The organism is Empedobacter sp. UBA2044 (assembly GCF_002333005.1).
Taxonomy (GTDB): Bacteria; Bacteroidota; Bacteroidia; order Flavobacteriales; family Weeksellaceae; genus Empedobacter; species Empedobacter falsenii_B.
Map to the genome: position 1 here is coordinate 1 of NZ_DDBA01000075.1, position 41347 is coordinate 41347.

The 41347-nt window shown below is 32.1% G+C and carries 36 protein-coding genes and 1 pseudogene; 17 read left to right on the top strand and 20 right to left on the bottom strand.

The features are described 5' to 3' along the window. Positions 1-34: 34 nt before the first annotated feature. The 7 genes from B4E59_RS13515 to B4E59_RS13545 form a co-directional block, all read right to left on the bottom strand. Complete coding sequence (locus tag B4E59_RS13515; protein ID WP_219034202.1) at positions 35-1732, bottom strand: AMP-binding protein; 1698 nt, start codon at positions 1730-1732, stop codon at positions 35-37. Between the two features lie 115 nt (positions 1733-1847). Beyond that, the gene (locus B4E59_RS13520; RefSeq protein ID WP_125350223.1) at positions 1848-3725 is read right to left on the bottom strand and encodes a DEAD/DEAH box helicase; all 1878 of its coding nucleotides are present in this window, start codon (positions 3723-3725) and stop codon (positions 1848-1850) included. Between the two features lie 263 nt (positions 3726-3988). After that, positions 3989-5404, bottom strand: a complete 1416-nt coding sequence (locus B4E59_RS13525) for an L-serine ammonia-lyase (RefSeq protein ID WP_125350222.1) — start codon at positions 5402-5404, stop codon at positions 3989-3991. A 207-nt stretch (positions 5405-5611) separates the two neighbouring features. Continuing rightward, positions 5612-6094 (bottom strand): hypothetical protein, encoded by a 483-nt coding sequence (locus B4E59_RS13530; protein WP_219034200.1) that lies wholly within the window; start codon positions 6092-6094, stop codon positions 5612-5614. A gap of 9 nt (positions 6095-6103) precedes the next feature. Then, positions 6104-6805 (bottom strand): NUDIX hydrolase, encoded by a 702-nt coding sequence (locus tag B4E59_RS13535; RefSeq protein ID WP_038336322.1) that lies wholly within the window; start codon positions 6803-6805, stop codon positions 6104-6106. Between the two features lie 33 nt (positions 6806-6838). Then, positions 6839-7309, bottom strand: coding sequence for an Lrp/AsnC family transcriptional regulator (locus B4E59_RS13540; RefSeq protein WP_038336320.1), 471 nt, complete (start codon positions 7307-7309; stop codon positions 6839-6841). A 212-nt stretch (positions 7310-7521) separates the two neighbouring features. Continuing rightward, entirely contained in the window at positions 7522-12117 is a 4596-nt protein-coding gene (locus B4E59_RS13545; RefSeq protein ID WP_291053511.1) for a translocation/assembly module TamB domain-containing protein, read from the bottom strand. 63 nt (positions 12118-12180) lie between these two features. Here B4E59_RS13545 and tsaD point away from each other — a divergent pair, with 63 nt between their 5' ends. The 3 genes from tsaD (at position 12181) to B4E59_RS13560 (ending at position 14358) form a co-directional block, all read left to right on the top strand. Further along, a complete protein-coding gene (gene tsaD, locus B4E59_RS13550; protein ID WP_180906374.1) occupies positions 12181-13200 on the top strand; it encodes a tRNA (adenosine(37)-N6)-threonylcarbamoyltransferase complex transferase subunit TsaD in 1020 nt (339 codons plus the stop codon). After that, a complete protein-coding gene (locus B4E59_RS13555; protein WP_291053517.1) occupies positions 13200-13907 on the top strand; it encodes an RsmE family RNA methyltransferase in 708 nt (235 codons plus the stop codon). The genes tsaD and B4E59_RS13555 overlap by 1 nt, the downstream gene beginning before the upstream one ends. Positions 13908-14004: 97 nt before the next feature. After that, positions 14005-14358 carry a hypothetical protein gene (locus tag B4E59_RS13560; RefSeq protein WP_291053520.1) on the top strand — a complete coding sequence of 118 codons (354 nt, stop codon included), beginning with the start codon at positions 14005-14007 and terminating at the stop codon, positions 14356-14358. A 359-nt stretch (positions 14359-14717) separates the two neighbouring features. On the opposite strand, the gene B4E59_RS13565 is transcribed toward B4E59_RS13560, so the two are convergent. Further along, positions 14718-16337 carry a glycoside hydrolase family 10-like protein gene (locus tag B4E59_RS13565; RefSeq protein ID WP_291053523.1) on the bottom strand — a complete coding sequence of 540 codons (1620 nt, stop codon included), beginning with the start codon at positions 16335-16337 and terminating at the stop codon, positions 14718-14720. 185 nt (positions 16338-16522) lie between these two features. Between B4E59_RS13565 and B4E59_RS13570 the strand changes: the two genes are divergently transcribed. Next, positions 16523-16957 carry a potassium channel family protein gene (locus tag B4E59_RS13570; RefSeq protein WP_291053526.1) on the top strand — a complete coding sequence of 145 codons (435 nt, stop codon included), beginning with the start codon at positions 16523-16525 and terminating at the stop codon, positions 16955-16957. Positions 16958-16993: 36 nt separating this feature from the next. Here the strand turns inward: B4E59_RS13570 and B4E59_RS13575 are convergent, their stop codons facing one another. Both B4E59_RS13575 and B4E59_RS13580 read right to left on the bottom strand, forming a co-directional pair. Further along, positions 16994-17728, bottom strand: coding sequence for a DUF2911 domain-containing protein (locus B4E59_RS13575; RefSeq protein ID WP_291047082.1), 735 nt, complete (start codon positions 17726-17728; stop codon positions 16994-16996). Positions 17729-17732: 4 nt separating this feature from the next. Next, complete coding sequence (locus B4E59_RS13580) at positions 17733-17894, bottom strand: DUF5522 domain-containing protein (RefSeq protein WP_160279602.1); 162 nt, start codon at positions 17892-17894, stop codon at positions 17733-17735. A gap of 161 nt (positions 17895-18055) precedes the next feature. On the opposite strand from B4E59_RS13580, the gene B4E59_RS13585 reads away from it, so the two are divergent. The 3 genes from B4E59_RS13585 to B4E59_RS13595 are packed head-to-tail and all read left to right on the top strand — an operon-like array spanning position 18056 to position 20379. Then, positions 18056-18382, top strand: coding sequence for a hypothetical protein (locus B4E59_RS13585; RefSeq protein ID WP_038336313.1), 327 nt, complete (start codon positions 18056-18058; stop codon positions 18380-18382). Next, entirely contained in the window at positions 18383-19300 is a 918-nt protein-coding gene (locus tag B4E59_RS13590; RefSeq protein WP_291047083.1) for a 1-aminocyclopropane-1-carboxylate deaminase/D-cysteine desulfhydrase, read from the top strand. Then, a complete protein-coding gene (locus tag B4E59_RS13595) occupies positions 19297-20379 on the top strand; it encodes a glucosaminidase domain-containing protein (RefSeq protein WP_219034192.1) in 1083 nt (360 codons plus the stop codon). Before B4E59_RS13590 ends, B4E59_RS13595 begins: the two co-directional genes overlap by 4 nt. A 42-nt stretch (positions 20380-20421) precedes the next feature. On the opposite strand, the gene B4E59_RS13600 is transcribed toward B4E59_RS13595, so the two are convergent. Continuing rightward, positions 20422-21006: a TlpA family protein disulfide reductase gene (locus tag B4E59_RS13600; protein WP_291053529.1), complete on the bottom strand. Its 585-nt coding sequence runs from the start codon at positions 21004-21006 to the stop codon at positions 20422-20424. 158 nt (positions 21007-21164) lie between these two features. On the opposite strand from B4E59_RS13600, the gene queA reads away from it, so the two are divergent. From queA to B4E59_RS13620, 4 genes are read left to right on the top strand one after another with little or no spacing between them, the layout of a single operon-like run. Next, on the top strand, positions 21165-22214 hold the full coding sequence (queA, locus tag B4E59_RS13605) for a tRNA preQ1(34) S-adenosylmethionine ribosyltransferase-isomerase QueA (protein WP_038336356.1): 1050 nt from the start codon (positions 21165-21167) through the stop codon (positions 22212-22214). Between the two features lie 7 nt (positions 22215-22221). Further along, on the top strand, positions 22222-23271 hold the full coding sequence (rlmN, locus tag B4E59_RS13610) for a dual-specificity RNA methyltransferase RlmN (protein WP_038336309.1): 1050 nt from the start codon (positions 22222-22224) through the stop codon (positions 23269-23271). Between the two features lie 11 nt (positions 23272-23282). Further along, entirely contained in the window at positions 23283-24236 is a 954-nt protein-coding gene (locus B4E59_RS13615; RefSeq protein ID WP_291053532.1) for a hypothetical protein, read from the top strand. A 56-nt stretch (positions 24237-24292) separates the two neighbouring features. Continuing rightward, entirely contained in the window at positions 24293-25225 is a 933-nt protein-coding gene (locus B4E59_RS13620; RefSeq protein WP_180906365.1) for a polyprenyl synthetase family protein, read from the top strand. Positions 25226-25520: 295 nt separating this feature from the next. On the opposite strand, the gene B4E59_RS13625 is transcribed toward B4E59_RS13620, so the two are convergent. Next, entirely contained in the window at positions 25521-26432 is a 912-nt protein-coding gene (locus tag B4E59_RS13625) for a GNAT family N-acetyltransferase (RefSeq protein ID WP_286495590.1), read from the bottom strand. 95 nt (positions 26433-26527) lie between these two features. Between B4E59_RS13625 and kbl the strand changes: the two genes are divergently transcribed. The 4 genes from kbl (at position 26528) to B4E59_RS13645 (ending at position 32446) form a co-directional block, all read left to right on the top strand. Further along, complete coding sequence (kbl, locus tag B4E59_RS13630; RefSeq protein ID WP_114999975.1) at positions 26528-27727, top strand: glycine C-acetyltransferase; 1200 nt, start codon at positions 26528-26530, stop codon at positions 27725-27727. Between the two features lie 68 nt (positions 27728-27795). Beyond that, a complete protein-coding gene (locus B4E59_RS13635; RefSeq protein WP_221855776.1) occupies positions 27796-28284 on the top strand; it encodes a hypothetical protein in 489 nt (162 codons plus the stop codon). Positions 28285-28351: 67 nt separating this feature from the next. After that, positions 28352-31039 (top strand): PD-(D/E)XK nuclease family protein, encoded by a 2688-nt coding sequence (locus B4E59_RS13640; RefSeq protein ID WP_291053537.1) that lies wholly within the window; start codon positions 28352-28354, stop codon positions 31037-31039. Between the two features lie 138 nt (positions 31040-31177). Then, positions 31178-32446, top strand: a complete 1269-nt coding sequence (locus B4E59_RS13645; protein ID WP_280037926.1) for a dicarboxylate/amino acid:cation symporter — start codon at positions 31178-31180, stop codon at positions 32444-32446. A gap of 82 nt (positions 32447-32528) precedes the next feature. Here the strand turns inward: B4E59_RS13645 and B4E59_RS13650 are convergent. Together B4E59_RS13650 and B4E59_RS13655 are read right to left on the bottom strand one after the other, a co-directional pair. Continuing rightward, positions 32529-32845 (bottom strand): annotated as a pseudogene (locus B4E59_RS13650) (GNAT family N-acetyltransferase). Between the two features lie 102 nt (positions 32846-32947). Beyond that, on the bottom strand, positions 32948-34180 hold the full coding sequence (locus B4E59_RS13655) for a metallophosphoesterase (RefSeq protein ID WP_291047086.1): 1233 nt from the start codon (positions 34178-34180) through the stop codon (positions 32948-32950). A 155-nt stretch (positions 34181-34335) separates the two neighbouring features. On the opposite strand from B4E59_RS13655, the gene B4E59_RS13660 reads away from it, so the two are divergent. Continuing rightward, complete coding sequence (locus B4E59_RS13660) at positions 34336-35583, top strand: GTP-binding protein (RefSeq protein WP_284583857.1); 1248 nt, start codon at positions 34336-34338, stop codon at positions 35581-35583. A gap of 245 nt (positions 35584-35828) precedes the next feature. On the opposite strand, the gene B4E59_RS13665 is transcribed toward B4E59_RS13660, so the two are convergent. The 6 genes from B4E59_RS13665 to B4E59_RS13690 all read right to left on the bottom strand — a co-directional run bounded on the left by B4E59_RS13665 (position 35829) and on the right by B4E59_RS13690 (position 40870). Next, on the bottom strand, positions 35829-36836 hold the full coding sequence (locus B4E59_RS13665; protein WP_284583858.1) for a cytochrome d ubiquinol oxidase subunit II: 1008 nt from the start codon (positions 36834-36836) through the stop codon (positions 35829-35831). Positions 36837-36838: 2 nt separating this feature from the next. Beyond that, positions 36839-38176: a cytochrome ubiquinol oxidase subunit I gene (locus tag B4E59_RS13670; RefSeq protein WP_291053540.1), complete on the bottom strand. Its 1338-nt coding sequence runs from the start codon at positions 38174-38176 to the stop codon at positions 36839-36841. Positions 38177-38280: 104 nt separating this feature from the next. Next, positions 38281-38640, bottom strand: a complete 360-nt coding sequence (locus tag B4E59_RS13675; protein WP_125350396.1) for a hypothetical protein — start codon at positions 38638-38640, stop codon at positions 38281-38283. Between the two features lie 18 nt (positions 38641-38658). Further along, a complete protein-coding gene (locus tag B4E59_RS13680) occupies positions 38659-39660 on the bottom strand; it encodes an acyl-ACP desaturase (RefSeq protein WP_286495596.1) in 1002 nt (333 codons plus the stop codon). A gap of 9 nt (positions 39661-39669) precedes the next feature. Then, positions 39670-40404 carry a lysophospholipid acyltransferase family protein gene (locus B4E59_RS13685; RefSeq protein ID WP_125350403.1) on the bottom strand — a complete coding sequence of 245 codons (735 nt, stop codon included), beginning with the start codon at positions 40402-40404 and terminating at the stop codon, positions 39670-39672. Positions 40405-40468: 64 nt separating this feature from the next. Continuing rightward, positions 40469-40870, bottom strand: coding sequence for a hypothetical protein (locus tag B4E59_RS13690; protein ID WP_221855789.1), 402 nt, complete (start codon positions 40868-40870; stop codon positions 40469-40471). A gap of 101 nt (positions 40871-40971) precedes the next feature. On the opposite strand from B4E59_RS13690, the gene B4E59_RS13695 reads away from it, so the two are divergent. Beyond that, positions 40972-41223, top strand: coding sequence for a hypothetical protein (locus tag B4E59_RS13695; RefSeq protein ID WP_219034183.1), 252 nt, complete (start codon positions 40972-40974; stop codon positions 41221-41223). The last annotated feature ends 124 nt before the right edge of the window (positions 41224-41347 follow it).

Below are 41347 nucleotides of genomic sequence, written 5' to 3' on the forward strand. Positions count from 1 at the left end.
ACACTTTAAGAGACAGTCCTAATTTTAAGCTCGACTAATATTTTTCGTGAAAATATTCGTTTGGTATAATCGTTTTATTCTTTTTATCAACAGCTTCTTGATTACGCAATTCCACTCGACGTATTTTTCCTGAAATTGTTTTTGGTAAACTCTCCACAAACTGCACAATACGTGGAATTTTGTAACGTGCTAAATGCTCTTCTGTATATCTAAAAATATCTTTTGCTAATTCTTCCGAAGCTTCATTTCCAGGTGCTAAAATAACAAAAGCTTTTACAGCATTACTTCTCAAATCATGCGGACTTGCCACAACAGCAGCTTCCATAATGGCATCATGCTCTAACAAAGCACTTTCTACTTCAAATGGTCCTACACGGAAATCAGACGCTTTTATCACATCATCATCACGCCCAACAAACCAAACATAACCATCTTCGTCTTTATAAGCTTTGTCTCCTGTATAATATAATCCATGCTTGAAAACTTTCGCCATTTTATCTTTCTGAATCAAATAAGTTTTGAAAATTCCATTGATGGTTTCTTCATTATGCACAACACAAATATTTCCTTCTTCGCAATCTTGTACAATATTTCCATCATCATCAGCAATCACAATATCGTATAAAAACGCAGGTTTTCCCATCGATCCATATTTAATCTTCTCATTTGGCAAATTCGCAATCATCGCAGTTGATTCTGATTGTCCATAACCATCACGAATCGTAATTCCTGTACCTTCTTTCCAGACATCTATAATTTCTGGATTAAGCGGTTCACCAGCTGCAACACATTGACGAAGTTTGAAATCATAACTTTTCAAATCTTCTAAAATCAATACACGCAGAGCTGTTGGTGGTGCGCAAAAAGTTGTTACACCCAAATCTTGAATGGTTTGTAATTGTTCTTTCGGAACAAATTTATCTGAATGATAACCCAAAATTGTCGCACCCATATTCCATGGAGCAAAAAAACTACTCCAAAAGAATTTCGCCCAACCTGGTTGAGAAATATTATAATGTAAATCACCTTTTTTCATTCCAACCCAAGAAGAAGTCGTGAAACCTCCAAGCGGATAAGTGTAATGCGTATGCACCACAACTTTCGGCATTCCTGTCGTTCCTGAAGTAAAAAAGTAGAATAAATCATCGTCTGGTTTTGTATCTGCAGCCTCAGCTTGAATAGATTCTTTCCATAACTCATTGATATTTATCCAACCTTCTCGCTCGCCTTCTGTGATTAATTTTACCTTAATCTTTTTATCAAATTTTGCTTCTGCTTCATCTATTTTCGATGCATTTGCTTGATCTGCTAAAGCAACTTCTGGAAAAGAAGACTCGAATCTAAACGTTAAATCCCTTGCTTCTAAAGTTGTTGCGGCTGGAATAATAATTAATCCACCTTTGATAGAAGCCAAATAACCAATCCAAGTAATCGGTAATAATGGAACTTGAGAAAACATTTTGTCTCCTTGTACAATTCCTTTGTTTCTTAAATAGTTTAAAAATTGATTGTATTTATCAGCTAAATTCTGAAAAGTATAATCTTCTCGTTCTTCATTATACTTCCAAATTAAACCTTTTTGAGTTCCTAATTGAGCAACATTATAAGGCTCAAAAATATCCTTCACCCAATTGAATTTCTCTGGTTTGAAAATTTTAATCTGTTTTAATTGCGTATAATTCTCTTCTTCGATGGATAATCGAATAGAGCTAAACAATTCTTGTACTGTCATTTATTTGTGGTTTTGAATAAATATAGAAAAATTATTTATTCAAACAGAAGTTTTATGAATAAAAAAGGATGATTTTATAAAATCATCCTTTTTGTTATTTTTTATTGAGAATATATTAATCTCTACCTCTTCTTGAGTTTCCTGTTCTATTACGGTCTCCTCCACGGTAACCACCACGATCTCCACCTCTAGAATCACGGTCACGATCACCTCCACGGAATCCACCTCTGTCTCCTCCGCGATCACGATCTCCACCACGATAACCTCCACTTCTTTCACGGTCATTATCACGACGGCTATTGAAACCACGTCCGCGAGAATCTCCTCTGTCATTACGACGACGATCTCCACCACGACGCTCACCATCACCACGTCTAGGTTCTGGTTTAGAGATTTGAACATCTAAGTCTACTCCATCACGTTGTGCATCTTTGAAAGATTCTAACACTAATGATTCGAATTGTGTATCAACTTCGAAGAAAGAGAAATTACGTAAAATTTCAATTTTTCCGATTTCGATGTTACGATTACGAGTTTGCTCGTTAATTAAACCAATTAAGTTTGGAACACGTAAATTGTGTTTTTGACCAATATTAATAAAGAAACGAGAGAAATCACGTCCACCACGACGGTTAGAAGAACGATCTCCTCTATCACCACGATCTCCTTCAGAAGAAATATCTTTCGTGTTTTTGTAATATTCTAAGAAAGAATTGAACTCAACTGTCATGAAACGTTTTAATAAATCGTCACGATCTAAGTTCGCCAATTTTTCATTTACAGTTTCCATGTAAGGCTCGATTAATTCTTCATCAACTTCGATATTTTCGATTTTATCGATTAAAGAAATTAAACGTTTTTCACAGATTTCGGCTCCAGTTGGTACATTTTTAGGCTCGATTTTAGAAGCAATTAATTTTTCTAAATCTCTAATTTTACGCGCTTCACGTCCTCCTGAAATAATGATAGAAATTCCTTTGTTACCCGCACGTCCTGTACGTCCTGAACGGTGTACATAAACTTCTGGATCATCTGGTAAATTGAAGTTGATTACGTGAGTCAACTCATTTACGTCAATACCACGAGCAGCAACGTCTGTTGCAACAAGGATTTGAATATTTTGGTTACGGAATTTCTCCATCACGTGATCACGTTGTGATTGTGATAAATCTCCATGTAATGCGTCTGCATTGTAACCATCTTGCATCAATTTATCTGCTACGTCTTTCGCTTCGCGACGAGTTCTACAGAAAACGATACCATAAATATTTGGGTAATAATCGGCCAAACGTTTTAAAGCTAAGTAACGATCAGAAGAACGTACTAAGTAAACGTGATGCTCGATATTTTTTGATGCAGTATTTACTTTACTTACAGCAATCTCAACTGGATTGTGCATATATTCTGAAGCGATACGACGAACCTCTGAAGGCATTGTAGCTGAGAATAATAAAGTTTGTTTTTCTTCTGGAGTTGTTTCTAAGATAGAATCAATTTCGTCACGGAATCCCATGTTCAACATCTCATCAGCCTCATCTAAAACTGTCCAAGTGATGTCATTAATTTTTAATGCGCCACGTTTGATTAAGTCCATTGTACGACCTGGCGTTCCTACAACGATTTGCGGATTATCTTTTAATCCTCTAATTTGTTTAACGATGTCAGCACCACCGTAAACTGCCTGTACACGTACTCCACGCATATCTGCAGAAAAAGATTCTAATTCTTTTGCAATTTGTAAACATAATTCACGAGTAGGACACAAAATAATTGCTTGTACTGATTTTGAATTGCTGTCTAATTGATTTAAAACCGGAAGCCCGAATGCTGCAGTTTTTCCTGTACCTGTTTGCGCCAATGCAATAACATCTTGATCTGATGAAAGGATTTGAGGAATAGCTTTTTCTTGGATTGGAGATGGGTTAACGAAGCCCATTTTCTCAATTGCAGTTAGGATTTCTTCTTGAAGTCCTAATTCTTTGAATGTAATCATGTTAGATACGATACCGAGATAATGAAATTCATTTATATTTCATATCACGGTTTTATTTTAAATTATTTAACCAACAGATATGAAAGAATAAAATTAAATGGCTGAGCAGCCTAAAAAATCCCTAAATGAATATTCTTTAACATCCGTACCTTAACTCTAAAAGGCTGTGCAAATGTAAGGATTATTTTTGAAATACACAACACACATTCATAATCCTTACAATTAATACACATAATATTATTTTACTGATAATAAATAAGTTACTAACAATCTGCAATATTTACAGCAACTGCCAAACCTCCTTCAGAAGTTTCTTTGTATTTATTATTCATATCTTTTGCAGTTTCCCACATCGTATTCACAACTTTATCTAACGGAACTTTCGCAGTCAACGGATCTGTATCCAGTGCTAATTCTGCTGCATTTATCGCTTTAATCGCTCCCATTGTGTTACGCTCGATACAAGGAATTTGTACCAAACCACCAATCGGGTCGCATGTTAAACCTAAATGATGTTCCATTGCAATTTCGGCAGCCATTGTTACTTGCGCAGGAGTTCCTCCCATTAATTCGCATAATGCAGCTGCAGCCATAGCTGAAGATACGCCGATCTCAGCTTGACAACCTCCCATTGCCGCAGAAATAGTTGCTCCTTTCTTAAAAATAGAACCAATAACTCCTGCTGTTGTTAAGAATTGTTCAATCTCTTTTTGACCAGCTTTATGATTTTCGATCACCAAATAATACATCAAAACTGCTGGAATAACTCCTGCACTTCCATTTGTTGGCGCTGTTACAACTCTACCTAACGAAGCATTTACTTCATTAACAGCAAGAGCAAAACAACTCACCCATTTCAAGATTTGACGAAAATATACTTTGGTTTTTCGGATTGATGCAATCCATTCTTGTGAATTAGAATAAGGTGTTGCTCCAACCAAATTTTTGTGCATATCGTAAGCACGACGTTTCACGTTCAATCCGCCTGGTAAAATACCTTCTGTATGACAACCAATGTACATACACTCTAACATAGTATTCCAAACACGCATTAATTCGTGGTGAATTTCATCTTCAGTTCGAATTGTTTTTTCATTCTCGAACATAATTTCAGAAATCGATTTATTTTCTTTCGAACAAAATTCTAATAATTCTGTTGATGTATTAAATAAATATGGAAAAGCACAAGTGACATCTGTATTGGTAGCACTATCATCCTCTTTTGTAATAAATCCTCCCCCTATCGAATAAAACGTAGAAGATAATTCTTCGTTCTCATAGAAAGCTGTAAACATCATTCCATTAGCGTGAAAAGATAAAAACTCACGATTGAAAACGATATCAGTTTCGGGATTAAAATCAATTAAAAATTTATTTCCAAAATTTAATTGTTTATTTGTATTGATTGTATTAATAATATTCGAAATATCATCAACAGGAATATATTCAGGATCAGCACCGCTTAACCCTAACATTACTGCATAATCAGTTGCATGTCCTTTACCCGTAAGCGATAAAGAGCCGTACAAATCTACACGAACTTTTGTAATTTTATTAAAGATAGATGCAGCATCCAATTCTTTCAGAAAAGCTTCTGCAGCGCGCCAAGGACCTAAAGTATGCGAACTTGAAGGACCAACGCCAATTTTGAGCATATCAAATACTGAAATACAATCCATTTTGTACTTTTAATTTATATTTTTTCCACACAAGACAAATATAGCCGTTAAATTCTCATATTCACTTTATTTAAGCAGTTTTTTTATCAACTTAAACAATTAACATGCTTAAAATATTCATATTGAATGATATTAATACAAATAATTCAGCATCAAAAAAAGAGGTCACAACTAATTGTAACCTCTTTTCTAGACTTTATTAAGTTTTTATTTAAACTTGTGCCAATATGGATAGATAATCGCTAAACCATAACCTATAAACACAAATAATGTAAACATGGTAAAAAGTGTTCCATCTGCCATAAATTCGGGCTGCATTGCTGCTGACACAAATAATGATGTCACAACCATATATACACCAATTCTTTTATAAGATTTCACTAAAAAGATACCTATCAATGCAATAACTCCTAAAACAAGAGTCGAAATTGGATACCATTTTGGCATTTCTGGCGCATCTTCGTTCATCATTTGGCGGAACAAATAATCATTTGTCACCAATAATTGATAACCACGATAAAGAATACTCAAAATCAAGAAAACCATTATAAAGATCATTGACTTGAAAAGGAATGATGTTTTGTTTCCTTCGTGTTTCAAATCTTTTGTTTTGGTATTATCCGACATTAAAACTTTTGTGTCAAAAATATCGTCACGTTCTTGATTTTGTTCTACTTTTTGATCTGTCATAGCTTTATTTTAAAATAAGAAATCATATCCTTTCAAACTCAATTTTTCGTATTTTTCTTCATCAAAACGATACAATTTAGATACTTTACGATGTTGTTTAGGATCTGTTGTATTACCTGTTTCGATAATTAAATTTGAGTTAAAGATTTTCTTTCTAAAGTTACGTTTATCCAACTCACGATTCAAGGCTTTTTCATACAAACTTTGCAATTGCGCAATTGTAAACTCATCTCCAAGTAAGTTAAATCCTACTGGACGACGTTTTACACGACGTTTCACACGCTCTTTTGCATATTTTACAATCTCATTGTGATCAAAAGCCAAATCCGGAACACGGTCGTAAGCATACCATTCTCCACCTTGTGTTTTCACTTTTTCCTCTATTTGAGGTGTCAATTTAACCAAAGCGTAATAAGCAACATTTACAACACGTCCTAATGGATTACGAAAAACTTTTGTAAAAGCTTTCAATTGTTCAATATATGTTTGATGCTCATCGTAAGCAATTTTCTCAATCAACAATTCGTGAATTGCTTGATCGTTACTTACCGTTGGCGCAATATATTTTCCTGGCAAAACCAATGCTCCTTTGAAAGGATCGTTTAGTTTTTTATACACCAATATTTTGAGATCTTCTCCATCAAACCCGAAAAGTACGAGACTTGAACATAGAGCGACCTGAAAATATTTTTCTTTTTCTTCGTCTGTCATTTTGTGGGATGATTAATAAATTGAAATTTATTTTTAATGAAAAATTGAATGCATCAATCTATTTTTATCGTTAAAAGATTCTTCTAACGAAATCATAGATTCTGTTCTCAATACATCATCAATTTGATCAATTTTGTAGATAACATCTTTCGCATCAGAAGTATCTCTTGCACGAATTTTACAGAAAATATTATATTTTCCAGACACAACGTGAACCACTGTTACGTTAGGAATTTTATATAATTCATCTATCACTTTCTGAGTTTTGTTTGTTTTTGTAAGTAACAATCCTACATACGCAACAAACTGATAACCCATTTTATCATAATCTGTAATTAGTGTAGTTCCTTTGATGATTCCAGCCTCCTCTAATTTCTTGACACGTACGTGAATAGTACCAGCAGAAACATTCATTTTCTTTGCAATTTCTGTAAATGGCATTCTTGTATTGTCAATCAAATACATCAAAATTTTCTTATCAACATCATCAATTATGTAATTCATTTTCCTAATTTTTGATTATTATTATTATTTTAATAAAAAATCGAATTAATTTTTAGCAAAATTATAAATAAAACAAACAAACTTCAAAATATTTTTTAATGATTTATTTAATATTTTACTTTTGTTATAATAATAGTTCAAAAAAGAAAGAACTAATCACTTTTGTTTGTTTGCGCGAGTTTATTGTCTAACCACAATAAACTCATTTTTTTTTATTTAATTTTGACTAAACCACGACGTTTTTGTTCCACTTTAGGTTGAGTACTTTTTTGATACGTAACTTTGACCGTATCTTTTGTAGTTTGACGAGTAGAATCTATTCTTCTTTCCTCACTTTTAAACTGTTTCGGAAGTACAATCGAATCAAATCTTTCTTGCTGTTGCTCTTCTTTTTTAGCTTTTGCTTTTCGTTTATTTTCATCTAAACCTAAAAATCCTCTAAACGTATCGAAGCTTTTGTTGTACTGAATTCCTACTCCGAAACTTTGATTTAAGTTATTTTCCATTCCTGGCAATAAACCGAAAGTTGTAGGTTTTGTAAATGCTTTTAAGACCAAAGATCCATTGTTTAATTTCGAGATATCATAAGAAACATCAAAATTCCCATCGAAGTTCTCTTGTACATTTCTATTATTTGTAACCGCAATTCCATACGAACCACGTAAACTTAAACGATTATTAACCCGATAAGAAACAGAAGTTCTAATTTTATCATTTGTCTCCGATTGCGCACTACCACCGACATACTCCATTTGTATATCTACATTGTTCGCAATAGAAGACAACATACCCGCAATTGTCGATAAACCAATATCAGCAGCTGTACTTGTTACACCAGATTGAACAGCCGAAGCATCACCAAATTTACCTGTCAATAAGATATAACTAAACTGAAGCATCTGTTCTTCTGTATTTGAACGGAATTTTGATTGTAACTGCGAATTGATATCCGAACCTGCATTAGGAATTGTTAATCCAAAATCGATAATAGGTTTTTTCAACGTTTCAGAAATATTAATTGATAAGAGAGCATCATAAATTTGCGAATATCCTACACCTAAATAGTCTCCAACATTTGACACCGAACGTTGATATTCAGCTGTAATATTAAGCGTTGCATCAAGTGGATTTCCTGCAAATTGTACCGAAGATCCTTTTTTGATTTTAAAATCTTTTGGAATCAGCGGAAATTGTCTAAACTCATATGTTCCACTTTCTATATTATATACCCCTGTAATACTCAATCCTGCTTTATTCATTAAGAATCTAAGATTTTCTGCAGTTCCTCGCGCTGTTGCTTTATCATTTGTAGCTGCATCAAAAATCAAATTCACCATCGCATTTGGATACGCATTGATGTTGACATCTATCGACATTCCTTTTGGTGCGTGAGGCTCGTTATTTTTCGATTTTTCATCTAGATGTTGGTTAGGAACAAAACGTACCAAATTATTTTCTGACTCAATTGTTGTACTTCCTGTATTTATCGTTAACTCAGAATTTCCAACCACTGTCGCATCTCCAGCAATCTCCAATTCCTCTACCGCACCAAACATAGATACATTTCCTTTCGCAAATACTTTTCCATAAAACAATTCATTGTCTTTAATAGACGTGTTCATCACCAATAAATTATCGGTATCAAAATCTAAGTTGAGACCCCATTTAGATAAATTACGAAAAAGAATTAAACCATCAACTTTTCCTTTTGTATTGTACGCAGTATCTTTAAATGCAATATCATTCAATCTAATAACCCCTTGTCCTGCTCCTTCTTTAAAAACAAATAGGTCGTTTTCTCCTTCAAATAAATAATCAGTTCCTAAGAAATTAACTTTTAATCCAAGATCTTTTGCAATCATATTTCCGCTAAGATTTGGTAAATCAATTGGTCCAGTAATTTTTAAATCACCAGATAACGTTCCACGCATATTAGAGAAAACAGATTTTAAGAATCCTTCTAAGAAATCGATATGAAACTCATCAAAATTGGCATCTACATCGACTTCAGGACCTGTTGGTTTATTAATAATATTACCATAAGCAACCAACGATTGAATTTGCTCTTTCTGTAAACTTGTTTCAAAATTAAATTGTTTATCCGCTACATTATAACCTCCTTGTAAAGTCAAATTACCAAGCTCAAAATCATTTAAACCTAACTTATCAATTTTAGCTTCAAGTGTTGGTTCTAACTTTTCTTTTGTTCTAATAATATCTACTTTACCGTTCGCTATACCGACAATTTTTAGATTATTCAATAATGTTTTAGGAATGATTTTTTCTAAATGCAAATCTTTAAAATCAGCATTGAAATTGTAATCTACATTGTTATTAAATAAACCACTTACTTTTAAATATTGTTCTTCCGATTCTAATGACAAATCTTCAACTTTTAATGATTTATTGATTCGATTAAAAATTACCCGATTAGAATTTGCATCATTCAAATGATTAATTGTCCATTGTGTCGAATCTATTTGTATTGTCGAAGGTGAAAATCCAAAAATCAAATCATTATTATTCTGAACTGTGTGAAAAAGATTTAGATTAAATAAAATTGGATTCTTACGACCTATATTAAAGTCTGTTTTGACAATCATTGTATCATTCTTCGGAATCGAATTTACGTTAATTGCATTAATCGTAACTCCACTCACTTTCATACTATCAATTTTCGCATTAAGTGTTGGTAGTTCTGCAATTGTATTTAGATTAACATTCGACTGAAACAATTGAATTCCTGCATATTTTATACCTGGAGTATCCAATGTCGCTTCCAATTGATTTTTCGTACCATCAATATAACCTTTAACATGTGTATCTGGCTCAATAGAAATCGATGGATCGATATATTGTAATAAATTTTCTTGCACATAAACATCAAACGAAAAAGCCTGATTTGGCGAAACTTTTTTATGGCGGAAAGATGGCACTAGATCTACAAGCGAATTATTGATAACATTTGCAACTTCAGTAATATTAAATTTACCATCAACAGTGGCTTTCATATAATCTGGCACATCTAATGTCATGATTTTATGCGAACCATCTATTTGAGAATTCAACATGACATGTGACAATTCTAACGTATCTTTTTTAGAACGGAAATAAAGATTTTTGACATCAATATTTCCCCTAAAATCATTAATATTTGTCAGCTTAAAATTCCCTTCAACATCGCCACGTACTATTGCATTTAGATTTTTTGTAACTCCAAGAAAATCTAAATTAACTTGACGAATGTTTGATGTAAAATCAAAATCATATGGTTTTCCACTGAAGTTAATTTTTCCGTTCAATTGTGCATTCAAATTAGGATCTTTGATATCAAACAAACCATTAAACTGATAATTTTTGACCAAACCATCTACCGTAATATTTTGATATCTTTTTCCAATCAAATCGATGTAACGAAGATTTCCATCTAAATTTAAATTGATATTTTTTAGATCAGTTCCTTTTCCATCAAATCTAAATTTTCCGCTTACATAACCCAAATCTTTTGCATTTGTTAATTGACGAAGATTAAGATTTTTCGCATCTAAAGTTCCCTTATAAATTAACGATTTTACATCTTTGTAATTCCTAATTTGAGCTTTAATATCAGCATCACCAAGTCCAGAAACTGCGTAACCATTCGCATGAATTTCATTTGGATTTAATGAAATATCACCACGATAATTTAAGTTTCCAAAACGAGTCAACATATTCGGAATTTTCTTAGAAACAAAGGTTGGAAGTAACTTTACAATTTTTTGATAGGATGTATTGATTTTTACATTTCTTGTCGAAAAATTTAGCGAAGAACCATGTGTCACATCTTGCAATTGTAAACGAGAAGCACCAACATAATTATCTTCTCCTTTCAATTCGAAATCTGTAAATGTTAAATTATTCAGGGTTCCATTTACTTTTCCATATAAATCAACCGAAGAATTTTTATCAAATAAATCAGTGAAATAGCGAATTTCTTTAAAATTAATTTTAGATCCTCGATCAAAAAAAACGTCCCAACGAACTTTATTATTAAAATCAGACATATCCGAAGGTTGATTGTAACTCAATAATAAATTTCCGTTTAAAACAGACGTATCCGTTCGTAAATTTAAATTCCCAACTCGAATTTCTTTTTTCGAATAATGAACTTTTCCTGTGAAATTTTGTACGTTATACGTTTCTTTATTTTTTGTTGCAACAAAGCAGAAATTTTCTAAATCGGCCGTAATATCAGAATCAACTAATCGAAACTTTTTTACCGTCATGTTCAACTGCTTCGAATCCAACCAAACATTTCCAGAATTTTGATTAACAATTGAAACTTTTCCGTCCTGTAAAATAAAATCTCCATCTAATTTGAAAATCTTTTTCGGATCTTTTGGTTTATCAGAACTAAAACCGTTCACAAATTTGATGAAATTCGAAATCGAATCACCTTTGTAGGTAATCACACGAATTTCAGGTTCAATCAATTTCACTTCACTCAAATTGATATGATCTTTTTTGATTCCTGGAATTAACGACCAAACATTTATTGTTGTTTCTAAAGTCTTCGACTTCAAAAAATCATATTTGTGATCGTCTTTAATGTGTACACCATAGAAATAAATACGTCCAAAAAAATCAATATCAACCGCATCTACATACATTTGTGTGTTCAACGATTTATTTAATTTTTCTAAGGCAAAGTGAGCTATTTTTGTCTGTACCGCAGGGATTTGTATTGCAATTGCTACTGTTAAAACAAGGGTTAAAACGAGTATAATCAACGACAATAAAAATCTTCCTATTCGTCTGACTATTTTCAATGGTTTAAATTTACGATATTTGCAGGGTAAAAATAAGTTATAAATTTTATTCTACAAGGAATTATGAGCGATAAAAACTACATTTTAGCCATAGAATCTTCTTGTGATGATACAGGCGCAGCAATTATTGACAGAAATAAAATTATTTCTAATGTTGTAGCAAGCCAAAAAATTCACGAAATATATGGTGGCGTAGTACCAGAATTAGCTTCGAGAGCACATCAACAAAATATTGTTCCCGTCGTAGATCAAGCCCTAAAACAGGCAAATATTAATAAAGAAGAACTTAAAGCAATCGCGTATACACGTGGTCCAGGATTGATGGGTTCGCTTTTGGTTGGCGGAAGTTTTGCGAAATCTTTCAGTCAATCATTGGATATTCCGTTGATTGAGGTTAATCACATGCAAGCACATATTTTGGCAAATTTTATTGAAGATGCCAACGACGAAAAACCAACTTTTCCATTTTTATGTTTGACTGTTTCTGGTGGACATACACAAATCGTGAAAATCAACAGTTATTTTGAGATGGAAATTTTAGGTGAAACAATTGATGATGCAGCTGGTGAAGCTTTTGATAAAGCAGGTAAAATTTTAAATTTACCTTATCCTGCAGGTCCAATTATTGACAAAAAATCTAAGATTGGAGATCCTACAAAATTCAAATTTGCAAAACCAAAAATTGATGGTTTAAACTTTAGTTTTAGCGGTTTCAAAACGTCAATTTTATATTTTATTCAGAAAGAAGTCAAAACGAATCCAAATTTTATTGAAGAAAATATTGACGATTTGTGCGCTTCTATTCAACATTCTATCGTTAATATTTTGATGGAAAAAGTAAAAAAAGCATCGGACGAAACTGGAATTAAACAAATTGCGATTGCAGGTGGAGTTTCGGCTAATTCTGAAATTCGTCAACGATTAAAAGATGGAGAAACAGAATTTGGTTGGAAAACTTTTATTCCAAAATTTGCTTATACAACAGATAATGCAGCGATGATTGCAATGGTTGGAAGTTTAAAATTTGATCAAGAGTTATTTACAAAAAACACAGCGAAATCTGTGGCTAAATACCATATTTAATGAAATTATTTTTTGGAGAAATTCATCACGAAACAGCTATCCTGAACGAAGAAGAAAGTCATCATTTTGCGAAAGTTTTGCGCGGAAATGAAGGCGATTTGGTTCATGTGACGGATGGAAAAGGAAATTTGGCTCAAGTTGAAATTACGTCGATTTCTAAAAAAGCAGTTGAAGGAAAAGTAATTGATTTAAAAACAAATTTCGAGCAGAAAAATTACTATTTACATGTTGCAATTGCACCAACAAAAACAATGGAACGTTTGGAATTTTTCTTGGAAAAAGCAACCGAAATTGGTGTTGATGAAATTACATTTTTGCAAACTTTTCATTCGGAACGAAAAAATATTAAAATTGAACGAATTGAAAAAATTGTTCAGTCTGCAACAAAACAATCGTTGAAAGCGTATTTGCCAAAAGTAAATGATTTGACAAAATTCAACGAATTTATCAAACAGGATTTTGAAGGTTTCACGAAATGTATTGCGCATTGCGAAGCGGATATTGAACGAACACCTTTAAGAACAGTTTTGGAAAATAAGCCGCAGAAAATTTTAATTATGATTGGTCCTGAAGGTGATTTTTCGCGAGATGAAATTTTCGCTGCAGAAGATCACAATTTCACAGGAATTAGTCTTGGATATCAACGTTTCCGTACTGAAACTGCAGCTTTACAAGCTGTTTTTGCCGTTGATTGGGGATTGAAATAAATCGAGTAAAACTATTACTTTATACAAAAACCGATTCTGTTGGATCGGTTTTTTTCTTTTATCTGAAAATAAATATCTTTATCAAAATTAAAAACTTATGAAAAAATTAGCACTTATTTTGGGATTATTCATTGGAAGTTTTTCATTTGCACAAACTGTAAATGATGTTCCGATTAAAGATATTAATGTCGACTATGTACAGATTATTGGAACTGGACGAGGTTTGAGTACAAAAATGAATATTCGCTTGGATTTTGGACAAGAAACCAAATCAATTTCTTTTAAAACTGGTTTGAAAATAAAAGATGAACGCGGAATTGCAGTAAAATTTAATTCAATGATTGATGCGTTGAATTTTATGTCTGCGAGTGGATATGAATTTCAGTTTGCGTATACCTCAAAAGAAAATGATGACGATACGCTTTATTATATTTTAAAGAGAAAAAAATAAACAAATCCTCAACTTATGTTGAGGATTTGTGTTTTATATTAAATTCTAATTTTCAACTTTCTTTTTCTTCAACATAAAAAATATGCAGAATATAAACGTTACTGAATAAATAATACCTAATGCTGTATTTTTAAACGTAAAATCTTGAAAATTAAACTCTCTTAACAAAGCTAGTCCTATTGGAAATGCAATAAGCGCAAAAATAATATTGAAACCTATTTTATTTTTCATATAATTATGGTTATTTAAATATGTGTTAAACTATTAATGTATAATCAAATATACAAAAACAACAAAGTTGTAAAAACAAAAAAATCCCCAACTTTCGTTGAGGATTTATATTTAGAGAAATTCTATTCTTAATTAATTTTTTGAGCAACGTAATCACTTTCGTTCCCTAAACGATCAACAGCTTTTAGTGCAACTGCCGTTAAGCTTTTACCATCTTTATGTTTCAAAATTGTTTGGTTTGTTTTGGTTTTATCCATAATAGATGTTTCCCAATCGTTGTTGTAACGTGTATATAAAATCCATTTCGAAACATTCGAATTCATTTTATAATCATTCCAATTCATCACAACTTCTGATGCTTTTGCATTTACAGACAAACTTGGTTTTGCCAAACGATCTGCTTTTATCCAATTCATAGTTGGCACCAAAGCTTTAGCTTTGTATGGACCTTCTTTCAGATAACTCAACATCGAAGGATTTTTCGTTAATCCAGCAATACTCCAGTGAATAACACCCACATTGTTTTGTAAAATTTCTCCAGCCATTTTTACCTGATTTGTAATCTCAGTTGTTCTATCCGAAACTTTCACTTCTACAGTATTCAAACCTGGCCAAAGATGACGATTATGTGTGTTTTCTGATTTCCACCATTCTAATAATTTCGGAAAACTTTGTCCTGTCGAATTAATTGGCCAATACAATTGTGGCGAAAAATAATCAACCCAACCTTTGTTCAACCATAATTTTGCATCTGCATACAATTCATCATATTGCGAAGAACCTGTAATTCCAGCAGGATATCCTGGTTTCCAAATTCCAAAAGGACTAATACCAAATTTTACAAAAGGTTTTTCTGCTTTGATTTCTTTATAAATACGCTCAATAATTGTATTCACATTTTGACGACGCCAATCTGCTCTCGACAACATTCCTCCATTATTCTTGTAAACATTCCAAGTTGAATTATCTGGAAAGTCTGCACCACCATTATACGATGCATATGGATAGAAATAATCATCAAAATGAACACCATCAATATCATAACGCGAAACGATATCACGAACAACTTCCGAAACGTGATCTTGCGTTTTTTTGTCAGCAGGATCAAACCAATACATACCATTCTTCAATCTGACCACATTACTTGGCGACCTTTTCACCATCGACTCACTTGTCACCGGCCCTCCACTACTGTGATGCGCTCTGTAAGGATTTAACCAAACATGCAACTCAATTCCACGTTTGTGCGCTTCTTCCACCCAAAACTCTAACGGGTCATAATATGGAGAAGGCGCTTTTCCTTCTTCTCCAGTTAAGAAGTAAGACCAAGGTTCAAAATTACTTTTGTACAAAGCATCTGCCGCTGGACGAACCTGAAAAATAACTGCATTAAAATTGTTTGCTTCTAACATATCCAACAACTTTATCGCTTCATCTTTTTGTTGCGTTGTCGTTAAATCTTTTTTAGAAGGCCAGTTAATATTTGCAACAGAAGCTACCCAAGCCGCTCGGAACTCACGATTTACTTCTGGTAATTTCACTGTAAAAACTTCATCTTTCTTATTCGAAATTTCAGTTTTTGATGTAGTAAGAATAGTTGTTTGCGTAGATTCTACAGGTTTTATAGGCTGCTTAGATTCTACTTTTTTATAAACTATTTTTTTCGAATTTTTATTTGAAGCACACGAAGATAAGCCAATTGTAGCTATTCCGAAACACATCAAAATATATTTAAAATTAATATTCATTCGTTGAAATATGTATTTTTAACGTTACAAAATTAGTAATAAAGCTTTATTAATCCAGATTTTATCAAATATTTAGGATATCTAGATTTTACTTCTCTATTAAATTTACAAAATTTTTAGCTTCAAAAAGTATTATATAAATTTTATTCTTTACATTTTTGTACTCGCCTATAATAGATAAAAATATGTTTCTAATTATATGTTATGGCATATTGATTATTTGTGTGAATGTTATTTTACAATCAACTGTCACTGTTTATTCGCTAAAATATCTACATAAATTTAATCTCAAAAAACAACATTTAACGTTTAGTCAAGTAATTTGGCAAATGGCATTATCTGTTTCTTTGCTTACTTTGTTACATGGCGCACAATATACAATTTGGGCGGCTACTTTTTATTTCAATCCAAATATTGACAATTTGTATAGTTTTCAAGAAGCAATCTATTTTTCATTAATCACATTTACAACCGTTGGTTATGGTGTTGTTGTGATTGATAGTGAATGGAAAATCATGGCTGGATTAGAAGCTATAAACGGAATTATGATGGTTGGCTGGTCAACTGCGTTGATGTTTTCTTACTTACAAATTATCTTAAAAAAGAATATTTCTGAATAAAAAAATCCCTTCAAAAATTTTTGAAGGGATTTTTAATTAATATTTATTTTTTTCCAAATTAACTTTCAATTCTTTGTAATAATCTGGCGCATTTGCATCTTTTTCTAAAGCTGTATTGACCCATTTCAACGCTTGATTTCGATCCAATTTATTCGAATAATAGAAGTTTGCCGAATTGTAAAAATCTCTTGCAGAAGAATTTTCGTTCAATTGATCTCCAATCATTTTTAAAACTTCGTTAATTGTATTCGTTTCAATATCCAAAACAACCGTTGTGTTATCCCAAGCTAATACCAAATTCGCTGATTTTTGCGTCACATTTGTAAAACGAATCTCAAACGTTTCTGTCTTATTGTTCATCGATTTTGTTGACGGAGCTTTCACTTTCAAAGCGATATTCGACTCCTTCCACTCTTTCGGATTTCCCCAGTTTTTCGTGTCTTTGTAAAAAATTACCTCCCACTCCTCTTTATTCGGAATGCTATACAACGCATATTCGCCAGCAGCCAACTCTTGTCCATTCACTTTGATTGGTTTATCAAATTTGATGACCGTATTTTCATTCGCACCAGTTCGCCAAACTTCTCCATTCGGTACCAATTTTCCAAATACTTTTCTTCCGTTTACATTTGGTCGATTATATTCAACTTCAAATTCTGTTAAACCTACTTTTTGTTCAACTTCAGCATGAGAACTTACCGCGGGAAATTTCATTTGAGCAAAAGCACAACTTCCTATTAACAAAGCTAAAACTGTTGATGTTATTTTCATATAATTATTTCTTATTCTTTATTTTATCTGTTTTTTTATCGTATCCATACGGACAATGTTTGCATCCACTTTTACAACAATACCCTCTTTTTTTTAGATATTGTTCAGTAAATATTCTGAAACCTTCTGGAGATAAATAATAATCTCCTTCTTCAAACTTTTTCATTTCTAACGCTGTGAATTTACAACTTTTATCTATAAACTATCATTAATTTTGGTATGATAATTATTTGCGAAACTTCTTCTAAATTTACGCTTTTTAACGCTTTTTAAATCAATATCTTTTCAGATTGATTAATTTTGCAATAAAATCGAATTACCTAAATCATGTTTGTAGTTGTTTTGCGTCATTTATTCCGAAAGAATTTTATTGGAATTACCATTTTTCCTTTCATTTTTTTGAGAGATAAAAAACTGAAAAATGATGAAGTTTTAATCAATCACGAAACCATTCATATCATTCAACAACTCGAACTTTTGGTCGTTTTTTTCTATCCTTTTTATTTTATTGAATATGCCATTCGATTGATTCAATATCGCGATCAACACAAAGCATATCGCAATATTAGTTTTGAGCGTGAAGCTTATGCAAACGAACACAATTTGAATTATTTAAAAAAACGAAAATTTTATAATTTTCTAAAATATATCTAAATGATTTGGAACGATTTTAAAGCTCAAATTCAAAACATTGACATCAAACATTTAACTTCTCAAAATATTCAACTTTCTATATTAAGAGAAGATTTGATTCATCCAGAAATCTCTGGAAACAAATACCGAAAACTGAAATATAATTTTATTGAAGCTGAAAAACTTGGTTTCAAGAAATTGATAACATTTGGTGGCGCTTTTTCCAATCATATTGCAGCAACGGCGGCAGCTGGTCAACTTCATCATTTCGAAACTATCGGTATAATTCGTGGAGAAGAATTAAGTGATAAAATCGATGAAAATCCTACGTTACGTTTTGCTCAAAAATGTGGAATGCAATTGCATTTTATTTCCAGAGAAGATTATCGAAAAAAAGATGAAGTAGAATTTATTAATCATTTAAATACTAAATATCCAAACACTTACGTTATTCCAGAAGGAGGTACAAATGATTTTGCGATAAAAGGTTGCGAAGAAATTTTGTACGATGATTGTTTCGAATATGATTTTATTGCTTCGGCAATCGGAACTTGTGGAACAATTGCTGGATTGATTGAAAGCTCGAAACCTCATCAAACAGTTTTAGGTTTTCCGAGTTTAAAGGGAGATTTTATCCAAAATGAAATCGAAAAATTGACAAATAAAACGAATTTCACTATTTTTAATGATTATCATTTTGGCGGATATGGGAAAGTTTCGGATGAATTAATTACTTTTGTAAATGATTTCAAGCGAATTAACCATATTCAATTGGATCCTATTTACACTGGAAAAATGGTTTTTGGTATTTTTCAATTAATTAAAAATCATTATTTTAGTGATAATTCTAAAATTCTTTTGGTTCATACAGGCGGATTGCAAGGAATTGAAGGAATGAACAAACTTTTAAAGAAGAAGAACAAAAATATTATAGAATGAAAAAATTGTTATACATTTTTAGCTTAGTGTTGTCGATTTCGACGCAAGCACAAGAAAGTAGAGACATAACTTACATTCGAAAACATGCTATTTTAGCTGTTGAAGAAATGCAACTTTACAAAGTTCCAGCAAGTATTACGTTAGCACAAGGATTATTGGAAACTGGAGGCGGACAAAGTAAATTAGCCGATCAAGCCAATAATCATTTTGGAATAAAATGTAAAGGTCCTGAAGAATGGTCGTTGGATAAACCTCGTATTTATCACGATGATGATTCGAAAGGAGAATGTTTTAGAAAATATTCTTCAGTTGAAGAAAGTTATAGAGATCATTCTAAATTTTTGGCTTTAAGACCTTATTACAAAGCTTTATTTTTCTTAGATCCGACAGATTATAACGCTTGGGCAAATGGTCTGAAAAAATCTGGTTATGCAACTGATCCAAAATATGCTTCAAAATTAATTTCGAGAATTGAGAAATATAATTTAGATCAATTTGATAAGATTTCTCCAGAAGAAGTTTATACAAAATTGTATACATTATACAACAATCAGGATGATATGATGATGGCAAATAATTCATCGAAATCTAAAACGAAGAAAGAATCTAAAACAATCAAAGAAGAAATTGCATTAGCGTCTTATCAACCAAATAATAATAGTATAGAGAAAAATGAGCCTAGTGTAAATAACAAAACAATTGCTTACGAAACTCGTCCTCAAAATCCTACAACTCGCATTAAAAATCACAAGAATAATATTCCTTATATTGTTGCTCAAGCGGGAGAAACAATTGCGACTATTTCTAAAACATACAACAAAGTTCCTTCGGATATTGCGAATTTCAATGAAATACAAATGGGTTCTAAATTGAAAGATGGACAAATTGTATTTTTCGGAAAAAAGAAAACAAAAGGTTCTGATTATTCATACAAAGTACAAGAAGGTGATGATATGTACACGATTTCGCAACGTTTTGGTGTAAAAGTAAACAACCTATATAAACTAAATCGTATGGAACCAGGTGAACAACCTAAAATTGGTCAACGTATTAATTTGAAAACAAAAGTTAGAGCATAATGAGCTCAATAATAAAAAAAAGCTTCCAAATGGAAGCTTTTTTTATTTCATCATTTTGAGAATATCAACCAATTGTTGATTGATTCCTCCTGTTTGATAATCCATCGGTGCAGGCGCGCGATCAATCATAATATTTCCTTCTTTGTCTAAAATAATAAAAGTCGGAATGTATTCTATCTTATAATCAAAGCCAAAGTTATCTTCTCTTCCTGCAAATAACTGTACACCAGACATCTGATTTTCTCTCACCATTTTTTCCCAAATTGGCTTATCTTCTAATTTATCCAAAGAAACACTTACAAAATGAATTGGTGCATTATGAAATTGTTTTTCCAATTCTTTCATAAAAGGAATTTGAACTTTGCAAGGTCCACACCATGTTGCCCAAATATCCATGTAGACATATTTTCCTTTGAAATCTGATAAGTCAAATCGTTTTCCATTGATATCAGCCAAAGAAAAATCTGGTGCTTTTATCAATTCTTTCGGAATTTCTAATTCTGGTGATTCTTTTTTTGCAACAGAATCAATCTTTTCTATTTCAGCAGATTCTTCAATTTTTTGTTCGGATTTATTACAACTAAAAAATGTAAAAAACATTGATAGTAATAGTAGTTTCGTTTTCATTTTATTTTTCAAATAAGTATTAAAAAACTTGATAATATCTATAAGTCTTTCGTCAAAAATAAACATTTAAACGTTAGCAATTTCATAAAATACCTCAATTCACTTGACAAAGGGGTATCTGACATCGTATATTTGCAAAAAATTGTACAATTATGAAAATGAAAACCTCCGATTTCGACTTTACTTTACCTGAAGAACTTTTAGCAGATCGCCCTTCTGAAAACAGAGACGAAGCTCGCTTAATGGTTGTTCACCGTGACACCGGAGAAATTGAACATAGACAATTTAAAGATCTTATCGAGTATTTCGACGAAGGAGATGTAATGATTCGTAACAATACGAAAGTTTTCCCTGCTCGTTTGATGGGTAACAAAGAGAAAACTGGTGCTCAAATCGAAGTTTTCTTGCTAAGAGAATTAGATGCTGAGACTCGTTTATGGGATGTTTTGGTTGATCCAGCGCGTAAAATTCGTATCGGAAATAAATTATTCTTCGATAATGATGATACATTAGTTGCAGAGGTTGTTGACAATACAACTTCTCGTGGACGTACTTTACGTTTCTTATTTGATGGATCTTACGAAGAATTCCGTGCAAAATTGAAAGAATTAGGAGAAACTCCACTTCCAAAATATATTTTACGTGATGTTGAACCAGAAGATGCAGAGCGTTACCAAACAATTTATGCAAAACACGAAGGAGCTGTTGCTGCACCAACAGCTGGTTTACACTTTTCTAAACACTTATTAAAACGTTTAGAAATTAAAGGTGTTGATTTTGCTGAATTAACATTACACATTGGTTTAGGAACTTTTCAAGCTGTAGAGGTTGAAGATTTATCTAAACACAAAATGGAGTCTGAGCAAGTTATTATTCCTCAAGAATCTGCTGATCTTGTAAATCGTGCAATTGACGAGAAGAAAAAAGTTTGTGCTATTGGTACAACTTCTATGCGTTCTATCGAATCTTCTGTTTCTGCAGATGGTCATTTAAATGCATTTGATGGTTGGACGAACAAATTTATTCACCCACCATACGATTTCTCTATTGCAAATTGTATGATTACAAACTTCCACACACCAAAATCTACATTAATCATGATGATTTCTGCGTTTGCTGGACACGATTTAACAATGAAAGCATACAACGAAGCTGTAAAAGAAGGATACAAATTCTACTCTTACGGAGATGCAATGTTAATCTTATAAGACAAGTTTGAGTACAACAAAAAAAGATATACGAAAGCTTTCACAAGCTGAGATTGAAGATTATTTCAAAGAGATTGGAGAAAAATCATTCCGCGCAAAACAAGTGTACGAATGGTTATGGAAAAAGAATGCGCATCAATTTGATGACATGACGAATATCTCAAAAGCTCTACGTGAGCAATTGGGAGAATCTTTCCAAATTCAACCTGTTGAAGTTGATCTTCTACAAAAATCTAACGACGGAACCATCAAGAATGCGGTTAAACTTCATGATGGTAACGTTGTGGAATCTGTTTTAATTCCGACTGATTCTCGCACAACTGCATGCGTTTCTTCGCAAGTTGGTTGTAGCTTGGATTGTACTTTTTGTGCAACAGCGCAATTAAAACGTATGCGTAACTTAACAGCTGCCGAAATCGTCGATCAAGTTGTGATTATCGATGAAGAAAGTAAACGTTATTTCAATCGTCCTTTAAGCAATATCGTATTTATGGGAATGGGAGAACCTTTGTTAAATTATAACGAAGTAATTTCTGCCATCAAAAAAATCACATTGCCAGAAGGACTAGGAATGGCTCCAAGACGAATTACAGTTTCTACTTCGGGAATTCCTAAAATGATTGAAAAACTGGCTGACGAAGATTTACGTGTTAACCTTGCGGTATCTTTACATTCGGCTCGAGAAGAAGTTCGTAATGTGATTATGCCTTTTTCTGTTAAATTTCCGTTGACGGATTTAATGGATAGTCTTCAATATTGGTACCAACAAACAGGTTTACGAATTACGTTCGAATATATTGTTTGGGGCGGTGTTAATGATAAAAAAGAAGATATCGATGCATTGGTAAAATTCTGTCGAAAAATTCCTTCTAAAGTGAATATTATCGAATATAATTCGATTGATGACGGAATCTACAAACAAGCATCAGAAGAAGCAGTTAACAATTATATCAAAGCTTTAGAATCCAACAATATTGTGGTAAATGTACGTCGTAGTCGCGGAAAAGATATTGATGCAGCTTGCGGACAATTAGCCAATAAAACTGGAAATGATTAAAACATAATCAAATGAAATATTTAGCCATATTTTTATTTTTGATTCTGACTAAATTCTCTTTCGCGCAAATAGTAGAAAACATCGATACAATTTCTATTGATGATTATAAAATGGAAAGTATCAACTTACCGCCTACTTTGAACGAAATTTCGACTTTAGAATATGAAAAAGAAGATAAAAATGTGGCTTCTTTTTGGGGTTTAAACGATTCTGATTCCAAACCAGAATTGTATCGTTTTGATGCAAAAACAGGTAAAATTATCAATACTATTTTCATCACAAATGCTCCAAATATCGATTGGGAAGAAATGTCTTCGGATGATAATCGAATTTATTTTGCTGATTTTGGAAATAATTTGGGCAAACGAAAAGATTTAGCCATTTATTTTATCCAGAAATCAAACATCGATTATTCAAAATCTTATCAGCAATTAAAAGCTGAAAAAATAGAATTTTATTATCCAGATCAAGAAACTTTTCAGTTCAAAAATATGACGACAAATTGGGACGCAGAAGCATTTTTTGTCTACCAAAATCAATTGCATATTTTTACAAAAGAATGGTCAAATATGTCAACGTCTCATTATGTTGTTCCTATTGACTCTTCTAAAAAACACGCAGCCAAAAAGTTAGAAACTTTTCCTACAAATTACGCTGTAACTGCTGCTTATATCGATGCTGATGTAAATAGTTCTACCAAAGGAGTTTATCTGTTAGGCTACACAAAAGAAGCGTTAACGTTTATCAGTTGGTTTGATTTGCCAAAAGATAACAATCAGTTATTCTTCACTTCTCAAGTTAAAAAAATAAGTTTACCTTTGGGCTTCACGACACAGTTGGGACAATTGGAAGGTATTTCAGTTTTGCCAACCGAAAACAAAATTTGTTTTAGCGGAGAGGAATTTAATTATAAAGGATTCTATGCAAAACAGGTTGTACATTGCATCAATAATTTTATGAATTAAAAAACTAAATTTTGGGTAACACGGTAGATTTGATTAAAGCTCCGATCGCGGAGGAAATGAAATTGTTTGAACAGAAATTCTTCGAATCGATGAAGAGTAATGTTTCGCTTCTTGACCGTATTTCCAATTATATCGTGCGTAGAAAAGGAAAACAAATGCGTCCGATGTTTGTATTTTTAACTGCAAAATTAAATGGCGAAGTACAAGAACGTACCTATCGTGCAGCTTCTTTTATCGAGCTTATTCACACCGCAACTTTGGTACACGATGATGTAGTGGATGATAGTACATTGCGTCGTGGTTTCTTTTCACTTAATGCGATTTGGAAGAACAAAGTAGCTATTTTGGTGGGAGATTATTTTTTATCAAAGACCTTAATTATTTCGACTAAAAACAAAGATTTCGATTTACTTGAAGTTGTTTCGGTTGCGATACAGGAAATTTCGGAAGGTGAATTATTGCAAATCGAAAAAGCGCGAAAACTTGATATTACAGAAGATGTATACTTCGAGATTATTCGAATGAAAACGGCAACGCTTATCGCAGCTTGTTGTGAAGCTGGTGCGCGTTCTGTTGGTTGTTCGGAAGAAGTAGCGAAGAAAATGCATCGCTTTGGTGAATTGGTTGGAATTGCCTTTCAGATCAAAGATGATTTGTTTGATTATACCACTTCTAATGCAATTGGAAAGCCTGTCGGAATTGACATCAAAGAACAAAAAATGACGTTACCGTTGATTTATTCAATTAACACAGCGAATGAAAAAGACAAAAAATGGTTAATTAATTCGGTAAAACGTTACAACAATGACAAAAAACGTGTACGCGAAATTATTCAGTATGTGAAAGATCACGGCGGAATTGAGTACACGCAAAAAATGATGAAACAATATAGCCAAGAGGCTTTAGATATACTATACGAATTTCCCGAAAGTGAATTTCGAAATTCATTGGAAACAATGGTGAAATACGTAATCGAAAGAGAAAAATAACAAAAGGACTTCTTATTGAAGTCCTTTTTGTTTTATATTAAGAATTAACATTTCTAAACTCTAGATGCGATATTGAAACAAGTTCAATATAACTTCGATAAATTAAGATCTATTTTCAATAATAAATTAAGGGAGAATTTCAAGTTGAATTCAATTCAGCTTCTCATCACTTTAAAAACTAAATCAACCTCACGACATTACGAATTAAGTCAGCTTGGTTCTAGACACTTTGTTTACAACATAAAAAAGCCATTACAAACCGTAATGACTTTATATTTTGATTAAAACCTTATTTTTAAATGGATTTCTGATAAATATAATCATCCATAATATATCCATTTCCAATGTCAAATGTTTTTGATTCCATATTCTTGAAACCATTTTTCTCATAAAAACGAATTGCTTTCGCATTGTGTTTATTCACCGTTAAATGAACAGCTTTTGCTCCTTTTTCTCGCGCATAATCTACAACTCTATTCAACATCAATTGTCCAATTCCTTTGGTTTGATTAGACTCTTTCAAGTAAATTTTGGATAAGAAAACAGTATTATTTTCATCTAATTTGTAATGCAAATAACCAGACGGAACATTATCAATTTTCAGGATTTCCCAAACATCTCCATTTACAATTCCTTCGTTTACTTTATCAGTATTATACATCATATCAATCATATAATTGATTTGATCTTGTGATAACAAATCCTTGTAACATTCGTTCCAAATCTCATTTGCCAAAGGTTGAACTAAATGAATGTTTTTCTCATTAATAGTGTGAAAATGAGGATAAACGTCCAATTTTACTGGATTTATTTTTTGATTAACTTCTAAATTTTGTAGAATTTCATCTTTACGTTTATCAATTTCGACTTCTAACATTTGCAATGTCCATTTACGCTTTAATGAATTGTAATAAAACATTCCGATACCAATGTATAAAAAGACTTGTACAGCAATTGACACATAATTTTCGGCCAAAAATTTATTCATTTTAAGGCTATTTTCCATCAAATTATCCATAGATGAACTATTAAAATTAACACCGATATCAATAATTCCTGAAGCAAACAATAAAACAAATACAAAAGAAAAAGCAATCTCACCCGCTATGTATAATCCTACTGCTGATAAAACCGTTTTTAATTTATCCTTTTTGAAAAATTTTGCTAAGAAATAGAACTGAAAACTAAATATGATGATTAGAAACACTGTTTATTATTTTTTATGTCTCACAAAAATACGAAAAATATGCCCGCAAACATTTATATTTGTATGAAACATATCAAAACAAAAAGTGATTTATTATGTATAGCGATAAATTTCAAAACTACTTACAAACGCAATTGAATGATTTAGAAGAACAAGGATTATTCAAAAAAGAACGCATCATTGCTTCTCCTCAAAGTGCAGAAATTACATTAGAAAATGGTAAAACATTACTTAATTTTTGTGCGAACAACTATTTAGGATTATCTGATAATAAAGACGTTATCTCAGCTTCTCAAAAAATGTTAGATGACCGCGGATACGGAATGTCTTCGGTTCGTTTTATTTGTGGTACGCAAGATGTACACAAACAATTAGAGAAAAAAATCGCTAATTTCTTAGGAATGGAAGATACGATTTTATATGCTGCTGCTTTTGACGCAAATGGTGGTGTTTTTGAGCCTTTGTTTACAGAAGAAGATGCTATTATTTCTGATGAATTAAACCACGCTTCTATTATTGATGGTGTTCGTTTATGTAAAGCTGCTCGTTATCGTTATAAAAACAATAATATGGCTGATTTAGAGGCTCAATTAATTGTAGCTTCAGAAAAAAATCATCGTTTCAAAATTATTGTAACAGACGGAGTTTTCTCTATGGATGGTATCGTTGCAGACTTAAAAGGTGTTTGTGATTTAGCTGATAAATACGATGCTTTGGTAATGGTTGATGATTCTCACGCAACTGGTTTTATTGGAAAAACTGGACGTGGAACACATGAGCACAACGAAGTAATGGGACGTGTAGACATCATTACATCTACTTTAGGAAAAGCTTTAGGTGGTGCAATGGGTGGATTTACTTCTGGTAAAAAAGAAGTAATCGAAATGTTACGTCAAAAATCTCGTCCATATTTATTCTCTAACTCTTTAGCTCCTGGAATCGTTGGCGCTGCTTTGCAAGTGTTAGAAATGTTAGAAAATGACACAACTTTACGTGATAAAGTAATGTGGAATGCTGAATATTTCCGCAAAGAAATGGTTGCTGCTGGTTTTGATATTCCAGAAGGTGATGCTGCAATTGTACCTGTTATGTTGTATGATGCAAAATTATCTCAAGTAATGGCAGACAAATTATTAGATGAAGGTGTTTATGTAATCGGATTCTTTTTCCCTGTTGTTCCTCGCGACAAAGCACGTATTCGTGTACAATTATCAGCTGCACATACAAAAGAGCAATTAGATCATACAATTGCTGCTTTTACAAAAGTTGGTAAAGAATTAGGAGTGATTAAATAAGAATTTGTTTTTTCAATATTATATTAGCGACTAAATATTTTTAGTCGCTTTTTTTATATATTTAACTTATGCTTTTCAAAAATAAAACATATCAAATAACGACAAATCTTTCTGATCAAGAAGTTTTTAAAATACTGAATGATAATACAGAAGAAAAAAGAATTCGTTTTTCTAAAAGTAAATATGAATTTGAAGGGATAGTTTATAAAGATCATTTCAATTTGATGAAAACGATTAGCGGACGAAATAGTTTTAATCCTCAAATTATTGGTCATTTCAATACCAACGACAATAAAACCACTATTGTTTACAATTTAGAATTAAACTCTTTTGTTTCAATATTTTTCATTGTTTGGATAAGTATTGTGACTTTATTTTTTATAATCTCACTTTTTCAAATTATTACTAATGGAATTCATAATTTTTTACCTTTAATTTCTATTCCGATGTTATTTTTTGGATTCATATTATATTTTGTTGCTACAAAAATGTCTGAGGATAAAATCACTGAAACTTTTGAAAAATTATTTCAAGAAAAAGTTCAAGAAGTAAAATAATTCAACGCCACGAATTGTCTCTCAAAATCCTTACTTTTACAACAACTCAACGAAAGAAAATTTCAAAATGGCTCAATTCATAGAAAATGTTGTAAAAGATTTAGTCCAAAATCAAAAAAACTTTATCAACACCACTTTAGTTTTACCAGGAAAACGTCCCATGTTATTCTTCAAACAAGAATTTCAGCGTCAAGCGCAAAATATCATTCTTCCACAAATGAAAAGTATCGAAGAATTGATGAGCGAACTTTCTGGTTTAGAAATTATTTCTGGAATTAATCTATGGTTCAAAGCGTATCAAGCCTATAAAAAAATCGTTGACAAGCCTGATTCTTTCGAAGATTTTATCAAATGGGGACCAACTGTTTTGAAAGATTTCGATGATATCGATGCTTCTTTGCAACCTGCGCATAAAGTTTTAGACTATTTGATTTCGGTAGAACGAATTAGTCAATGGGGAGATGGAAAAATTGAGATTGGGAAAAATGAAATCATTCAAAATCACTTAACGTTTTGGGGAATTGTTTCAAAATTATATTTTCAATTACAACAAGATCTGTTGGATTCGAAAGAAGGTTATGCTGGGATGGTTTTTAGAATCGCAAGTGAAAAGGTTGAAGAGATTGTCGAAAACAGAACTTCACATTATGTTTTTGCTGGTTTTAATGCCTTGACAAAAGCAGAACAAGCACTAATTTTTCGATTAGAAAAAGAAAAATTAGCCACTTTATATTGGGATGCAGATAAATATTATTACGAAAATCCGAATCAAGAAGCTGGTTCTTTTCTAAGAAAATACATAGAAAAAATAAAACCTATCAATTGGGTGGTTGATGAATTTTCGAGACCAAAAAATTTACAGACAATTGGTGTTGCAAAACAAGTTGGACAAGCAAAATATATTGCAGATTTAATTAGAAATCTCAACGAAGATGAGATAAAAAATACCGCGTTGATTTTGGCTGATGAATCTATTTTACCAGCAATTCTCAATTCGTTGCCCGAAAATATCACACATCTCAACATTTCGATGGGAATTCCGTTACGTTCTGTTCCGTTAGCGCAATTTTTCAAATCAATTTTTGAGTTGCAAATGAATCGGGAGAAGTTAGGAAAAGGAACCATGTTTTATTTCAAAAATGTCTTACAAATTCTTGAAAATAAAACATTATCTCTTTTTAGCACAGAAGAAAGTCGAAGATTAATCGGTGATATTCGTTTACAAAATAGAATATTTAATTCTCAAAATTCGATTCAAAATGCCTTAAGAGAATCAATCTTTAAATCTATTTTTCATATTCCGAAAAGCATCACTGAATTTATTCATCATCTAAAAAATTGGACAGACGAATTACTGCATCATCCTTCGATGAACGATTTGTTGACAAAAGAATATTTGTTCTTTTTCAAAAAAGTTTTCAATCAATTGCACGAAAATTTGTTGAGTGTTGATGATATCAAAGATTACAGAACCTTGTTTTTATTGTACAATAAAATCGTTTCTTCCGAGACAATTTCCTTTATTGGAGAGCCTTTGAAAGGTTTACAATTGATGGGATTATTGGAAACTCGTTTATTGAATTTCGATAATATTATCATGACTTCTGTGAATGACGAAATTTTGCCTTTGGGACGACAAAACAATACATTTATTCCGTATGACATTCGCAAACAAATGAAATTGAATACATTTACCGAAAATGATTCGATTTATGCATATCACTTTTATCGTTTGATTCAGCGTGCGAAAAACGCTTATTTCGTGTACGATACCGAAGCTGACGGAATGGGTTCTGGAGAAAAATCTCGCTTTTTGGCTCAAATCAAATTTGAAAGTAATCACGAAGTGAAAGAAACTTTTGCTGCTCCAAGTTTTGTTACAAAACCTTTGAAAGAAATCATTGTTCCTAAAACTGACGAAACAATGGCTAAACTTCAAAATTGGGCTGAATATGGAATTTCACCTTCTTCACTTTCGACATATTTACGCAATCCGTTAGATTTTTATGAACAACGTGTTTTTAATGTAAATGAAGTCGAAGAAGCCGAAGAAATTGTAAGCGCAAGAACGTTAGGAAACATTGTACACGGAGCTTTAGAGGATTTGTACACGCCTTATATTGGACATATTTTGCATGAAAATGATTTCAAAAATATCGAAAAAATAAAAGATAAAACCTTACAAAAACATTTTAGCAAAGAATATAAAGATGGGCATTTAGATAAAGGACCAAATTATTTGATTTATAAAATTGCAGAGCGAATTGTAGATGGCGTTTTGTCTAAAGATACAACTACTGCAAAAGAAAATGAATTTGTTATTCGAGCTTTGGAGAGCAAGCTCGAAGTTGATTTTACACTTACAAATGGCAAAATTGTAAAACTGAAAGGGGTGATTGATAGAATTGATTCTGTCAATAATCAAACTCGAATTATTGATTACAAAACTGGTTATGCGAAAGATATTTCGGTTAAAACCGAAGAAATAGAAACCGTTTACAAAAAAGAAGATAAAGCCAAACAATTGCAATTAATTTTCTATGCTCATTTATTTTATGCAGACAAAAAAAATCTAAATAAAGACATTGAATTGTGTATTTATCCGATCAAATTTCCAAATAAAGATTTAATTAAACTTTCGGTTGATAAAAATACAACCATCGATTATTCGATTGTCGAGAATTCTAACGCGCCAATGTCAACATTAATTGAAGAGATTTTAAATCAAGAAATTCCGTTCAAACAGCCAGAATAGTACACAATACACTATAAAGAAAACCCTTTATAAATACTACATACAAAGGGTTTTATATTTTATTTGGTGTATAAATTGATTTATATTCTTAATAATTTGCTAAAAAATAGTAGTTTTGGAAAAGTTTAAAATCGCATAATGAAAAACAATAAACTTTTTATAGCTATTATTATTGCCCTTCTTATCGGGGTTGCGCTTGGAGGATATGTACATTATAATACCTCGCCAGAATTTATTAAAACATTTTCGACTAACATAAAACTTCTTGGTACTATTTTTATTCGTCTTATTCAGATGATTATTGCGCCTTTAGTTTTCTCAACATTAGTAGTTGGTATTGCTAAAATGGGTGATATGAAAATGGTTGGACGTGTTGGTGGACGTGCAATGGGTTGGTTTATCACAGCTTCACTTACTTCTTTGGTGATTGGTGCTATTGTTATCAATGTAATGAAACCTGGAGAAGGATTGAATATTGAAATCGATTCAAGTTCTGCTCAAGATTTATTAAAAGGTCAAGCTTCGCTTACATTAGAACATTTCATTACACATATGATTCCTAAATCTGTTTTCGAATCATTTGCAACAAATGAAATCTTACAAATCGTTGTTTTCTCTATTTTCTTTGGTGTCGCAATGGCAGCTTATGGAAAAGAAGGCGAAATGATTACGAAAGCGTTAGATAAAATTTCGCATATCGTTTTAATCATGGTTGGATATGTAATGTGGACTGCGCCATTAGGAGTTTTAGGAACTATTTCTGCTGCTATTGCAACGTACGGATTCGGTATATTCTTACTTTATGTTAAATATTTAATCGCCTTCGTAATTGGTATTTTGCTTCTTTGGGCTGTTTTAATTTTGGTTGGATATTTCATCTTAGGAAAACGAGTAATCGACTTATTAAGACACATCAAAGCGCCATTATTAATCGCTTTCTCTACAACTTCATCAGAAGCTGTATTCCCAAAATTAGTTGAAGAATTAGAAAAATTTGGGGCTCAAAAGAAAATTATTTCGTTTACTTTACCGCTCGGATATTCCTTCAATTTAGATGGATCGATGATGTACATGACGTTCGCGTCGCTATTTATCGCGCAGGTTTATGGAATTCACATGCCGATCGAGAAACAAATTTTGATGTTATTAGTCTTAATGCTTACTTCAAAAGGTGTTGCAGGTGTGCCAAGAGCTTCATTAATTGTAGTGGTTGCAACTTGTTCGATGTTTGGAATTCCACCAGAAGGAATCGCATTGATTTTACCAATCGACCATTTCTGTGATATGGCTCGTTCGATGACGAATGTTCTTGGAAATGCTTTATCGACTGTTGCAGTTGATAAATGGGAAGGACACGTCGCAATTGAGCAAACATATACACACGATGATGATCATCACAAAGCTTAAATAAATTGCTTTTCAAAAATATTACAAGAAATGCGACCTGATTAAGGTCGCATTTCTTGTAATAATCTCATTCGTTAACCGATTACAATTCGTTATAGTTAGAGAATTTAGGATGAACAATTCGTTTCCATTCCGGATGTTTCTTGATGTAGGCATATACATAAGGACAATACGGAAACAAAGGATTTTTATGTTCCTCCAAATAAACCAATGTTTTTTCAACCAAAGCAGCAGCAACGCCTTTTCCTCCTAATTCTTCAGGAACTTCGGTATGAATCAATTGATAATATCATCTTCTTCTTTATAATCTATAAAAGCGATGTATCCGTCTACATTCAGCTCAAAACGAAAAGCTGATTCATTTTTTACAACCTGTAAAGGAATTAATTCTTCATTCATATTATTTCTTTTTTTATGACAATAATCCGATAAAAATCTGTTATCAGAATTGATATACATCAAAAAAGCAATCAAAAACTTTGATTGCTTTTTCCTAATACTTTATACTGATTTCAACTCTATTAATGTTATTTCTGGCCAAACACCTACTCTTCCTGGGTAAAAATGATAACCAAATCCGCGATTTACATTGATAATCTTTCCTTCAAAATCATAAAAACCTGCCCATTGCGGATACACATATTGCGCCGGACTCCAACGCAAACCAATTTTCGGAACTTCAATTCCTAATTGCATTCCATGCGTATGTCCAGACAAAGTCAAGTCAAAATGTTTCGGATGATTTTTCAATATCTCATTCCAATGCGAAGGATCATGAGACATCACAATTTTAAAATCTTCTGTATTTACATAATTCGAAGCTGCATCAATATCACCTAATTTCTTAAATCGTGTTCCCCAATTCTGAACGCCAATCAATGCAATTTTTTCACCATTCTTTGTAATAAATCGGTTTTCATTCAATAATAATTTCATTCCAATCTTAGGGAAAATCGCTTTAATTTTCTCAAAATTATCTTGCTTTTCTTCCTCCGTTTTCCAATCCGAATATTCTCCATAATCATGATTTCCTAGCACTGCAAAATTTCCGTGCGGCGCTTGTTTTATTTTAGAAAAAACATCGTACCATTTGTCCATTTCCCAATGAAAATTATTCACAATATCACCCGTAAACAATAGTATATCAAACTCTTGTTGATTAATTAAATCCACTGCATATTCTATTTTCTCACGATTGTCCAAACTTCCCGAATGAATATCCGTTATATGTAAAATCTTGAAACCATCAAACGATTTTGGTAAACGTTGATATGCCAATTTTTTCTTGATTACCTTGAAATTATATTTTCCTAAAGTCATTCCATAAATCAAACTAAAAAAAGGTATTGAAGCTACTATTAATCCAGAAATCATTACAAATTTTCGACGAGAAGGTAAATAAGAATCTTCTTTTGTTTGATGATTTGTTGCACGATTAAATAGCCACCCAAAGCCTCTAAAAATATCTTGAACCAAGAAAAATAGAACCAAAATAATTCGAGGAAAACCAAACAACATAAACAAACCTGTTGCCCACATTGTCGTTTGCGTTTGACCAACATTACGATCAAAAAAGATTAGATTATATCCAAAATTACCCAAAACAAGTAACCACAAAAGCATATTCCCGAAAAGAATATACTTATTTTGAATGAATTTTTTAAAATTATAATACAGGTAAATTTCAAGTACGATTGAAATAATTATTGACGTGATAACACTATAAACAAACATTATTTTATTTGATTTTGAACAAAAATAAAAGAAATCTTTCTAACAGTGATTTATTATTAAATTCTTAACAGAACATTATAAAATTTATAGATGATTCTACACAAAAATTTGCGTGATAAAAACGTAACTTTGTAGCATATTTTTAAGCATAAATTATGAAAAATAGACTACCTGTAACGGTACTTTCTGGATTTCTTGGAAGCGGAAAAACGACACTTCTTAATCATATATTACACAATAAAAAAGGACTAAAAGTAGCAGTTATCGTGAACGATATGGGCGCAGTAAATATTGATGCGCAAATGGTTTCTCGCGAAAATGATTTAATTCAAACGGATGAAAAATTGGTTGAATTAAGCAACGGTTGCGTTTGTTGTGAATTACGAGAAGATTTGATCGTAGAAATAGAGAAGTTGGCACAATCAGGGAAATATGATTATTTGGTTATCGAAAGTTCTGGTATTTCTGATCCAGGTCCTATTGCGCAGTCATTGGATTTTGTTTCGCCAGATGGTAAAATTGATTTGCCAAAAGTTGCGCGTTTAGATACGTTGGTAACTGTAGTTGACGCTTATAATTTCTTCAAAAATTTAGGAACTGATGAAGATGTTTTTGATCGTGGTTTCACAGAAAATAGAGACGATAATCGTCCGATTGTAAATCTTTTAATCGATCAAATTGAATTTTCGAATGTGATTATTCTAAATAAAATGGATTTGGTTGAAGAAGAAACGTTGATGAATATTGAAGCGTTTGTGACAAAATTAAATCCTTCTGCTAAAATAATTCCTGCAAGTTTTTCTCACGTTGAATTAACTGAAATTTTGAATACCAATCTATTCGATTTCGAAAAAATTCAGGATATAGACGCCTGGGTAAAATTATTAGAAGAGCAAGAAAAAGAGGAACATCACCATCACCATCATCACGACCATGATCAAGAATGTGGCGAACATTGTACACACGAACACCACGATCATTTGGAAGAAAAATATGGAATGACTTCTTTTGTTTACAGACAAAAAATTCCATTTCATGCAGAACGTTTTTTAACCTATTTGAATGATAATTTTCCAGCAACAATTTACCGTTCAAAAGGTTTATTTTGGTTAGCAAATCGTCCTGATGAAGCTATTTTCTTGAGTCAAGCTGGTGGTAGTATCCGAATTGATCCTGCGGGGGCTTGGTGGTGCTCGATGCCATATGACGAAAGAATTCAGTTTGCAGCGTATCAATTTAATCAAAAAACGATTGAAGCCAAATGGTCGAAAGAATGGGGAGATCGAATGATAGAACTTGTTTTCATTGGACAAGGTTTGGATAAAGAAAAAGTTACACAAGAATTAAACTCTTGTTTGCTGAATGAGCAAGAAATTGCTGAATGGCAAGCAAAACATAATTAAAATAAAAGAGCCTTATTTCGAATTGAAATAAGGCTCTTCTCTTATCATCCTTGTTCTAAAGATTTAAATAGATTTATTTCATTTATCAAATTCACTTGTTCTTTTCTAAGGCTCGGTTAATTACAAACAGCTATGTTTATCCTATCCCGAGGACTCAGTTGATTGTAAACAGATGTGTTTGTAATAAAATCTTCTTGACAAACATTACAAACAAGTATGTTTGTAATAAAATTTGGAACGGATATTTATATTTTTTGTTTTTGATTGAATGAATAAATCAAGTAAAACAAGAATGGTAAAATAAATATCGAGCCGAGTAATAATGCCCAAGCTAACATATTTATCGTACTCAACGCACCGTAATCTGTTAATAAAGATAATGTTGAACCATCTTTAAATAATACCAAATTTGGAAAATGCGAATAAGTTGCCGCAAATAAAATCATCATCACAATAATTCCTGCGTAAACTTTCAACAAAGAATCCTTCGCTTTATTTAAGGCTGAAAGTAATAATACAATCGAAATTGAAGCAATTGCAATTGCGATATAACCGTAAATTTCTGATGTTATCCAACTAAATAATGGAATGTTTTTCCAAAGTGAAACTGCAAATACCAATGCACCAGCAACAAAAATTAAAGCTGTATAAAGCTTCGCACGTTTTCTTAAAATCACTTTATCTTCTTCGTTTTTAACAGTTTGAATTGAATAAACCGAAGCCAAGAAAGCACAAATCACAACAGTAAAAATTCCAACTGAAAAATTAAACCAACTTAGCCACGAAAATATATATGCATCTTGAAACGAAAATGCATTATCATCAATACTTCCTGAAACGATAGATCCTGCAATTATTCCCAAAAACAAAGGCGTCACAACACTTGAATAGGTAAAAATGACATCGTACAGATTGTGCCATTTATCATTGATTGCATCATAATTTCTAAACGTAAACGATGTTCCACGCGCTATGATTCCTAACAACATAATCACTAACGGAATATGTAAATAATTAGAAACATCTGCATAAACCTTAGGAAAACCGACAAACAAAATTACAATGGCAATGATTAACCACATATGATTTGCTTCCCAAATAGGTCCAATCGAATTGTACATAATCTTCTGCGTACGTTTTTTGTAACTCTTTTCAGAGAATAATTCGACAATTCCAGCACCGAAATCTGCTCCACCTAAAATTAAATATAAACAGATGGCAACCCACAAAAATGCTATTACTACGTAAATCATACTTAATGTTTTTCTGGTTTATAATTTGGATCTTCTGGATCGTAAAGCTTCGCAACCATTTGTATTTGTCGATTCATTAAGAACACTAAAATAATGGACAATGTAATGAATACAAACGTGAAAATGTAAAACGAATATTGTATTCCTGGCATTGGCGTGATGGAATCTACCGTTCGCATAATTCCGTAAATAATCCACGGTTGACGACCGACTTCTGTTACCGTCCAACCTGCTTCTAAAGCGATGTATCCGAAAGGTGTCGCAATCATAAACAATTTATAAAACCAGCGTTTTGTTCGCCAATCTTTCTTAAAAAATTGCGCAATCAAATAAATAACAGCTATTCCCATCATCAACATTCCGAATGTTATCATAATCTGAAAAGCATAATGTACAACTGCCACAGGCGGCCATTCATCTTTCGGAAATTCTTCTAGACCTTTTACAGGTGTTTTGAAATCTGAATGAACCAAGAAACTCAATACACCCGGAACTTTTATCGCATATTTAATCTCTTCTTTTGATTCGACCACTATTCCACCCAAAACAAATGAAGCACTTTCTTCTGTTTTGAAATGCGCTTCCATCGCAGCCAATTTAATCGGTTGACGTTTTGCTACATCTTTCGCCGAAATATCACCACTCAAAGGTGCTAACATTGCTGCTGTAATCGCTAAAACAGAACTAATTTTGAATGCTTCGCGATGAAAATTTACATTCTTACCTTTCAAAATAAGATAAGCATGTAAACCCGCAACCGCAAATCCAGTCGCACAAAAAGCTGCAATTGTCATGTGCAACGCTTGTGAAAACCACGCATCGTTGAACATAGCTTTTACAGGATCTATGTTTAAATATTCGCCATTTATAAAATCGAAACCTGACGGAGAATTCATCCAAGCATTTGCAGCAACAACCAAAATCCCTGAAGCTAAACCACTAATCCCTACAATTACACCACAAATCCAATGAAACCATTTATTGAATTTGTCCCAACCATAAAGGAAAAAACCTAAAGCAATGGCTTCAATAAAAAAAGCTGTTCCTTCTAACGAAAATGGCATTCCGAAAATTGGTCCAGCGTGTTCCATAAATTTAGGAAACAATAATCCTAACTCAAACGAAAGCATTGTACCAGAAACTGCTCCCGTAGCAAATAAAATTGCAACTCCCTTACTCCAAGCTTTGGTTAACCCTTTGTAAATTTCGTTTTTAGTTTTGAGGTATTTGTAGTGAGCGATTGCCATCATAAACGGCATCACCATTCCAACACACGAAAAAACAATGTGAAAGGCAAGCGACATCGCCATTTGACTTCTGGCAGCAATAAAATCGTCCATAAGTAGTTGTTTATAATTTGTTTGTTGGTTAAAGTTACTAAATAAAAAGAGGCAATTCGATTTTGAATTGCCTCTTTTTATATGATTTTGATTATATGTGATTTTCAAAAATTATTCAAATAATCTACATTCGGTATTTGATAAACTTTATTACTATCAAAATTTTTAATTTTATTACCCCTTACCATAATTCTTTTAGTTCCAGACTCTGTTGAAAAAATAATTTGAAAATCTTCATCAAAATTTTTAGAATCTATTTGTTTAGCTTTATTTAAAATAACTAAAAGTTGTTTTATCTGATTGTCATTTAATTGTTTTATTTCTGAAAATTTTCCATTTGAATTACTATCAGGTCTTTCTAATATAACTTCTTTAATTTCATTAATATTAGATGGATAATTTAACCTATCAATATTTGAACATGAAATTATAAATAGAAAAAGTAAAACAATCTTGATATACATCTTAATAAAATTGATTTTCTATTTAGCTGTCGCAGGAACTAACCACTTGAATTGTGGTCCTACTTCAGGAATTACAATACGTTGCGAAATTCTATCCATTCTATCTGGGAATTTCATGATATAATCTCTTGCTTTTTCAGCCTCAGCATTCAATCCAGAGATTTTATCTAATTGCCAAGCTTCAATTAATTTTCGCATAATATCGATGTAATCAAACGCTGTGTACACATTAATGCGTTGCGCTGCATCTGAAAACGCATCAAACAAAGTTCCTCTTTCTTCACCAGAAGCTCTTAAGAAATGCGCTGGCATTACAATTTTAAGTTTGAACATATGTTGAACAGCTAACATCATTTCAGAAGGATCAGCTTCGAAGATACGACGAACGAACTCTGTGTAAGCTAAATGGTGACGCATTTCATCTCCTGCAATAATTTTACACATACGCGATAATTTTTTCGCTCCGTATTTTTTTGCAATTGCTGATACATTATTGTGCGATACATAAGTTGCTAATTCTTGAAAACTTGTGTAAACAAAGTTTTTGTAAGGATCGTGTGCTGTTCCAATGTCGAAACCGTCATTTATCAAATGTTGCGTTGTTACTTCAACCTCGCGCATATTGATACGTCCTGATAAATACAAAAATTTATTCAAAACATCACCGTGACGATTTTCCTCTCCTGTCCAATGGCGAATCCATTTTGCCCAACCATTTTCTAGGTAATTTCCTTCTTCATCTACCACACCGTCCATTTGCATCAACCAAGATTCGTAGGTTGGCAAAGCTTCCTCGGTAATGGTATCACCAATCAATGTAATCCAGAAATCATCTGGCAAATCTTTCGAAAGCTCTTGTAATTCTTTGATTTCGTCAAAAAAAGAATCTGTTTGAGAATTCGGTAAAAAATCTGTTGGTTGCCAAATTTTATCGGCTGGAACTAAGAATTTGTCCATATAAGCATCAATATCTTTCTCAAGAAATTGCATTACTTCCAGGCGAACATTATTTATTGACATATAATTATTTTATGCGGTTATACTACTTTTTACAGTTTTTTCGGTAAGCTCGAATATTTCATCAAACTTATAGTCACTCACTTTTAAGGGTTTATGGTATTGTATCGTTACTTTCGCGCCCAAATACATCGGGAATTTACCCCACTTTTCTATTTCCCACGTATTATTTAGCGTAACGGGAACAACATAAGCGTCTTTAGCATATTTCGTCAAAACTTTCAATCCATTTTCTTTGAAAGCCTTTGGTACTCCATTTTTGCTTCTTGTACCTTCTGGAAAAATAATAGCTGAATAATTATTTTTCTGAATGTATTGCGCTAATTTTTTTATTTCCTCTATTGCTTGTTTTCCGTTCTTACGATCGATTAATGCAGAACCTCCATGCGTTAAATTGTACGATACACTGGGAATTCCTTTTCCCAATTCTATTTTCGAAATAAACTTAGGATGATAATCAGCCAAATCATATTCCAACGGAGAAATATCATACATACTTTGGTGATTACTCACAAAAATCAATGGTACATTTTGTTTCAAATTTTCTCTTCCTTTATAGGTATACGTTGTACCTAAAATTCTTGTCCAAAAAACCAAAAGACCATTCATCACTTTTACACTTTTGTGATGAGCAGCATAACCTCCCAAATTGTAGCACAACCATTGCACAACATGCATTACCAACAACGTTAATCCATAAAAAATATAAAAGATTATAGATAACGGATAACTTAAAATTTTCTTCAACATTAGAAATTTAGACAAATTTAATAAAAAATTATGCTAAGCATAATATATTTTTCTAGGCGATTTACTTTATTAATTTCAAAGTTAACTTTTCTTGATGAGCTTCATCATAAAAAGTAATTTGATTTGATGATTTTACTTTAAAATATGCAGTTTTTTGCAAATTTTGAATCAAATTTTGAGGAATTTCGCAATCAGAATTCACTTGTTTTAAATGATTAAAAATTATAGCTTGATCTATTTTGGTATAATCAGCCGTAATAATTCCGCAAACCGTTTTCATTACCATTTTTTTCGTTGCATCTTCAAAAATAATGTAATCTCCTCCATCATTTATATTCCATTTACCCGACAAATCGCTAATTTCTGAAGTCACAACTTTAGTTTCGGAAACTGTTTTGGTTGGTAAACAACTTGTTAATCCTAAAACAAAAAACAAAAGTATTGCTTGAATTGTATATTTCACGTGGTTTTATTTGTAACGAAGGTAGAAATATTTTGAATATTACGGATTGATTTTTTAAATATTCAATTTTATTAAGAAATTTGTTCTCTAAATAAGAAACAATGGCGAACACAAAGAAAGGAGAAGTTTTTACTGATCAAAATAACATCAAAAAAGTAAAAATAGAACGAAAACCAAGTTTTCCTAAAATCTATATTTTAACCGATGATTGTCAATTCGTGGAAGATGGTTTGTACGAATTAGATTTTTTTGAAACGCCAAGTGTGACTAATTTCAAATCTAAATTGAATCCAACTATTCCTGCAATTAACTTTAAACAATTGAGTGAAAAAGGAAAAGATTTTTTACAATAATATGCTGAAATAATTTTCTCTAAAAACACAATTAAATAACAACACAATATCCATTGTTGAAAAAATAGAATTCTACATTTTTTCTCCTACTTTCCTTCGAGGTTTCTTCGACCGTTGTTCGACG

What these genes read in the sequence shown, in the direction of transcription:
- B4E59_RS13575 (WP_291047082.1), bottom strand. Translation starts at nt 17,728, where the DNA reads ATGAAAATAACATCAACAGTTTTAGCTTTGTTAATAGGAAGTTGTGCT.
- B4E59_RS13580 (WP_160279602.1), bottom strand. Translation starts at nt 17,894, where the DNA reads ATGAAAAAGTTTGAAGAAGGAGATTATTATTTATCTCCAGAAGGTTTC.
- B4E59_RS13560 (WP_291053520.1), top strand. Translation starts at nt 14,005, where the DNA reads ATGAAAAAATTAGCACTTATTTTGGGATTATTCATTGGAAGTTTTTCA.
- B4E59_RS13660 (WP_284583857.1), top strand. Translation starts at nt 34,336, where the DNA reads ATGAAAAATAGACTACCTGTAACGGTACTTTCTGGATTTCTTGGAAGC.
- B4E59_RS13645 (WP_280037926.1), top strand. Translation starts at nt 31,178, where the DNA reads ATGAAAAACAATAAACTTTTTATAGCTATTATTATTGCCCTTCTTATC.
- B4E59_RS13615 (WP_291053532.1), top strand. Translation starts at nt 23,283, where the DNA reads ATGAAATATTTAGCCATATTTTTATTTTTGATTCTGACTAAATTCTCT.
- B4E59_RS13555 (WP_291053517.1), top strand. Translation starts at nt 13,200, where the DNA reads ATGAAATTATTTTTTGGAGAAATTCATCACGAAACAGCTATCCTGAAC.
- B4E59_RS13530 (WP_219034200.1), bottom strand. Translation starts at nt 6,094, where the DNA reads ATGACAGATCAAAAAGTAGAACAAAATCAAGAACGTGACGATATTTTT.
- B4E59_RS13655 (WP_291047086.1), bottom strand. Translation starts at nt 34,180, where the DNA reads ATGTTTGTTTATAGTGTTATCACGTCAATAATTATTTCAATCGTACTT.
- B4E59_RS13680 (WP_286495596.1), bottom strand. Translation starts at nt 39,660, where the DNA reads ATGTCAATAAATAATGTTCGCCTGGAAGTAATGCAATTTCTTGAGAAA.
- B4E59_RS13570 (WP_291053526.1), top strand. Translation starts at nt 16,523, where the DNA reads ATGTTTCTAATTATATGTTATGGCATATTGATTATTTGTGTGAATGTT.
- B4E59_RS13620 (WP_180906365.1), top strand. Translation starts at nt 24,293, where the DNA reads ATGAAATTGTTTGAACAGAAATTCTTCGAATCGATGAAGAGTAATGTT.
- B4E59_RS13540 (WP_038336320.1), bottom strand. Translation starts at nt 7,309, where the DNA reads ATGAATTACATAATTGATGATGTTGATAAGAAAATTTTGATGTATTTG.
- B4E59_RS13635 (WP_221855776.1), top strand. Translation starts at nt 27,796, where the DNA reads ATGCTTTTCAAAAATAAAACATATCAAATAACGACAAATCTTTCTGAT.
- tsaD (WP_180906374.1), top strand. Translation starts at nt 12,181, where the DNA reads ATGAGCGATAAAAACTACATTTTAGCCATAGAATCTTCTTGTGATGAT.
- B4E59_RS13640 (WP_291053537.1), top strand. Translation starts at nt 28,352, where the DNA reads ATGGCTCAATTCATAGAAAATGTTGTAAAAGATTTAGTCCAAAATCAA.
- B4E59_RS13665 (WP_284583858.1), bottom strand. Translation starts at nt 36,836, where the DNA reads ATGATTTACGTAGTAATAGCATTTTTGTGGGTTGCCATCTGTTTATAT.
- B4E59_RS13585 (WP_038336313.1), top strand. Translation starts at nt 18,056, where the DNA reads ATGTTTGTAGTTGTTTTGCGTCATTTATTCCGAAAGAATTTTATTGGA.
- B4E59_RS13515 (WP_219034202.1), bottom strand. Translation starts at nt 1,732, where the DNA reads ATGACAGTACAAGAATTGTTTAGCTCTATTCGATTATCCATCGAAGAA.
- B4E59_RS13670 (WP_291053540.1), bottom strand. Translation starts at nt 38,176, where the DNA reads ATGGACGATTTTATTGCTGCCAGAAGTCAAATGGCGATGTCGCTTGCC.
- B4E59_RS13590 (WP_291047083.1), top strand. Translation starts at nt 18,383, where the DNA reads ATGATTTGGAACGATTTTAAAGCTCAAATTCAAAACATTGACATCAAA.
- B4E59_RS13600 (WP_291053529.1), bottom strand. Translation starts at nt 21,006, where the DNA reads ATGAAAACGAAACTACTATTACTATCAATGTTTTTTACATTTTTTAGT.
- B4E59_RS13525 (WP_125350222.1), bottom strand. Translation starts at nt 5,404, where the DNA reads ATGGATTGTATTTCAGTATTTGATATGCTCAAAATTGGCGTTGGTCCT.
- B4E59_RS13520 (WP_125350223.1), bottom strand. Translation starts at nt 3,725, where the DNA reads ATGATTACATTCAAAGAATTAGGACTTCAAGAAGAAATCCTAACTGCA.
- kbl (WP_114999975.1), top strand. Translation starts at nt 26,528, where the DNA reads ATGTATAGCGATAAATTTCAAAACTACTTACAAACGCAATTGAATGAT.
- B4E59_RS13595 (WP_219034192.1), top strand. Translation starts at nt 19,297, where the DNA reads ATGAAAAAATTGTTATACATTTTTAGCTTAGTGTTGTCGATTTCGACG.
- queA (WP_038336356.1), top strand. Translation starts at nt 21,165, where the DNA reads ATGAAAACCTCCGATTTCGACTTTACTTTACCTGAAGAACTTTTAGCA.
- B4E59_RS13565 (WP_291053523.1), bottom strand. Translation starts at nt 16,337, where the DNA reads ATGAATATTAATTTTAAATATATTTTGATGTGTTTCGGAATAGCTACA.
- B4E59_RS13535 (WP_038336322.1), bottom strand. Translation starts at nt 6,805, where the DNA reads ATGACAGACGAAGAAAAAGAAAAATATTTTCAGGTCGCTCTATGTTCA.
- B4E59_RS13695 (WP_219034183.1), top strand. Translation starts at nt 40,972, where the DNA reads ATGGCGAACACAAAGAAAGGAGAAGTTTTTACTGATCAAAATAACATC.
- B4E59_RS13675 (WP_125350396.1), bottom strand. Translation starts at nt 38,640, where the DNA reads ATGTATATCAAGATTGTTTTACTTTTTCTATTTATAATTTCATGTTCA.